Annotated in this window: 51 protein-coding genes and 2 pseudogenes (2 of these 53 only partly in view); 24 read left to right on the top strand and 29 right to left on the bottom strand. The window is 72.6% G+C overall.

Translation table 11 applies throughout. The annotated features are described in order from the left end of the window. From IE265_RS16525 to IE265_RS16510, 4 genes are all read left to right on the top strand, one after another. Positions 1-77: the final stretch of a serine/threonine-protein kinase gene (locus IE265_RS16525; protein WP_190036328.1), read on the top strand. It extends 1,639 nt beyond the left edge of the window; only the last 77 of its 1,716 coding nucleotides appear in the window; its start codon lies beyond the left edge, outside the window; the stop codon is at positions 75-77. A 229-nt stretch (positions 78-306) separates the two neighbouring features. Beyond that, on the top strand, positions 307-1,047 hold the full coding sequence (locus IE265_RS16520; protein WP_190036327.1) for a VWA domain-containing protein: 741 nt from the start codon (positions 307-309) through the stop codon (positions 1,045-1,047). 172 nt (positions 1,048-1,219) lie between these two features. Then, entirely contained in the window at positions 1,220-2,035 is an 816-nt protein-coding gene (locus tag IE265_RS16515) for an SAM-dependent methyltransferase (RefSeq protein WP_190036326.1), read from the top strand. A 144-nt stretch (positions 2,036-2,179) separates the two neighbouring features. Continuing rightward, positions 2,180-2,920, top strand: a complete 741-nt coding sequence (locus IE265_RS16510; protein ID WP_190036325.1) for an SDR family NAD(P)-dependent oxidoreductase — start codon at positions 2,180-2,182, stop codon at positions 2,918-2,920. 168 nt (positions 2,921-3,088) lie between these two features. On the opposite strand, the gene IE265_RS16505 is transcribed toward IE265_RS16510, so the two are convergent. The 4 genes from IE265_RS16505 to IE265_RS16490 all read right to left on the bottom strand — a co-directional run bounded on the left by IE265_RS16505 (position 3,089) and on the right by IE265_RS16490 (position 9,308). Then, positions 3,089-4,366 (bottom strand): ThuA domain-containing protein, encoded by a 1,278-nt coding sequence (locus tag IE265_RS16505; protein ID WP_190036324.1) that lies wholly within the window; start codon positions 4,364-4,366, stop codon positions 3,089-3,091. Further along, on the bottom strand, positions 4,363-6,570 hold the full coding sequence (locus IE265_RS16500) for an RICIN domain-containing protein (protein ID WP_190036323.1): 2,208 nt from the start codon (positions 6,568-6,570) through the stop codon (positions 4,363-4,365). The genes IE265_RS16505 and IE265_RS16500 overlap by 4 nt, the downstream gene beginning before the upstream one ends. Positions 6,571-6,655: 85 nt before the next feature. Next, the gene (locus IE265_RS16495) at positions 6,656-8,041 is read right to left on the bottom strand and encodes a chitinase (protein WP_190036322.1); all 1,386 of its coding nucleotides are present in this window, start codon (positions 8,039-8,041) and stop codon (positions 6,656-6,658) included. Between the two features lie 523 nt (positions 8,042-8,564). Continuing rightward, entirely contained in the window at positions 8,565-9,308 is a 744-nt protein-coding gene (locus IE265_RS16490) for a class I SAM-dependent methyltransferase (protein ID WP_190036321.1), read from the bottom strand. Between the two features lie 354 nt (positions 9,309-9,662). On the opposite strand from IE265_RS16490, the gene IE265_RS16485 reads away from it, so the two are divergent. Then, entirely contained in the window at positions 9,663-11,369 is a 1,707-nt protein-coding gene (locus IE265_RS16485) for a SpoIIE family protein phosphatase (protein ID WP_190036320.1), read from the top strand. A gap of 177 nt (positions 11,370-11,546) precedes the next feature. After that, on the top strand, positions 11,547-12,068 hold the full coding sequence (locus IE265_RS16480; protein ID WP_190036319.1) for a hypothetical protein: 522 nt from the start codon (positions 11,547-11,549) through the stop codon (positions 12,066-12,068). Between the two features lie 31 nt (positions 12,069-12,099). On the opposite strand, the gene IE265_RS16475 is transcribed toward IE265_RS16480, so the two are convergent. Beyond that, positions 12,100-12,741 carry a hypothetical protein gene (locus IE265_RS16475; protein WP_229916224.1) on the bottom strand — a complete coding sequence of 214 codons (642 nt, stop codon included), beginning with the start codon at positions 12,739-12,741 and terminating at the stop codon, positions 12,100-12,102. Positions 12,742-12,979: 238 nt separating this feature from the next. Between IE265_RS16475 and IE265_RS16470 the strand changes: the two genes are divergently transcribed. Then, on the top strand, positions 12,980-14,119 hold the full coding sequence (locus tag IE265_RS16470; RefSeq protein WP_190036318.1) for a sensor histidine kinase: 1,140 nt from the start codon (positions 12,980-12,982) through the stop codon (positions 14,117-14,119). Next, positions 14,116-14,775, top strand: coding sequence for a response regulator (locus IE265_RS16465; RefSeq protein WP_190036317.1), 660 nt, complete (start codon positions 14,116-14,118; stop codon positions 14,773-14,775). Before IE265_RS16470 ends, IE265_RS16465 begins: the two co-directional genes overlap by 4 nt. Positions 14,776-14,789: 14 nt before the next feature. Here IE265_RS16465 and IE265_RS16460 read toward each other — a convergent pair whose 3' ends face one another. Beyond that, the gene (locus tag IE265_RS16460) at positions 14,790-15,653 is read right to left on the bottom strand and encodes a DUF4394 domain-containing protein (protein ID WP_190036316.1); all 864 of its coding nucleotides are present in this window, start codon (positions 15,651-15,653) and stop codon (positions 14,790-14,792) included. 573 nt (positions 15,654-16,226) lie between these two features. Between IE265_RS16460 and IE265_RS16455 the strand changes: the two genes are divergently transcribed. Further along, positions 16,227-16,895 (top strand): lipoprotein, encoded by a 669-nt coding sequence (locus IE265_RS16455; protein WP_229916223.1) that lies wholly within the window; start codon positions 16,227-16,229, stop codon positions 16,893-16,895. Positions 16,896-17,038: 143 nt separating this feature from the next. On the opposite strand, the gene IE265_RS16450 is transcribed toward IE265_RS16455, so the two are convergent. Both IE265_RS16450 and IE265_RS16445 read right to left on the bottom strand, forming a co-directional pair. Beyond that, positions 17,039-18,376, bottom strand: a complete 1,338-nt coding sequence (locus tag IE265_RS16450; RefSeq protein WP_229916222.1) for an MFS transporter — start codon at positions 18,374-18,376, stop codon at positions 17,039-17,041. Next, positions 18,373-19,038: an ArsR/SmtB family transcription factor gene (locus tag IE265_RS16445; protein WP_190036315.1), complete on the bottom strand. Its 666-nt coding sequence runs from the start codon at positions 19,036-19,038 to the stop codon at positions 18,373-18,375. Before IE265_RS16445 ends, IE265_RS16450 begins: the two co-directional genes overlap by 4 nt. A 238-nt stretch (positions 19,039-19,276) precedes the next feature. Between IE265_RS16445 and IE265_RS16440 the strand changes: the two genes are divergently transcribed. Next, a complete protein-coding gene (locus IE265_RS16440; RefSeq protein WP_190036314.1) occupies positions 19,277-20,395 on the top strand; it encodes an AI-2E family transporter in 1,119 nt (372 codons plus the stop codon). Positions 20,396-20,494: 99 nt separating this feature from the next. On the opposite strand, the gene IE265_RS16435 is transcribed toward IE265_RS16440, so the two are convergent. Both IE265_RS16435 and IE265_RS16430 read right to left on the bottom strand, forming a co-directional pair. After that, positions 20,495-21,742: a serine hydrolase domain-containing protein gene (locus tag IE265_RS16435; protein WP_229916221.1), complete on the bottom strand. Its 1,248-nt coding sequence runs from the start codon at positions 21,740-21,742 to the stop codon at positions 20,495-20,497. Positions 21,743-21,842: 100 nt separating this feature from the next. Beyond that, positions 21,843-23,519, bottom strand: a complete 1,677-nt coding sequence (locus tag IE265_RS16430) for an FAD-dependent monooxygenase (protein ID WP_190036313.1) — start codon at positions 23,517-23,519, stop codon at positions 21,843-21,845. A gap of 351 nt (positions 23,520-23,870) precedes the next feature. On the opposite strand from IE265_RS16430, the gene IE265_RS16425 reads away from it, so the two are divergent. The 8 genes from IE265_RS16425 (at position 23,871) to nhaA (ending at position 34,360) form a co-directional block, all read left to right on the top strand. After that, positions 23,871-24,044, top strand: coding sequence for a CsbD family protein (locus tag IE265_RS16425; RefSeq protein WP_190036312.1), 174 nt, complete (start codon positions 23,871-23,873; stop codon positions 24,042-24,044). Between the two features lie 237 nt (positions 24,045-24,281). Continuing rightward, positions 24,282-25,199, top strand: a complete 918-nt coding sequence (locus IE265_RS16420) for a DUF6891 domain-containing protein (RefSeq protein ID WP_190036311.1) — start codon at positions 24,282-24,284, stop codon at positions 25,197-25,199. Between the two features lie 177 nt (positions 25,200-25,376). Continuing rightward, positions 25,377-26,858, top strand: a complete 1,482-nt coding sequence (locus tag IE265_RS16415; protein WP_190036310.1) for an FG-GAP repeat domain-containing protein — start codon at positions 25,377-25,379, stop codon at positions 26,856-26,858. A gap of 106 nt (positions 26,859-26,964) precedes the next feature. Continuing rightward, positions 26,965-28,191: a cytochrome P450 gene (locus IE265_RS16410; RefSeq protein ID WP_190036309.1), complete on the top strand. Its 1,227-nt coding sequence runs from the start codon at positions 26,965-26,967 to the stop codon at positions 28,189-28,191. Between the two features lie 337 nt (positions 28,192-28,528). Continuing rightward, entirely contained in the window at positions 28,529-29,566 is a 1,038-nt protein-coding gene (locus IE265_RS16405; RefSeq protein ID WP_190036308.1) for a threo-3-hydroxy-L-aspartate ammonia-lyase, read from the top strand. A 314-nt stretch (positions 29,567-29,880) separates the two neighbouring features. Next, positions 29,881-31,533: a serine/threonine-protein kinase gene (locus IE265_RS16400; protein ID WP_190036307.1), complete on the top strand. Its 1,653-nt coding sequence runs from the start codon at positions 29,881-29,883 to the stop codon at positions 31,531-31,533. After that, positions 31,530-32,306: a hypothetical protein gene (locus IE265_RS16395; protein ID WP_190036306.1), complete on the top strand. Its 777-nt coding sequence runs from the start codon at positions 31,530-31,532 to the stop codon at positions 32,304-32,306. Before IE265_RS16400 ends, IE265_RS16395 begins: the two co-directional genes overlap by 4 nt. 206 nt (positions 32,307-32,512) lie before the next feature. Then, complete coding sequence (gene nhaA / locus IE265_RS16390; RefSeq protein WP_190036424.1) at positions 32,513-34,360, top strand: Na+/H+ antiporter NhaA; 1,848 nt, start codon at positions 32,513-32,515, stop codon at positions 34,358-34,360. 27 nt (positions 34,361-34,387) lie between these two features. Here the strand turns inward: nhaA and IE265_RS16385 are convergent, their stop codons facing one another. Continuing rightward, a complete protein-coding gene (locus tag IE265_RS16385; protein ID WP_190036305.1) occupies positions 34,388-35,002 on the bottom strand; it encodes a hypothetical protein in 615 nt (204 codons plus the stop codon). 262 nt (positions 35,003-35,264) lie between these two features. On the opposite strand from IE265_RS16385, the gene IE265_RS16380 reads away from it, so the two are divergent. Further along, positions 35,265-36,269, top strand: a complete 1,005-nt coding sequence (locus IE265_RS16380; protein WP_190036304.1) for a DUF817 domain-containing protein — start codon at positions 35,265-35,267, stop codon at positions 36,267-36,269. Here the strand turns inward: IE265_RS16380 and IE265_RS16375 are convergent. Beyond that, a complete protein-coding gene (locus tag IE265_RS16375) occupies positions 36,184-36,657 on the bottom strand; it encodes a DUF5990 family protein (protein WP_229916220.1) in 474 nt (157 codons plus the stop codon). The genes IE265_RS16380 and IE265_RS16375 overlap by 86 nt on opposite strands. A 372-nt stretch (positions 36,658-37,029) precedes the next feature. Here IE265_RS16375 and IE265_RS16370 point away from each other — a divergent pair, with 372 nt between their 5' ends. After that, positions 37,030-37,797 (top strand): hypothetical protein, encoded by a 768-nt coding sequence (locus IE265_RS16370; protein ID WP_229916219.1) that lies wholly within the window; start codon positions 37,030-37,032, stop codon positions 37,795-37,797. A gap of 39 nt (positions 37,798-37,836) precedes the next feature. Here the strand turns inward: IE265_RS16370 and IE265_RS16365 are convergent, their stop codons facing one another. Next, positions 37,837-38,322, bottom strand: coding sequence for an SRPBCC family protein (locus tag IE265_RS16365; RefSeq protein WP_190036303.1), 486 nt, complete (start codon positions 38,320-38,322; stop codon positions 37,837-37,839). Positions 38,323-38,674: 352 nt separating this feature from the next. Here IE265_RS16365 and IE265_RS16360 point away from each other — a divergent pair, with 352 nt between their 5' ends. Continuing rightward, on the top strand, positions 38,675-39,799 hold the full coding sequence (locus IE265_RS16360) for a PP2C family protein-serine/threonine phosphatase (protein ID WP_190036302.1): 1,125 nt from the start codon (positions 38,675-38,677) through the stop codon (positions 39,797-39,799). Positions 39,800-39,961: 162 nt separating this feature from the next. Here IE265_RS16360 and IE265_RS16355 read toward each other — a convergent pair whose 3' ends face one another. Further along, positions 39,962-41,287: a lanthionine synthetase LanC family protein gene (locus IE265_RS16355; RefSeq protein WP_229916218.1), complete on the bottom strand. Its 1,326-nt coding sequence runs from the start codon at positions 41,285-41,287 to the stop codon at positions 39,962-39,964. A 116-nt stretch (positions 41,288-41,403) separates the two neighbouring features. On the opposite strand from IE265_RS16355, the gene IE265_RS16350 reads away from it, so the two are divergent. Beyond that, entirely contained in the window at positions 41,404-41,913 is a 510-nt protein-coding gene (locus IE265_RS16350) for a hypothetical protein (protein WP_190036301.1), read from the top strand. 37 nt (positions 41,914-41,950) lie between these two features. On the opposite strand, the pseudogene IE265_RS16345 reads toward IE265_RS16350, so the two are convergent. The 3 genes and pseudogenes from IE265_RS16345 to IE265_RS38375 form a co-directional block, all read right to left on the bottom strand. Then, positions 41,951-42,515 (bottom strand): annotated as a pseudogene (locus tag IE265_RS16345) (transposase). A gap of 178 nt (positions 42,516-42,693) precedes the next feature. Further along, positions 42,694-43,143 carry an SUKH-4 family immunity protein gene (locus tag IE265_RS16340; protein ID WP_190036300.1) on the bottom strand — a complete coding sequence of 150 codons (450 nt, stop codon included), beginning with the start codon at positions 43,141-43,143 and terminating at the stop codon, positions 42,694-42,696. Positions 43,144-43,169: 26 nt separating this feature from the next. Beyond that, positions 43,170-43,498, bottom strand: a pseudogene (locus IE265_RS38375) (hypothetical protein); the annotation flags it as partial. On the opposite strand from IE265_RS38375, the gene IE265_RS16335 reads away from it, so the two are divergent. Next, complete coding sequence (locus tag IE265_RS16335; RefSeq protein ID WP_190036299.1) at positions 43,497-43,901, top strand: YunG family protein; 405 nt, start codon at positions 43,497-43,499, stop codon at positions 43,899-43,901. The pseudogene IE265_RS38375 and the gene IE265_RS16335 overlap by 2 nt on opposite strands. Positions 43,902-43,997: 96 nt before the next feature. Here the strand turns inward: IE265_RS16335 and IE265_RS16330 are convergent, their stop codons facing one another. After that, on the bottom strand, positions 43,998-44,591 hold the full coding sequence (locus IE265_RS16330; protein WP_190036298.1) for a TetR/AcrR family transcriptional regulator: 594 nt from the start codon (positions 44,589-44,591) through the stop codon (positions 43,998-44,000). Beyond that, positions 44,584-45,417 carry an alpha/beta fold hydrolase gene (locus IE265_RS16325; RefSeq protein WP_190036297.1) on the bottom strand — a complete coding sequence of 278 codons (834 nt, stop codon included), beginning with the start codon at positions 45,415-45,417 and terminating at the stop codon, positions 44,584-44,586. The genes IE265_RS16330 and IE265_RS16325 overlap by 8 nt, the downstream gene beginning before the upstream one ends. Positions 45,418-45,708: 291 nt before the next feature. Here IE265_RS16325 and IE265_RS16320 point away from each other — a divergent pair, with 291 nt between their 5' ends. Next, the gene (locus tag IE265_RS16320; RefSeq protein WP_190036296.1) at positions 45,709-47,643 is read left to right on the top strand and encodes an amino acid adenylation domain-containing protein; all 1,935 of its coding nucleotides are present in this window, start codon (positions 45,709-45,711) and stop codon (positions 47,641-47,643) included. Between the two features lie 263 nt (positions 47,644-47,906). Here IE265_RS16320 and IE265_RS16315 read toward each other — a convergent pair whose 3' ends face one another. The 10 genes from IE265_RS16315 to IE265_RS16270 form a co-directional block, all read right to left on the bottom strand. Beyond that, positions 47,907-48,344 carry a DoxX family protein gene (locus tag IE265_RS16315; protein WP_190036295.1) on the bottom strand — a complete coding sequence of 146 codons (438 nt, stop codon included), beginning with the start codon at positions 48,342-48,344 and terminating at the stop codon, positions 47,907-47,909. 279 nt (positions 48,345-48,623) lie between these two features. Continuing rightward, a complete protein-coding gene (locus tag IE265_RS16310; protein ID WP_190036294.1) occupies positions 48,624-49,076 on the bottom strand; it encodes a hypothetical protein in 453 nt (150 codons plus the stop codon). A gap of 94 nt (positions 49,077-49,170) precedes the next feature. Further along, positions 49,171-50,115, bottom strand: coding sequence for a GlxA family transcriptional regulator (locus tag IE265_RS16305; protein ID WP_190036293.1), 945 nt, complete (start codon positions 50,113-50,115; stop codon positions 49,171-49,173). Continuing rightward, complete coding sequence (locus IE265_RS16300) at positions 50,112-50,663, bottom strand: cysteine hydrolase family protein (protein WP_190036292.1); 552 nt, start codon at positions 50,661-50,663, stop codon at positions 50,112-50,114. The genes IE265_RS16305 and IE265_RS16300 overlap by 4 nt, the downstream gene beginning before the upstream one ends. A 148-nt stretch (positions 50,664-50,811) precedes the next feature. Next, on the bottom strand, positions 50,812-51,684 hold the full coding sequence (locus IE265_RS16295) for an endonuclease/exonuclease/phosphatase family protein (RefSeq protein ID WP_190036291.1): 873 nt from the start codon (positions 51,682-51,684) through the stop codon (positions 50,812-50,814). 179 nt (positions 51,685-51,863) lie between these two features. Then, entirely contained in the window at positions 51,864-53,375 is a 1,512-nt protein-coding gene (locus IE265_RS16290; protein WP_373302962.1) for an MFS transporter, read from the bottom strand. Between the two features lie 271 nt (positions 53,376-53,646). Beyond that, positions 53,647-54,228 (bottom strand): NADPH-dependent FMN reductase, encoded by a 582-nt coding sequence (gene ssuE / locus IE265_RS16285; RefSeq protein WP_190036289.1) that lies wholly within the window; start codon positions 54,226-54,228, stop codon positions 53,647-53,649. Between the two features lie 219 nt (positions 54,229-54,447). Then, entirely contained in the window at positions 54,448-55,251 is an 804-nt protein-coding gene (locus IE265_RS16280) for a serine aminopeptidase domain-containing protein (RefSeq protein ID WP_190036288.1), read from the bottom strand. A gap of 1 nt (position 55,252) precedes the next feature. Next, positions 55,253-56,287, bottom strand: coding sequence for an LLM class flavin-dependent oxidoreductase (locus IE265_RS16275; RefSeq protein WP_190036287.1), 1,035 nt, complete (start codon positions 56,285-56,287; stop codon positions 55,253-55,255). A gap of 22 nt (positions 56,288-56,309) precedes the next feature. Continuing rightward, positions 56,310-56,614: the 3' portion of an FAD-dependent monooxygenase gene (locus IE265_RS16270; RefSeq protein ID WP_190036286.1), read on the bottom strand. It continues 1,441 nt past the right edge of the window; only the last 305 of its 1,746 coding nucleotides appear in the window; its start codon lies off the right edge, out of view — the gene reads right to left on this strand; the stop codon is at positions 56,310-56,312.

The following is a 56,614-nucleotide window of genomic DNA, read 5'->3' as shown; positions in this document are numbered from 1 at the left end:
GCGAGGCGGGCGGGTTCGTCCTGCCCGACCCGCGCACGTCACCGAGGCTGCGGCGCCTGCTGGACGGCACGGGGTGACGGCGGGTACGCGTACCGCGCCGAAGGTGGCGCAGGCAGCGGAGTTCGGCGCCCTGTTCGACATGGACGCGCCGCCGGGGCACGGCCCCGGCGCAGGATCCTGACCGACGCGGAAGTGCCTCCGCCCTCGGCGACGAAGGCACGACCGCCGGTTCGGTTGCCGAAAGGGCCGTGCGGCACCGTCATCCGCGAGAGGATGAAGTCCCCTGACGAGGACAGAACGGTACACATGATCGACGCGCAGGCACCCGCCCCGGCGACCAGCCTTTCCACGGTGCGGACCGCCGCTCCCGAATTGGTCAGCCTCTACAAGTCGGCGGGCGACAGCCTGCGGGCCAAGGGTCTGGAGGGCCTCCGGGCCGCGGTGTACCTCGTACTGGACCGCTCGGGGTCCATGCGGCCGTACTACAAGGACGGCACCGTGCAGCTCCTGGGCGAGCAGGTCCTGTCGCTGTCCGCGCACCTGGACGACGACGGCACCGTACCGGTCGTCCTCTTCTCCACCGACGTCGACGGATCCACGGACCTGCGGCTCGACGGCCACAGGGGACGCATCGACAAGCTGCACCAGAACCTGGGCCACATGGGGCGGACGAACTACCACTGGGCCATGGACGAGGTCATCGACCACTACCTGGAGTCCGGCAGCGACCACCCCGCCCTGGTGGTCTTCCAGACCGACGGCGGGCCGACCAGCAGGCTCGCCGACGAGCGCTACCTCTGCAAGGCGGCCCGCCTGCCGCTGTTCTGGCAGTTCATCGGCTTCGGCGACCCCGACGACAACGAGTTCGCGTTCCTGCGCCGGCTGGACGACCTCGCCGTCCCCTCGCACCGCGTCGTCGACAACGCCGGGTTCTTCCACGCCGGCCGCGATCCGGGCTCGGTCCCGGACGACGTCCTCTACGACCGGCTGCTGCGGGAGTTCCCCACCTGGCTGTCGGACGCCCGCGCCGCCCGGATCATCCCGTGAACCCCGGCCGGCCCCTGCCTGGGCCTCGCGCCGGCCCGCGGACCCGGGCGTCCGGGCCCCTTTTCACTGCTCAACGGCACCGGATGCGTGAACTGGTGTACACGACATGACTGTTGGGACGTACCTTGTGGCCTGAACAATTCACACCACGGCTGACAGACGGACGGTACCCATGCCCGACCATGCGACGACTCCCGGACCAGCGGCACAGCAGAAGATCGACACGTCCGTGCCGCACTCGGCCCGGATCTGGAACTACTGGCTGGGCGGCAAGGACAACTACCCCGTGGACGAGGAGGCCGGTGACGCGTACACCGCCGTCTTCCCCGGCATCGTCACGATCGCCCGCAGCAGCCGCGCGTTCCTGCGCCGCAACATCACGCACCTGGTGTCCGAGGCGGGCATCCGGCAGTTCCTCGACGTCGGCACCGGTCTGCCCACCGCCGACAACACCCACGAGGTCGCGCAGCGGCTCGCGCCCGAGACCCGGATCGTCTACGTCGACAACGACCCGATGGTCCTCGCGCACGCCAGGGCGCTGCTGTACTCCACCTCGGAGGGCGCGACCGCGTACGTCGACGCCAACGTGATGGAGCCGGAGCGCATCCTGGCCGCGGCGGCGGACACCTTGGACCTCAGCCGCCCGACGGCGCTGATCCTGAGCAACATCCTCGGCCACGTCGCGGACTACGACAAGGCGCGGTCGATCGTCACCCTGCTGATGGACGCGCTGCCGTCCGGCAGCTACCTGTCGATCAACGACGGGTCCCGGGGCGTCGACCCCGTGTTCGAGCGCGCCCAGGACGCCTACAACGAGAGCGGCGCGGTGCCGTACAACCTGCGCAGCGTCGACGAGATCACGGCCTACTTCGACGGCCTCGAACTCGTGGAGCCCGGCGTCGTCTCGGTGCCCCTGTGGCGCCCGGAGACGGACTCCCCGGCCCCGGTGCCCATCGGCGAGCACGGCGGCCTCGCCCGCAAGCCCTGACGCACGGCGGCGGACCGCACGGCCGTGTGCACGGCCGCCCGGTCCGCCGCCGTCCGCCGCGGGTCGCGGACCGACCGGCGACCGGCACCGCGCGAAAGGTGCCGGCCCTCGGCCGCCCGGCGGGCCGTGGCAGGATCGGCCGGCATGAGGATCGACGAACAGGATCGGCCCGTCGCCCTGGTCAGCGGCTCCACCTCGGGGATCGGGGAGGCCGTCGCGCGGCGGCTGGCGGCGGACGGCATGCGGGTCGTGGTGCACTCGCGGCACAGCGCGGAGGCCGGCGAGAAGCTCGCGGCGGAACTCGGCGGCGCGTACGTACGGGCGGACCTGGCCGTGGAGGACGAGGCGCGCTGCCTGGTCGGGGCCGCGCTCGACCGGTACGGACGGCTGGACGCGCTGGTGAACAACGCGGGCATCAGTTGGCCGATCCCGCACGACGACCTGGCCGCGGCGACACCGGCCGACTGGCGGCGACTGCTGGAGGTCAACCTCATCGCGCCCTGGGTCCTGTGCACCACGGCCCTTCCGGCGCTGCGCCGGTCCCCCTCGGGCGGCAGCATCGTGAACATCACCAGTCACGCCGGAGTACGCCCCAAGGGCTCGTCCGTGCCGTACGCGGCGAGCAAGGCCGCGCTCAACCACGTCACCCGCCTGCTCGCGGCCGCGCTGGGGCCCGAGGTCCGGGTCAACGCGGTGGCACCGGGCCTCGTGGACACCCCGATGACGAAGGACTGGGCGCACGCTCATGAGTTGTGGCGGGAGCGGGCGCCCATGCACCGTCCCGCCCTGCCCTCGGACGTGGCCGATCTGGTGGCCTCGGTGCTCGCGAGTACGTATCTCACCGGCGAGGTCATCGTGCTGGACGGCGGGCTCAACCTCACCTGACAGGCCGGGCACGGGCGTTGCCGTCACTTTGACCGGCCCGTGTGGAGCAGTACGTGCCTCCCCCACGACGGGCCGCCCGGTACGGCTGTGGTGCTCTGCCGTACCGGGCGGGTGCTCAGGGCCTCCTGCCTGATCGTCGTGTCCTTGGTTCCGGTCGGGGCCGTCCCGTCACGGTCCTGCCGTCAACTGGAAGCTCTGGGCTGCCGAGTTGTCGCAGGGCCGTTGCACCAGTTGCACACCGTCGCCCGTGGCGCCGGTGGTGCTCAGGCACTTGCCGCTGTGCCGTGCCGTGAAGTGGTAGCGGCCTGACGACTCGCGTACCGGCAGCCACTGCTGGTTGGTGCCGCCGCCGTAGGACCACAGTTGAAGTGGCGCGTTGTCGGCGGTGGACACGCCGGTGACATCGACGACCTGCTGCGGGTTGCCGCGGACGGCGATCCGCGAGTGGCCGCTGTCGGTGGGGCGGAACTGGAACTGCTGCGCTGTCGTGCCGTTGCAGGTGTACTGCTGGACGGCCGTGCCGTTGGCCGTGGCCGCCGCCCTCGCGTCGACGCAGGTTCCGTTCGCGCTGTTCGTCAGGGAGTACCACTGCGTCTCGGAGATGGGGTCGCTCGGAGCGGGGCCGCTCCCGGCCCCTCCGAGCCATTTGAGTCCGTCGATCAGGAAGCGGTTCTGCGTCGCGCTCCCGAACGTCGAGGAGAGCCGGGTGTTGGACGCGTAGTCCATCGCGTTGTGCCCGAAGTTGGCGTACAGCATCCGGTACTTGGTGTTGGTCCACAGGATCGGGTAGTAGCCGCTGTACCAGGACTGGTTCGGGTCGGTTCCCAGTGGGAAGCTCGACGGGTCGACGGAGGCGAGGACCTTGATGTCCGGGTTGGTCCGCAGGTCGTTGGACCACCCGTACCACTCGCTGACGGCCGAGGTGAAGGTCGCGGGCAGGCCGGTGGTGGAGGGGTGCGTGCGGTCCTCGGTCCTGAGCACCGCCGTGGTGGGCCCCCAGGTGTTGGTGCGGAAGTTGCCGCTGCCGAGGAAGCCGTTGTAGTACCAGGGCCAGGACCCGGCGTCGGTGGTGAACGCCGAGACGTGGAAGCCCAGCCAGCCGCCGCCGGCCCGCATGTACCGTTCGAAGCCGGCCCGTTGGGCCGCGGTCTGCGGTGCGTCGTCCAGGAACAGGACGACCTGGTAGTCGTTGACGCCGCCGTTCGCGAGCAGGTTCCAGTCGGTGGTCGCCGTGTACGTGAAGTTGTTCTGCGCGGCGGTCCGCGGGAACCAGTCGTTGGCCTCCTTCACGAAGTCGATGTGCGCGGCGTCCCAGGTGCCGTTGTAGAAGGCGATGACCTTGAAGTCGGGTGCCGCGGGTGCGGCCGCGGGCAGGGCGTGGGCGGGTGCGGTGGAGGCGAGCAGTACCGCCAGCAGGAGCAGCAGTCGTGCTGCGAGCCGCCTCACGGGTGGCTCACCAGGTTGGCGACGTTGGTGGCCGAGTTGGAGGGTCCGCCGCGGTCGTTGATGACGTGCCGGATGGTGCCGGTTCCGCCGAGGGAGACGGTCACCATGTTCTGGAAGCGGACGCCGGAGTTGTTGGGGACCTCGAAGGCGTGCTCGGCGGCGACTGCGGGGTTGACGTTGAAGTAGCAGTAGCTGCCGAGCCCGTACGCCTGGTGGCTGGTGACGGAGTTCGCGACCTTGTAGGCGGCGTAGCCCTGCGTGGAGCCGTTCATCCAGGCGGCCTGGTTCGGCGGGTCGTAGGGCATCTCGTTCTGGTAGAAGTACGTGCGTCCGCCGTTGCCGTTCCAGATGGTCTGGTGCTTCTGGTAGTGCTCGACGAACAGGCCGTACATGGTGACGTCGTCCCCGTTGACGACGAGTCCGGTGTCGGCGGTGTTGGTGTTCCAGCCGATGCCGCTGCCGTGGTCGCCGCGCCAGATCCACATGTGGTCGCCGATGACGTTGTCGCTGTTGACGACGAGGCTCGTGGTCGCCTTGCCGACGGCGGCGCCGCCGACCCGGAAGTACACGTCGTGCAGCGAGGTGGGGTTCGCCGCGTGTCCCGCTGCGGCGCCCGCCGGGCCGATCTCGACGAGTGTCTGCGAGTTGGTGGTCCCGGCGTCGAAGAGGACTCCCGCGACCTTCACTCCGTCGACGTCGGCGACCGTCATGGCCGTGATGCCGTTGTCGGGGATGAACGTGGCGAGGCCGAGCCCGAGGACGACGGTGTCGGGCCGGGTCACCCTGAGGGTCTGGTCGAGGTGGTAGACGCCCGGGGTGACGAGCAGGTTCTTTCCCTCGGCGAGTGCCGCGTTGATCTGCGCGGCGCTCGCGCCCGGCTTGACGACGTGGAACTGGTCGATGCCGAGCGATGATCCCGCGGCGTTCCCGCCCGCCCAGGTGGTGGCCGAGGAGTTGGTCCGCAGGGCGGGGACGAACACGCGGTACGCGCCGGCGGCGTCCACGTACAGGAAGGGCTTCTCCCGCACGGTGGGCGTCTGGTTCACCGTGGTGTGGGGCGGGTTGGGGAAGGTGTTGCCGGGGACGCCCTGGCTGCCGACGAAGACCATGTTCCAGTTGGAGCCGTTCCAGCTCCCGAGCTGGGAGTTGCGGGTCAGCCACTGCTGCTGGGTGCCGGACCGCACCTGGCCGTCGATCTTGCTGTCGGCCATGAACCCGCCACTGGACCAGCCGCCGTCGCTGAGTTCGAGGTTGCCGCGCACATGCATGCGGCGGTACGCCGACGCCTGGGAGACGGCCCAGCGGTCGGTGCCGCCGGTGGGGTTCACGGACAGGTTCTCGGCGCCGCGCCAGAAGTTCTGGGTGGCGTTCTGCGGCGGGAACCAGTCCGCTTCGACGTGCACGGCACCGTTGATGGTGACCGAGTCCGGTGACTGGCCGAGACCGAGGACCTGCGTGTAGAAGCCGACGTTGACGTCGTTGTTGTACGTGCCGGGCTTGAACAGGACGGCTTGGCGCTGGGAGCCGAACTGGTTCGTCTCCTGCTGCTGGAAGATCGAGTTCAGCCGGCTCTGGATGGTGGAGGACGGCATGGACGGGTCGAAGACCGCGACGTTCGGGCCGAGGTCGACGTCGCCGGGAGCGGTGTTCACGGGGGCCACCTGGAAGCGCTGCGCGGCGGAGCCGTTGCAGGTGTACTGGACCAGTTGGACGCTGTCGGCGGTCGACGCCGAGGGGACGTCGAGGCACTTGCCGCTGTGCCGGTTGACGAAGCGGTAGGCGCCGCCGCCCTCGTCGACGGCCTGCCACTGCTGGTTGTTGCCGCCGCCGTACGTCCACAGGTGCACGGCCGCGTTGTCCGCGGTGGAGACGTCGCTGACGTCGACCACCTGCTGGGCGTCGTTGCGGTTGTTGATCCGTACGTAGCCGTCGCCCGCCGCCGTGAAGCTCCACTGCTGGGCGGTGCTGTTGTTGCAGGCGTACTGCTGCACGGCGGTGCCGTTCACGGACGCGGCCGCGCGGGCGTCCAGGCACTTGCCGCTGCCGGTGTTCACCACCGTGGACCAGCTCGTGGGCAGGGCGGCGGCCGCCCGGGCGGCTGCCCCGGCGGGTTGGAGTCCGGTGAGGATGGAGGCCGCGGTGGCCGCCGCCACGAGGGCGGCGGTCCACGGGCGGGCGATGGGTGGTCGCGCGTATCGGAGCACGTCTTCTCCTGTGCCGACGGGACGGCTTGGTGGGGGGCGCGGGTGGGGCTGCGTCGTGGGTGCGGTGGTTCGAGGAGCGCGCGGGTCAGCCGTTGTACTGGGCGAAGACCCGGGTGAAGTCCCAGGGCTGCTGGGAGACTCCCGAGCAGGTGTCGGCCCCTCCGCCGGTGCAGGGCCTGTCGCGGTTGACGGACCAGAAGGTCAGCCGTGCGAGATGGCGCTGCTGGGCGTAGGCGAGGATCGTCCGGAAGTCCGCGACGGTCACCGTCTCGTTGTTGTCGGTGATGCCGTTCATCGACGAGATGCCGGTGCGCCGGTAGGCCTGGTCGTCCGAGTAGCCGTACGCGTTCTTGACGGCGGTCTTGAGCCCCTCGGCCGCCCTGACGGTGAGCTGGCCCATGTTCTGGCCCGCACCGCCGAAGTTGAACGGCATGATGGTCCAGCTGTCCACGGTGAGGCCGGAGTTGGCGGCCCTGCCGATCAGACTGCTGTCGGGCCCGTTCTGGCCGGTGCCGAAGGTGACGTACACCTTGATCCCGGGGTTGTTGGCCTTGACGGTCTTCAACGCGTCGACCGTGCGCTGCTGGACGGTGGGGCTGTCGTACGCCGCCGCCTCGATGTCGATGTCGATCGCCTTGAGGCCGTAGGCGTTGATCACCTTCTGGTACGCGGCGGCCAGTTCGCCCGCGCTGCCGCAGGAGCTCTCCAGTTTGTTGCCGCTCCAGCCGCCGAAGGACGGGATGACGTCTCCGCCGGCTCCGCGGACCGTGTTGACGGTCTGCTGGTCGACTCCCCCGGTCAGTGGCCGGCTGCCGTCCCACTGCGGGTTGCAGTAGCCGTTGCTGAGGACGAAGGCGAGCGTGAACCATTTGACGCCGGTCGCGTTCATGACCGTGGTCGGGTTCGGCGGGCTGCCCCAGCCGTTGTAGAGGTACGGCGCGACGGCCATGGGCCCGGTGGGGGCCGGATCTCCGCCGCCGCTCGGTGCCGTCCACTTCTGGTTGGCGGCACCGGTGCACGACCAGAGTTGGAGGCGGGTGCTGTTGGCGGAGCTACCGCCGGTGGCGTCCAGGCACTTGTTCGCCTGCGGGTTGACGATGTCGCGTGCGGCGGTGACGGTCCACCGCTGCGCGGTGCTGCCGTTGCAGTCCCACAGCTGGACGAGCGTGCCGTCGGCCGTGCCGCCCGATGCCGCGTCCAGGCACTTGCCGAGTGCGCGGACCGTTCCGTCGGTGCCCACGGTCCACTGCTGCGCGGTCGTCCCGTTGCAGTCGTAGAGCTGGACGGCCGTGCCGTTGGCGGTGGCGGCACCGGCGACGTCGACGCACTTGCCGCCGATGCCGGTGATCTGCCCGGTCGCCGCGACGGCGCCGCTCGCCGGTGTGCCGCTCATGCCGCCGAGGAGGACGGCGACGGCGGCCGTGCCCACGGCTCCGCGCACCGCGGGCCGGCGAAGAAGTCTCGTGGTCATCGTGACACCGTCCTGTTCCGGTGGGGGAACCCGTCGGGTCGTACGGGAGCGGCGGCCTCGCGGGATTCCGGCGGGGACGGGGGCCCGCCGGGAGCAGGGGCGGAAGGGGCCGACGCGAGGAGGGGTACCGGATCGAGGGGCGGCAGCCGGCGTGGGAGGAAGCGTGGGGAGTCCATGACTCTCCCTTCTCGGACTCGACGCGACCAGGCCGATTTAGGCATGCGCATGACATGAATGAAGGCATGCGGAACCAGCCCTGAGCGCGCCGACAGGGGGGTGGGGGGAAGTGCTGACTGACCCTGAGGGGAACTTAGTTCACTACGTGATTTAAGAAGTGAACGATTTCCGTGTCAAGGCTTTGGTATGGACCAGTCCTTGAACGTCGGTCTCAGGTGTGGACGCGCGGGACACCGGGTCGCACGCGTACCCGGGAGGCGGGGGAACTCCGGTCGCACGGGGGCCCGGGGCGAAGCGGGCCGTGCGGAGTGCGGACTCGGCCCGCCGGCTCACGTCACCGCGCGTACTACGGACCCGGCGGAAGGCGGTAGACGGACACGTGCGAGCGCGACTCGGCGGTGAACTCGGCTCCCTGCCAGTCCGCGTGCCTCGACTCCGGTTCGAGTCCGGCGAGGCGGGCCATGAGGTCGAGCTCGGCCGGCCAGATGTAGCGGTGCGGGCTCCGGCCCAACCGTGCCTCGCGGCCCTCGCCGAACCGGAAGTGGTGCGAGACGACGTGCTGCCGCAGGACGTCGTAGGTGTCCAGGCCGATGTAGTCGGCGTCGGACTGCCAGACCACGGCCTGCTGGCCCGGCGGCAGCTTCCGCAGTTCCGGGACCCACAGCTCGACGACGAACCGCCCGCCAGGTACGAGGTGACGGGCGGCATTGCGGAAGCACGCGACCTGCTCGTCCTGCGTGAGCAGGTTGGAGATCGTGTTGAAGACGAGGTAGACGAGCTGGAACGTACCCGGCGCACGCGTGGTGGCCATGTCCCCGACGACGACCGGGATCTCCTCCTCGTCCGCCTTGTCGCGCAGCCGGTCGATCATCGGTCGCGACACCTCGACGCCGGTCACCGGCACTCCACGCCGTGCGAGTGGGACGGCGACCCGGCCGGTCCCGATGGCGAACTCCAGCGCCCGTCCGTCCTCGGCGAGTTGGGCGAGCCGGTCCACCGCGGGGTCCAGCACCTCCGGCGCGAACATCCCGACGCCCGGTGTGTCATAGCGCCGAGCCGTCTCGGCATCCCAGATCTCGTCCTGTCGCATGCCGCCCACCCTTCACGCCGCGCCGGGCCATGTCGACGGAATTTGTGCCGCGTCGGCGCCCCGGTCCCCGGTCCGAGAGCCGCTCGGCGCCCGGCAGCCCCTGCCGCGCGACGAGCAGTTCGAGGTGCCCTGCCCGCACCGGGCCCCTCGCGCAGGAGTCGGGGCCACCGGCCCCGGTGACGGGCGACCTCGCAGGGCGGCTCTCCCGGCGCGGCCCGTACGCTGCCGACGGCGGGGCGGTACGGCGGCGGTCGGCATGGGACGGCTTCTTCTGGGCACGACATGGCCAGAGCCGTGCCCGGGCCCGACCCCGGCACGGCGCGCTGGCGTCGTTACTTGAGGCGAGGAGCCGTGATGGCGGACCGCTCGGCCGCACGAGCCCCGGCAGACCCGGGCACGGCGAACGCCGCGCTCGAACACAGCAGCGCGGGCATCTACGCCGTCGGTCGCACGGGCCGCATCGTCTGGGCCAACCAGCGCGCTCTCGACCTCCTGCTCCTCAAAGCCCACGAGGTGATCGGGAAGGACGCCCACGATCTGCTGCATCGCGACGCCGACGGGCACACGGTCACCAGGGAGGCCTGCGAACGGGGCGGTACGCAACTGGCCCACCGGGCGTTCCGTACCGGCAGGAACTGGTTCCCCCGCGGGGACGGCACGCTGCTGCCCGGGCAGTGGCTGTCCCTGCCCTGCGAGCCGAACGACCGGGGCACGGTCGCCCTGATCGCCTTCCACCCGGCGGAGGAGACCCATCCGGGCGCGCCGCAGGCCGGCGCCTCACCCCGCGCCCTGTCGGAGGGCGAACGGCTCGCCCTGCTGGCCGACACCACCGCGCAGCTCATCTCCAACGTCGACGTGCACGGGGCCTTGCGCCGCGTGGTCGAGCTGATGCTGCCGCGCCTCGCGGACTGGGCCGTCATCGACCTGATCACCGAGGGGGACGAGGTCACGCGCTCCCTGGTCGTCCAGGCCCAGGAGTCCGCGCTGCACGTCCGTGAGGACCTTCAGGGCCCCATGCCGCCCGTTCCCGCCTCCTCCCCCATGCCGTTGTCCAAGGCCCTGCGCGGTGTGTCCTCCGCCCTCGCCGGCCCGGAGACCTACGACGGGCCGCCCGACACCGGCATCGCGGTGGAGCAGCGCAAGCTGTTCGAGGCGACGGGCATCCAGACCGCGGCCATCGCCCCCATCCGGGGCCCCCACGAGGTCGTGGGCGCCCTCACCCTGGGTCGTGTCCGGCGCGACGAGGCGTTCACCACGGGCGAGTTGACCCTCGTGGAGGACATCGCCCGCCGCATCGGCATCGCGCTGGAGAACGCACGCCACTACCAGCGCCAGCGCCAGGTCGCCGCGACGATGCAGCGCTATCTGCTCCCCCAACTGCCCCGGCTCTCCGGGGTGGAGATGACCACGCGCTATCTGCCGGCCCCGGACGCCTCCCACGTCGGAGGCGACTGGTACGACGCCTTCACGCTCCCGGGCGGGGACACCGCGCTCGTCATCGGCGACGTGGCCGGCCACGACCTCGACGCGGCCGCGGGCATGGCGCAGCTGCGCAACATGCTCCGCGCCTACACCTGGTCGCGGGACGACCCGCCGCACCACACCGTGCAGCACCTGGACCAGGCGATGCGGCACATCACCGACGTCCGCATGGCCACCCTGATCCTGGCCCGGCTGGCCCGCGAGCCCGACGGGGAGTGGATCCTGCGCTGGACCAGCGCCGGCCACCCGCCGCCCCTGCTCGTCGAGTACGACGGCGTGACCCGGTACCTCGACGAGAGCAAGGGGATACTCCTCGGCACCGGCACGCTCCACCCGCGCACCGAGGCGCGCGTCACGCTGCCCCCGGGGTCGACGCTGGTGTTCTACACCGACGGCCTCATCGAGAGCCGCCGGCAGCTCCTGGACGTCGGCCTGGCACGTATGCGCAGGCACGCGGCCGTCCTCGCGCACCGGCCCCTGAACTCCTTCGCCGACCAACTGCTCCAGCACACCCGGCCGGCCGACAACGACGACGACGTGGCACTGCTGACGATCCGCATCCCGCACGCCTCGCGGTAGGGCACCACCCCGGGCGCGCGCCGGCCGGCCGCGGCCGTTCCGTCACCCCTGTTCGTCGCTCGCGCGTGGGCCGTCGGCGTCGCGGGGCGGTCGTGGTGAGGGGCCTTGTCGGCGGGTGCTTCTAGGCTGCGTCCGTCACGATCGCGGATGCGGTCGGCGGATGAACGGAGCGAGTGCATGAGCGTGTCCTTCTTCTGGCGGAGGACGACGGCCGAGAGTGCCGCCTCGTCGGCCCCGCAGGACCTGCTGGCCCTGGTCCCGGACTGGGACGATCAGCCGGAACTGTGGGACAAGCGCCTGGTCACCGCGGTGGAGTTCCACTGCTCGGTGATGCACCGGGTACTGGTCGAGTGCTCTTCGGGCCCGGACTCGGTGGCGGGGCTCCCCGTCTACGGCGGTGAGCCCCGCCGGGACACGTGGACCAGTCCTGATGGCGAGGTCGAGGAGTACACCGTCGTCACCGTGCTGGCACCCGACGCCGTCGCCGCGGCGGCGGAGGTTCTGGGCGGCGCGCGGTACGAGGCGTGGATGGCCGCCGATCCGTCGCGTATGGCCGCGCTCGTGCGGGAGCTCGGATTCTCCCGGCAGTGGGACGACGACTGGGCCCGCGAGGTCGCCGGTGACCTCGCGGACCTTGCTGATTTCTACCGCGCCGCGGCGCGCGCCGGTGACGCGGTGGTCAAGTACCTGAGCTGCTGACCGGCTGCCCCTCCACCTCCGGGCGGCCTGCTCAACCCGCCTGCCCCCGCGAGGCGTTCTGCCACAGCGACGTCGCGAGCCAGATCACCGTGGCGCCCACGACGATGTGCAGCGCGCTCGTGAACACGGAGTCCGGCAGGGTGATCAGGAACGCGAACAGGGGCAGCGCGACGGCGTACCCCCAGGACGGGACCTTCGGGAACCTGCCTGCCCGGATCATCGCCGCCCCGAACAGGGCGCAGCCCACCGCGAAGACGACGGCCGAGCCGAGGAGCACGGGGATGGTGGGGCCCGTCAGTTCCGCTTCGATGACGTCTTCGTCCAGGTGGAACAGCACCAGGTTCGCGGTGAACGCCGCCCCGCCGAACAGGCTGAGGCCGATGAGGTTCACGAGGTACGCGGACTCCCCGAAGCGGCCGCTCAGATGGCTCTGCCGCTGGTGGAGCGCGATGAGCAGAGGCAGGGAGAAGGCCGGGGAGAGGGCGAGCAGAAGACTGGTCGCGGCGGTCTCCCCGGTGAACGCCTCGACCAGTGAGGGCAGTGCGATGAGGAGTCCGGACAGGGTCCCGCAGAGAGCGCCCAGGCGGGCGAAGCGGGCGGACACCGGTGCGGCGGCGGCCGGTGCGGAGCCGATCGGGGAGGACGGTGAGGAGGGTGAGGAGGGTGAGAACACAGCGGCGCTCCGATTCGTCGTGGGGCGGGCAGGTGCCGAAACCGTAGGGAGTGCGGGCCTCGCGGCGGGAGGTGCCCAGCGGTCGAGGCGACCGCCGGAAGTCACCCGCACCCCGGCGGTGCCGGTGCCGTTCGGCATGTGCCGAACGGCCGTGCTCGGCGGGACTTTCCCCGTCGGCGTGGTCCCGCGTGCGGGCCCGGCCTAGCCTGGTGGCAGGGCCTGGCGGGCGGAGGTGTGCATGGCGGCGTACGTGCCCGTGCCATGGGTGTCACCGCTGTTGTACGGAGCGGTGCTCGCCGGCGGGGTCTACTATCTGGCGGCCGGTCTGGGCGAAGGGCCCGCGCTGTGGTCGTGGCGCACCGCCGGGTTCGTCGCCGCGCTGGTGGCCCTCTTCGTCCTCGACCGGGCGGAGCGCCGGTGGTCCGGGGCCCGGGTGGCGGCGCTGTTCTCGCGGTGCGTGCTGACGGGCGTGGTGGTCGCGCTGGACGCCTCCGACCTGTCCCAAGTGCTGTTCGTGCTGCTGCCGTTCACCGCGTACTTCGCGTTCGGCCGGAAGGCCGCGCTCGCCCTCGGAGCGCTGTGCCTGGCCGGGCAGCTCACGGGCTCTGTGCTGACGGCTCCCGGCTGGTACCGCGATCCGGAACGCGTGGCCGACCTGCTGATGCTCGGCGTCGGCCTGGTGCTGGCGCTCTCGATGGCCGCCGTCGCCGTCGGTGAGCAGCGGGTCCGCCGCGAACTGCAGGAGTACGCCGCACGGGTCGGGGAGCTGTCCGCGGCGGCCGAGCGCAACCGCGTGGCCAGGGACCTCCACGACAGCCTCGGCCACCATCTCATGGCGGTCTCGGTGCAGTTGGAGATCGCCTCGGAGTTCCGCGCCCTGGACCCGGACGCCGCCGCGCGGGCGATGGAGGAGGCCAGGCAGTCGGTGCGTCTCGCCCTGGGCGACGTACGGCAGTCCGTGCGGGCGTTGCGCGAGGGGACGCCTCCCCTGTCGCTGTCGACGGCGCTCGCCGGGTGGGCGCGCGACGGCGGCGCGGCCCCGCGTGTCACCGTCGAGGTGAGCGGCGCACAGGAGGGGTACGGCGAGGCCGAACTGACCGCGCTCTACCGGGCCGCGCAGGAGGGGCTGACCAACGCGCTGCGCCACGCCCGGGCCTCCCGGGTGTCGGTCGCGGTCCGGCTGGCGGAGCACGGCGCACGGCTGGCCGTGGCGGACGACGGCTGCGGCTTCGCCCCCGCCGACGCGACGGGCGGCCTCGGTCTGACGGGCATGCGGGAGCGGGTGCACCTCGTGGCGGGAAGCGTGGACATCGACAGCACGCCGGGCGGGGGCACGCGGCTCACGGTGGTCGTCCCGCGGGGCGGGGGCGAACGGTGAGCGGGGAACCGGCGGCGGTACGCGTCCTGGTGGTGGACGACCAGCAGCTCATCCGGGACGGCATCGCGTCACTGCTCTCGATCCGGCCGGGCATCAGCGTGGTGGGCACGGCGGCGGACGGGCGGGAAGCGGTCGTGAAGGCGGTGGAACTGCGGCCGGACGTCGCGCTGATGGATGTTCGGATGCCCGTGCTGGACGGCGTCGAGGCCGCCGCCGTGCTGCGCGACCGCGTGCCGGGGTGCCGGGTCGTGATGCTGACGACGTTCGACGACGAGGAGTACGTGGTCCAGGCCCTGCGGGCGGGCGCGAGCGGCTATCTGCTCAAGGACCTGCCCGCCGACGAACTGGCCCACGCCATCCGGCTGGCGCACTCGGGGGTCACCCAGCTCGACTCCTCGGTGGCCGGCCGCCTCGCCGCGGCCCTGCCCCCGCCCCTCCCGGCCCCGACCCCGGGATCGGGGTCCCCGGCCCTGAGCCCGCGCGAGATCGACATCCTGCGGCTCGTCGCGCGCGGCCGGACCAACCGGGAGATCGCCGGCGAGTTGTATCTCAGCGAGGGCACGGTGAAGAACCACGTCTCCCGCATCCTCGGCCGGCTCCGCCTGCGCGACCGCACCCAGGCCGCGCTGCGCGCCCGGGACCTGGGCCTGCTGTGAAAGTCGGGACCCGGTCAGTCCTGCCTGAACGGGAGTGCGATGTCGAAGACCTGCCGCGCCGCCGGGAACGCGCCGACGAAGTGTGCCGTCCCTCCGCCGAGCAGGTCGATCCGGTAGAAGCGGTACGCCCCACCCGTTTTGAGTGCCGCGAACCCGCTGTTCGTGCCGTCCTTGGGCTTGTGGAAGATGTCGAATCCCGCTGCCGGCCCGGCGTTCACCCCCAGCGTTCCGATGGGCGCGAGGGTGCCCGCGTTGGCCGGGTACTGGAGGGAGACACGGTCGTTCAGTGTGTCGATGTCGAACAGCGTCGTCCCGGTGGCCGGGTCGAGGTCGTTGTTGGTGTACGCGGCCCCGCTCACTCCGGTCGCCCTCGACGGCGGCCTCGTCGAGTTGGTGAGGGCGATGTCGGCGACGGTGGCGCCCCGGACGCCGGGGGCGTCGAGCCTGTGGCGCAGGTTCTGCCCGTTGTCGCTGATCACGCGCAGCCGGTCGGCCGCGGGATTGAAGTCGACGCCGAAGTTCCGGCCCGACAGCCCGACCGTGAGCTGGGACGCCTTCACGGCCTTCGCCGCACTGCTGACGGTGTAGACGCCGCCCCGGTTGCCGACACCGTAGAGGCGCTTGTCCTGGACGCGGAAGTCGATACCGACGAGCCGGTCGTCGCCCCGGAGGCCCGTGATCCTGCCCAGGTTCCAGGTCTCGCCCGGGGTCTGGGTGCGGAAGGCCACCAGTCGCTGATCGGTGGTCAGGCCGACGGTGACGAGGCCCTTGCCCGTACCGACCCACCTGTCGTCCGCCCGATCCGGTGCCGCGCCCGCGGCCGGCACTGCGGCGGCCGCGACGGCGGCCAGGGCGAGGACGACTGCAACCTTGCGCATGGTGCGCCTCCGTACTGATCTCCGAGCCGCGTTCGACGGCATCAACGAATTGCCACAAAACCACACCAGTTCGACGAAATCTCCTCTGCGCCTCGATGTCGAACGCGAATAGCCGGGTTGGCGGCACGGACCGCCGTGCGGCGCGTACGGCTCCTGACGCCGGCGCGCGGGTGCGGGGTTGGCGTCGCGCCGCCCGACGGCAGCCCCGCCGTCCCCGGACGGACACGAACCCGTCCATGACGCCGCCCCTCCCCGGCACCACCCGCGAAGTCCGCCTCACCCGGGTGCCTCACGGGCTGCCCGGTCCGGAGCACTTCTCGGTGGTCGGGGCCCCGTTGCCCGAACGGGAGCCGGGGAATGCCCTCGCGAGGAACCGGCAACTCCCTCGTCTTGCCGGGGTTCGCGATCGACGGCACCGAGCGTGCCCCGCGGGCCACGCACGCTGTACGGGGATGCGGCCGCGAGGCTGCCGGAGGCGATGCGTAGGGTGTGGGCCGGCGGGCCGCCGGAAGGCGCGGGTGCCCCTGCGGGCCGCCGTCAGCACACCGACATTCAGCAGGTGGAGAGCCGATCGTGCGCAGTGTCATACGAGGTCTGGTGCGGGGCGCGGGCCTCGGAGTGGTTCCGGCGGCACTGCTGCTGACAGCCGTGACGGGCTGCTCCGGCGAGCCTGCCCAGGACAGGCCGGCGGACTCCGCCGCGCCCTCGCGGAAGCAGGACCCCGCGGGCTCCGCCTCCGAGAAGGCCGTGGCCAAGGGCGGTTCGCTGGGCGGCCCGGGCTCTCCCTGCCCCCTGCCGGTCGCGTTCGACCTCGCCGCCGGGTGGAAGGCGGAGCCGGTCGCCTCGGGTGAGGACGAACTCGGACTGCTGGAACAGGGCACCGTGACACTGGTCTGCGAGGTCGACGCCAAGCCGGCCGGCCACATCGGCTTCCTGCGGGTGTGGAAGGGCGGCGAGAAGGGCGAGGACGCCCGCACGGCGCTCAAGGCGTTCGTCGAGGACGAGGCCGACAAGCGCGGTGACGAGAAGTACAGCGACCTCACGCTGGACGGACTCGCCGCCGCCGAGGTCAGCTACGTCAACACCAGTGAACTGGTGGACGAACCGAAGAGGGAGCGGGCCCTCGCGGTCGCGACGCCGAAGGGGGTCGTGGTGCTCCACCTGGGCGGCCTGGACACGGAGGAGCACGAGGACATGCTCCCCGCGTATCTGCTGGCGAGGAAGAGCCTGAAGAGCGGGTGACCGTCGCGCCGGGTCCGCTGGTCGGCCCCGGCGGGCGACGCTCCTGTGCCTCCGGATGCGCCCGCTTCCGGCCAGGGGAACGTACTGACGCGTGACGGTGAGCGGGGGCGGAGGCCGGACGGTCCGTCCCGCTCCCGTACACGTCAGGTCGTCGCGTTCGCACCGCCCCGTGCGGCGCCCTCCTCGGGGCGCGGCTTCAGGGCGCCCTGTCCGCGCGTGCGGTCCATCTCGCGCCATTCCGGCCGCAGTCCCGCCAGATTGGTGGTGAGGAAGTACGCGGCGCCGCAGGTGATCAGGACCGGTACGAGTCCGACAGCGGTCACCGCGGCACCGGCGAGCAGACCGCCGAACGGGATCCCGGCCCAGGCCATCGAGTCGCCGAGGGCGTTGACCCGGCCGAGCATCCCGCGGGGCACCCGCTCCACGAGTACGGCTCCCAGCACGGGGTTGACGAAGCCGGCACCGAACCCGCTGACCGCGAAGACGGCCAGCGTCACCCCCAACGGGGCGTCGGCGGCGAGGATCAGGAACCTCGGTGCCCCGAGCAGCAGGAACCCGGCGAGAACCACCGGCCGCCGCCGCAGCCGGTGCGCGACCGCTGCCGCGATCAGGCTGCCGGCGACCGCCGCGGCCCCCATCACACTGCCCAACAGGCCGATCGCGGTCGCCCCGTTGCCGGACTCCCTCGCCCAGACGGGCAGGAGGACCGCGTTGAGCGCCGCGTCCAGCAGGTTGGTGACGGCGACCATGGAGATGACGGTGAGCAGCAGCGGCTCGCCGCGCAGGAAGGTGAAGCCCTCGCCGAACCGCCGCCAGTAGCCCGGTTCGGTCTCCCCGGTGGGCGGGGCGCCTTCCTCGACCGCGCGTCCCATGCCGCGGGGAAGCGCGAGTCCGACGATCGCCGAACCCAGGCCGAAACAGCCCGCGTTGACGGCGAGTCCGGTCAGGGGGCCGAGCAGCGCCACGAGGGATCCGCCGATCGCCAGGCCCACGGTGGAGGCGAGCCGCTCGATGACGCCGGACAGTCCCGTGGCCCGCTCCAGCGGTACCCGGCCGCGAACCGCCGCCTCCGGGACCATCACTTCCTTGGCGAGGTCGCCCGGTCCCCGGGCCGCGCCGATCAGCGCGACCAGAACCAGCAGAAGCGGAAAGGAGAGCAGGTCCAGGGTGTGGAGCAGCGGAACCGCGGCGGCCGCGGTCGCGCTCGCCACATCGGCGGTCCACGAGACGGTCCGCGGGCCGCTGCGGTCCACCAGCGGTCCCGCCAGGGCCTTGACCAGTACGTAGGGGGTCAGCTCGCAGAAGGCGACCAGGCCGGTCCGGGTCGCGCTGCCCGTGGTGACGAGGACGAACCAGGGCAGCGCCACCATGGAGATCCGTGTGCCGGTCAGCGACACGGCCATGGCCGCCAGCACCCCGCCCAGCGGCCGTAAGGACCTCTTCCCGGGTATGTCGCCCGCCGCTGAGGTGCCGTCGGTCACGGTGTCGGCCCTTCTTCCTCGTCCCGGGCGTCGGACGGGAGTGACCACGCGGCAGGCGCGTCCGGTTCCGGCAGGATCTGCGTGATCACGACGACCCGTTCGGCCTCGTCCGCGGCACCTGGACCCTGCTCCGGAGCGTCTCGCCGATAGCGGGCGACCACTTCCGCCAACTCCCTTTGCAGGGACGCGGCTTCCTCGGGCGTGATCCGCAGGGCCCAGTCGCTCATGTCGAAGGTCTCCCGCCATGCGCGGGGCATCGTCCGAAGACCGTCCAGGGTCTGCCGCGTGCGCAAGGTGTGGATCGCGGCGACGGACCGGAGGTAGGCGAGTGTCGCCTCGGGCTCCCGCTCGGCCAGCTCCGGGTCGTTGAACCAGGTGCTCCGATGCACCGAACGCCACCAGCGCTCACGGGCGTTGCCGCGCCCGGTGTCCTCCTCGACGAAACCGGCGGCGCCGAGCTGCCTGAGGTGATAGCTGGCCGTACCGGAGTTCACTCCCAGCCGCTCCGCGAGGCGGGTGGCCGTCGACGGGCCGTACTTCCGCAGGAGTCCGACCAACTGCACACGCACCGGATGCGCCAGGGCACGCAGGCCCTTCGCGTCCAGGACGACCGAGTCCTCCACGACGTTCGAGCCGCCCTGCTCCTCCAGGTCACCAGTCATGCGCCACACGGTAGTCCGCGAAGGCTTCTTCGCAAAGAGTTCTTCGCGAAGAACTCTTTGCGGTTCAACCCGCTTGCCAGGTGCGCCACGAACCGGCGGGGCTTCGGCCGTCCCCGGGCCGCGACCGGTGGGACTTCACGCGTCCGGGGGGCCCGGCGTCACGGCCGGAGGCGCCGCGGGCGGGTCCGTCAACAGAGGTGATGGCGAAGGGCCGTCGCGGTGGCCATAGGGTGATCGCATGTCTGCCTCGTTGAGTTCCGCCAGAACCCGCGCCGCACTCCGCGCATCGGCGCGCGTGTCCGCCGAGTTGCTGCTGATCCTGGTGATGACCGCGGTGGTCCTCTGGCTGCTGGGCCGGATGTGGTCGGTCGTCTGGCCGCTCATAGTGGCGCTGTTCATCACGACCCTCACCTGGCCCCTGGCCCGGTTCCTGCGTCGGCACGGATGGCGTCCGGCGCTCGCGGCCTCGGTCGTGACCGTGCTGTTCCTCGTGCTGGCGGCGGCCGTCGTGGCGCTGATCGCGGTCCCGGTGGCCTCCCAGTCGGGCGAGTTGACGGACGGCGTGGTGGACGGCATACGGGAGTTGCGGGACTGGGCGGCCGGTCCACCGCTGAACATCGGCGAGGACCAGGTCTCGGGCGCCTTCGAGGACGCGGTCGACCGCGTCCAGAAGAGTGCCGGCAGTGTCGTCACCGCCGTCGTGTCCGGGGTGAGCACCGTGGTGAACGGCGTCATCACCGCGGTACTGGCGCTCTTCCTGATGTTCTTCTTCCTCAAGGACGGTCCGCGCTTCCTGCCCTGGCTGGCCCGGCAGCTCCCCGGCCGTCTCGCCACCGACGTCCCGACCGTGGCCGCGCGCAGCTGGGACACCCTGGGCTCGTTCGTACGGTCGCAGGCGGTCGTGGGTCTGCTCGACGCCGTACTGATCGGCCTCGGCCTGTGGTTTCTGGACGTGCCGCTCGTGCTGCCGCTCGCGGTACTGACCTTCGTCTCCGCCTTCGTGCCGATCGTGGGCGCCCTGTTCGCAGGTTTCGTCGCCGTGCTCATCGCGCTGGTGTCCAACGGCCTGACGGACGCGCTGATCGTCCTGGCGATCATCGTCGTGGTGCAGCAACTGGAGGGCAACGTCTTCCAGCCCATCATCCAGAGCCGTGGACTCGGGCTCCACGCGGGGGTGATCCTGCTGGCCGTGACACTGGGCGGCAGCCTCGCCGGCATCGTGGGGAGCCTGCTGGCCGTGCCGGTCGCCGCGTTCGTGGCCGTGGTCTGGAACTACCTGCGCGAGCAGCTCGCGGACCCGGCCCCGCCGGAGGCGGACACCGACGGCCCGCAGGCCGGTGCCGCGGCCTCGTCCTGAACGAGGCCGCAGTCACCGGAGCGCAGAACTCGACGCCCCGCGCCCTGTGAGGGGCGTCCAGTGCTCCGGGAGGAACCGCAGCGGGCCTCGGGCAGACTCTCAGGAGGACGGGGACGGCGGAGGGTTCTGCACGGGCAGGTCGAACACGTGGTCCGGGCTGACGATCCGCGTGATGGCCCGGCCGAAGATCGTGCTCGGTTCCATCCCGTCGTGGAGGTTGTCGGTGTTGAGGAGGACGACCATCGTCGCCCGCGCCTCGGGAAGGTAGACCGTCAGCGACTCGTAGCCGGGCAGGGAGCCGTTGTGGCCGATCCAGCCCTGCACGTTGAAGATTCCCAGGCCGTAGCCCGTGCCGGGAATGTCGCTCGGACCGGTCTTCAGCCGCTCCGCCTGCGTCTCCGGGGACAGCAGCGCTCCGGTCGCGACCACCCGCGCCCAGGTGCGCATGTCGCGCAGGTCGGAGATCATCGCTCCGGCCGCCCAGGCCCAGGAGGGGTTCCAGTCGGTGGAGTTCTCCGTCCTCCCGGACGCGGTCTGGTTCGTGTAGCCCTGGGCGTGCGGGCTGGGGAACTCGCTCCCGGTCGGGAACAGCGTGTGCGGCAGCCCGGCCGGCTCGACGACGTTGTCCTGGATGTACTGGTCGAGCGGCTCGCCGCTGATCTGCTCGACCACCATGCCCAGCAGGATCAGGTTGGTGTTGCTGTAGTCGAACTCCGCACCGGGCTTGAAGACCACCGGGTGCTTGAAGGAGAAGTCGAGCAGCTCCCGCGGGGTGAATGGCCGGTCGGGGTCGGACGTGAAGGCCCTGAAGAATGCCGAGTCCTGCGTGTAGTTGAACAACCCGCTGCGCATTCCCGCCAGTTGGCGCAAGGTGATGCTGTCCCCGTTGGGTACGCCGTCGACGTACTCCCCGATCGGATCGTCGAGTGCCGCCTTCCCCTCGTCGACGAGTTCGAGCAGGGCGGTGACGGTGAACGTCTTGGTCTCGCTCCCGATCCTCATGTAGAGGCCCGGATCCATCGGGGTGTCGTTCGACGTGTCGGCGAATCCGAAGGAGCGGACGTAGTTCCCCTTGCCCGGGGCGGACACGCTCACGATGACGCCGGGTACGTCGGCCTCGCGCAGGACACGCTGGATCGCGGCGTCCAGTTCGGCGCGGACGGCGGGGGTCAGCTCGGCGAACTCCGGGTCCGCGGGGCTCGGACTGTCCGTTGCCGCGGTCTTCGGCTCCGGCACGGTCACCGCCGAGGCCGTGCCCGCGGTCGTCGAGACGGTCAGCGCCGCCGCGGCCGCCAGACCGGCGCACACCCTGGTCCAACGGTGCCGACGCTGCTGCGAGTACCTCACGGCAGTCCTCCTGCCAGACGAGGACAACGGTCACTTCAGGCTATGCCCGCGCCCTGGGCGACGCATGGCGAGCGCCGCGGGGCCCGGCCCGGACACCGCGTCAGGTCCTGGCGGCCCCCGGCCCCCGGTGGCGGAGGACCCCCGCCAGGCATTCGCCGAGCGCCTCCGCGGTCGGTGGTCTCAGCACGGCGCCCAGGTAGCCGTCGGGCCGGACGAGGAACGCCGTCGGCGCCTCGGCCCGGTAGCCGCGCGCGAACTCGCCCCGGGTGTCGTAGTAGACGGCGGCCAACCCGCCGGCCTCGCCCACCTCGCCCGGCTTGGCGAGGACTGCGCACGTCTCCACCCGCCCCTCGGACAACCCGTGGGCCGCGAGCGCGAGTTCTTCGAAGCCTTCGTCCTCGACGCCCGTTCCGTACATCAGCAGAACATGTCCGCGGTCGCGCAGCAGGTCGTACAGCCGCAGGGGCCAGGCCGCGACCGGACCGGTGAGGCCGCCGCAGTCGGGCGCCCGGTCGCCGGGCTGCGGTCCGTCCCCGCCCGCGGTGGACCCGCCGACGATCGGGCTGCCGCGGTAGCCGACGAGGAGTTGGGCCTCACGCATCATCAGCGTCTCCGGGTCGGCGGGGTCGGCCTGGACGCCCTCGGCCGCGTGGCGCACGGTGCGCCCGACGACCTCCTCCCCCACCGGGCGTCGCTCGGCGTCGTAACTGGCGAGCAGCCCCGGGCCGGCGGCGCCCTCGACCGCGAGAGCGAGCTTCCAGGCCAGGTTGTAGGCGTCCTGGATGCCGGTGTTCATGCCCTGTGCACCCGTCGGCGGGTGGATGTGCGCGGCGTCGCCGGCCACGAACACGCGGCCCTCGCCGTACCTGTCCACGATCCGGTGGCTGATGCGGAACACCGAGGACCAGCGCAGCGCTGACGCCGTGACGGGCTGCGGTGAGAGGCGGTCCAGCACGGTCTGGATGTCGGCGAGCGAAGGGCCCCGGCCGCCCTCGAGCCCATGGGCCACACCGTCCCCCGCCTGGCCGGCACCCTGTCCGGCCGTGGACATCCGGGGCGGAACCATCATCGACATCCGGTAGCGGCCCCGGCCCGGCAGCGGGATGCACACGAGGACGTCGTCGACGGCACCCTCCGCGTCGCGGTGCATGGAGCGCACGCCGTAGCCGTGCGGCAGGTCCCAGTCGACCTCCACGTCGCCCAGCATGTACTCCTCGGGGAAGGCGCCGCCCTCGAAGGCCAGGCCGAGCCCTTTGCGCACCACGCTGTGCGCGCCGTCGCAGCCCACGAGGTACCGGCACCGCACCTCCTCCTCGCGGGGCCCGGGCCCGGACGACGCGACGACGCGCGCCGTCACCCCGTCCTCGTCCTGGCCGAACCCGACGAGTTCCGTCTCCCGCTCGATCCGGGTCCCGAAGCGCGCGAGGTACTCCTCCAGGATGCGTTCCGTCTCGTACTGGGGCAGTGCCGCGAACCTGTACGGCACCTCGTCGGGCAGTTCGAGGTCCACCCGCGGCTGTTCCGCCCCGTCGACGTAGAGCAGCTGGCCGCGCATCGGCACCGCCGCGTCCAGGACGGTGCGGATCAGGCCCATCCGGTCCCAGATCTCCAGGGTGCGCGGCTGGATGCCCACCGCCTTCGCGTACGGGAGCCTGGCGGGCAGGCGATCGATCACCCGCACGGTGAGTCCGTGCCGCCGCAGCTGTCCGGCCGCGGTGAGCCCGACCGGTCCGGCTCCCACGACCAGCACGTCCGTGGTGTTCGCGCTGAGCGGCACTGGCTTCCTCCTGCCGTGAAGCCCCCGGAATCGCCCCCGCCGCGCCCCGCCGTCCCTCCATGGTCTGCCGGGGTCGGCACGGCCGCACCTCGTCGCCCAGGACTGCGGCGTCCTTCGGCCCCACGGGGCCGGGGCACGGCGGTGCGGGCTCGGCGGGCCGATCCAAGGGCAGGCTCGGCTCGGATCAGGTCCGCTCGGATCAGGTCCAGTCGGATCAGGTCCAGTCGAATCAGGTCCGCTCGAATCAGGTCCACTCGGCCCGGCTCGGATCGGCCGGGAGGTTTGGATCTCCCGCGCAGGATCACTCGAAACTGCGGAACAGATGTCACTCGTAGCTTGGAGTGAGTAGTTGTGGCTGGAGACAAGAAGGCCAAGGCCAAGATGGAACAGGCCAAGGGCAAGGCCAAGGAGACGGTCGGCCGTGCCGTCGGCAACGAGCGGATGACCGCCGAGGGCCGGGCCGAGCAGTCGAAGGGCGACGCGCGCCAGGCCAAGGAGAAGGCGAAGGACGCGTTCCGCCACTGACGGTGAGGCGACGAGGGTGGGCCGCCCCGGGTGGGCGGCCCACCCTCGTCGCCGCGCGCTCCTGGCCGCTGCCGGCGTCTCGCGAGTGCCGCGGCGGACCCGGCTGCCGCGTGTGACGGCCGGTCGCCACCGGTGTCGGCGCGGCCCGCGCGGTCCCGGGCGCTCGGGCGGCAGCGCCCCGCCGGGCCCCGGACGCCCGAGGACGTCGTTGTCAGTGGCGTGTGCCAGAGTCTGCGCATGCTCGAGATCGTGGTGAAGACGGAGAACTGGGAGCGGCACGTCCGTGTGTCCGACGAGGAACTGGCGGCCCTGGTGCACCGCATCGGTGACGACGGCGACCGCTTCCTGGTGGTCCAGCGGATACCCGACCTGCCCGACGTCTTCGCGCAGGTCTGGCACGAGGCCGGCGGCGACTACACGCTGGAGCACCGGGACGGCGCCCAGGACCGGCACTTCGAGACACGGTGCGACAGCCCGGCGGAGGCCGCCGGGGCCCTGACCGGCTGGGCGCGCGGGGAGGCCGGCTGGGACGCGGCCCTGACCTGGTCCCCGCTGGACATGGGGCCCCCGCGGGACGTGCCGCCGCTCGAACTCGACGAGGGCGAGCGCGAGGAGTTGGAGAGGCACGTCCGGGAGGTGCTGGCCGGCGGCTACGTCTCCCGCTCCCAACTGGCCGAGACCGCCGAGGAGTACCTGGTCACGCAGGACCGCAGGCCTGTCTCGCGCGCGCAGGCGGAGGCTCTCGCCGACCGGTTGTGGCTGGAGCGGGTGGCGGAACAGGCCCGCTGGGAGGGCGAGACCGACCCGGAGCGGCTCACGCGGGCGTTCACCGCCCTGGGGGAGGCGGGGATCACCGCCCGCGAGAACTTCGCGTGCTGCCGCGCCTGCGGTGGGTCCGAGATCCAGGACGAAGCCGCACCCGGGGACCGGGGCTTCGTCTACTTCCACTCCCAGTGCACGGATTCCGCCGCGGCCGGTCAGGGCCTGATGCTTCTCTTCGGCGGCTTCGACGGCTCGTCGACGACGACCGCCGCGATCGGCCGCGAAGTCGTCGCCGCGCTCGACGCGGTCGGTCTTCCCTCGGTCTGGGACCACGACCCGACCCGGGCCGTCACCGTCACCCCGCTGGACTGGCGCCGGCGCCTGGTCGGCTGACGGCTCCCCCGGGACCGCCGGGCCGCCGGGCCGCCCGGACACGACGGCTGTCCGTTCACGGATCGTCGCGTCGTGCACGTACGGGCTCCGACGGGGTCGACGCGGTGCACGGACCCGTACGGGCTTCGGGACCGCCCGGGCCTGTGCGGCCGGGCCCCGTCGCCGCATACTGCTGCGATGCACCCGCGTCCGCGTCTCCTCGTCCTCGGCTGTGCCCTCGTCCTCACGATCGGCCCCGCCGGCTGCACGGGCGGGGGCGACGGGGGCGGCGACAGCGCGGCACGGAAGATACCCGTGAAGTGCGTCGTGCCGCCGGAGGCCACCGAGGCCGAGACCGCGACTCCGGACCACGCCCCGGACGCGAGGGGGCGGGTACGCGGCGACACCGACGGCGACGGCGTCGAGGATCTCGTCGTGGACGGCTGGTACCGGCCCGTCGACGGGGGCGGCTGGCGGCGGAACCTGGCCGTGCTCCCGGGTTCGCGGAAAGGGAGGGTCGAACCCTCGGACGGCGTGTCCCTGACCCGCGAGGGCGTCGACATCGTGCAGGAGAGTCCCGGGAGTCCCCGGCTGGGAGCCGGCGGGGTACTGGCCACCGGGGACGTCGACGGCGACACGTACCCGGACGCCGTGATCCACGGGTTGGAGGACGGGAAGCGGGGCGACCGGATCGTCCAGTACCTCGCCCGTGGCGGCGAGGACGGCGTCCAAGGAGTCACCGCGCTGTCCCGGTCGCTACCGGTCTTCGACCTGGGAGGAATCACCGATCTGCGCGGCGACGGGAGCCCGGACGTGCTCGCCCTGCGTACGCCGAAGGACCAGTGGGACCAGTCGGGGGCCGCGCGCTGCGACACGCTGTTCGTGCTGCGCGGGCCGTTCGGCCGGGACGGGAACCCGGTCGGTGTGACGGCGGTGGACATGTCCCTCGGCGGGACGGTGACCACCAGGCACGTCCTGTGGGGCGACTTCACGGGTGACGGACTCACGGACCTGCTGGCCGAGTCGGTCGTCGGCGATCCCGACCCGTCGGACGAGGCCGACGAGCCGCCGGTGTCCGACCACGTGGAGCTGTACGTCGGCACGGCGCGGGGCTTCGCACACGCCGGCTCGCCGCCCGGGGTCGAGCCGTGGAGCGACTTGCTGGACGGCCACCCCCTCTCACTGGGCGACTTCGACGGGGACGGCGCCGACGACGTGCTCCAGGACAGGGGGCTCCATTTCGGTGGCACGGGCTTCCTGTCGGGTGACGGCCGGGCCGGGCGGGGGCCGGCTCCGGCGGCCGCGGCGGTGGGCGACGTGAACGGGGACGGCCGCGACGACCTCGTCGAGGCGCGGTACGGACGCCGGCACCCCCAAGGTTCCGTGGCCGTCCACCTGGGCGGCGACCAGGGCGTCGAGGAGACGCCGCGGAGCACGTTCGACCGACGTGTCCTCTCGCTGCCCGGCGGACCCTCGCACGAGGCGGACAGCGACTACCTCGGCTGGGACGTGGCCCTCGCCGACCTGGACGCCGACGGCCGGGACGAGCTGATCGTGGGGTACATCGGCTACAACCGGCCGCGCGAGACGAACGGCTACTGGGTCTTCCCCGGGACACCGGAGGGCTCCTCGGCCGAAGGCCGGTACTTCCTCCCCACGCACGCGCTCGGCACGGGGTGAGCCGGCGGGGCAACGCGGCTGATTCGGCCAGGAGTTGCCTGTGTCGGCCGGGCGGTGATCCGTAGCCTCGTCGGTGACCGACGCCGACCAGCAGGAGGAGTTCTCCGTGTCCGCAGCCCGACAGGCCCCCGACATCCTCTCCGCGGAGTTCGCGGCGGACCCGTACCCGGCCTACCGCGTACTGCGGGAGGAGGAGCCCCTGTTCTGGCACGAGGCCATGCGGAGCTACGTCGTGTCCCGGTACGAGGACGTCGAGCGCGTCTTCAAGGACAGGCGGGCCGAGTTCACGACCGACAACTACTCCTGGCAGCTCGAGCCCGTCCACGGCAGGACCATCCTCCAACTGGACGGCCGCGAGCACGCGGTACGGCGTGCCCTCGTGGCACCGGCGTTCCGGGGCGCCGACCTCCAGGAGAAGTTCCTGCCCGTCATCGAGCGCAACTCGCGCGAACTCGTCGACGCCTTCCGCGGCAAGGGCTCGGCGGACATCGTCGGCGACTACGCGACCCGGTTCCCGGTGAACGTCATCGCCGACATGCTGGGCCTCGACAGGGCGGACCGCTCCCGTTTCCACGGCTGGTACACCACGGTCATCGCCTTCCTCGGCAACCTCACGGGCGACCCGGAGGTGACCGCGGCCGGTGAACGCACGCGGGTGGAGTTCGCCGAGTACATGATCCCGGTCATCCGCGAGCGCCGGGCCGACCCGGGTGACGACCTCCTGTCCGTGCTGTGCGCCGCGGAGGTGGACGGCGTGCGGATGAGCGACGAGGACATCAAGGCGTTCTGCAGTCTGCTGCTGGCGGCCGGGGGCGAGACCACCGACAAGGCCATCGCGAGCATCCTGGCCAACCTCCTCGCCCACCCGGACCAGTTGGCGGCGGTCCGGGAGGACCGCGCCCTCATCGCCGCGGCGTTCGCCGAGACACTGCGGTACACCCCGCCGGTGCACATGATCATGCGCCAGTCGGCCACCGAGGTGGAGTTCTCCGGCGGTGTCGTCCCCGCGGGCGCCACGGTGACGTGCCTGATCGGCGCCGCCAACCGGGACACCCGGCGGTACCGCGACCCGGACCGCTTCGACATCTTCCGCGACGACCTGTCGACGACGTCCGCGTTCTCGGCCGCCGCCGACCATCTGGCCTTCGCGCTCGGCCGGCACTTCTGCGTGGGGGCGCTGCTGGCCAAGGCGGAGGTGGAGACGGGCCTGAACCACCTGCTCGACGCCCTGCCGGACCTGCGGCTCGCCGACGGTTTCGATCCGGTCGAGCGGGGCGTGTTCACCCGCGGTCCGCAGTCGCTGCCGGTGCGCTTCACGCCGACGCCCGCCTGACCGGGAGCGCCGTGCGGTGCACCGGTGCTCCCGGACGGCGGCCCAGCGCGCGAACCGGGGACCGCCGTCCGGGACGCCGATCCGGGACCCCGGTCCAGGACTCCGGTCCAGGACTCCGACCCCGCCCCCGACCCCGGCCTCGATCTCGGCCCCGCCACGGAGACCGCCGGCCGCCCGCGTCATCGGAACCCCACCGGTCTGGAAGGAGCGGGCCGCCGGATGACATGGTGATCACCATGACGCCTCGTACCACCAGGACGGCCCCCGCGGCCCGCGCCCACTCACCCCTACTCGCCGGGCGCGGCGGCCTGCGACAGCACACCGACGGAGCACAGCGATGACGGCGCCCGGCCAGGTCCCCTCCCCCGTGGTCACCCTGGACGACGTCCGCTCCGCGGCGGCGGGCCTGACCGGTGTCGCCCACCGCACTCCGGTCCTGCGCTCGCGGACCCTGGACGCACGCGTGGGAGCCGAGGTGTTCCTCAAGTGCGAGAACTTCCAGCGCGTCGGCGCCTTCAAGTTCCGCGGCGCGTACAACGCGGTCGCCCGGCTGACTCCCGCGCAGCGGGCGGCGGGTGTCGTCGCCTACTCGTCGGGCAACCACGCCCAGGCCGTCGCACTGGCGGCGCGGGAACTCGGCACGACCGCCGTCATCGTGATGCCCGAGGACGCCCCGCGCTCGAAACGGGACGCCACCCTCGGCTACGGGGCCGAGATCGTCACGTACGACCGCTACGCGGGCGACCCGGTGCCCCTGACCGAGGCGCTGGCGGTCGAGCGCGGGCTGGCGTTCATCCCGCCCTTCGACCACGCGGACGTCATCGCGGGCCAGGGCACCGTCGCCCTCGAACTCCTGGAGGAAGTCGGCCCGCTGGACGCTCTCGTCGTGCCCGTCGGCGGCGGCGGGCTCATCGCGGGCTGCGCCACGGCCGCGAAGGCCCTCCACCCGGATGTCCGGGTCGTCGGCGTCGAGCCGGAGGCCGGCGACGACACCAAGCGGTCCCTGGAGGCCGGGCGGCTCGTCACCGTGCCGGTGCCGCGCACCGTGGCGGACGGGCAGGCGACGCCCAGCCCCGGCGAGTTGACCTTCTCCGTGATCCGGCGGCTCGTCGACCAGGTGGTCCTCGTCTCGGACGACGAGATCCGTGACGCGATGAGGTTCGCCTTCGAACACCTCAAGATCGTCACGGAGCCCAGCGGTGCCACTGCGCTGGCAGCCCTGCTGAACGGCCGCGTGGGCGACCTGCCGGCCCGCGTCGGGGCGGTCGTGTCCGGCGGCAACGTGGACGCGGCGCGCTTCGCCGAACTCTGCGGCGCCGTCGGGGCGCAGCCCGCCTCGGCCGCGCGGAGGGAACGGCGTACCGAAGGGGTGTGACACGCCCCACGGACGGAGTGTGGTCCCGCGCACGGACCGGGTGTGGTCCCGCGCACGGACCGGGTGTGGTCCCGCGCACGGGCCCGCACCGGTCCTCCGTACGGTACTTCGGACCGTTCCCCCTCGCGGCCAGGGAGAACGGCCGGAAGGCGCGGCGACGGAACGTGTGAATCCGCCCATCCGTGGCCCATCCGCAACCACCGGCCCGGTATCACCGCAACCGACGTGGCCGAAAATGTGTCTCACATCGCGTGGCCCGAGCACTCCGAGTACCGGAAGAGTGCCGGGACCACGACAGCCCCGAGGGGACACGGATGAGCACATGGGCAGTTCCCGGATACACCGAGTCGCTCGAACTCGGATCCGGGGCGAGTGGGCGGGTCGTACTGGCCGTGCACGAGGACACCGGCATCGCGGTCGCGGTGAAGTACCTCAGTGAGTCGCTGCACACCCGCCCCGGCTTCGTGCACGACTTCCGCGCCGAGGCTCGCCTGCTCGGCGGCCTGGACAGCCCGTACGTCACCGGGCTCTACGAGTACGTCGAGAGCCCCGACGGCGCCGCCATCGTGATGGAGCTGGTGGAGGGCGTCTCGCTCCGGTCGCTGCTCAGCGGGAGCGAACCGCTCGACGCCGAGGCCGCGCTCGTCCTGCTCAAGGGCTCGCTGCTCGGGCTGGCGGACGCGCACCGGATCGGCGTGGTCCACCGCGACTACAAGCCGGACAACGTCCTGGTGATGCCCGACGGCGCGTCCAAGCTGGTCGACTTCGGCATCGCCGTGACCAGCGGCGACAGCGCCGGAGTGGCCGGAACCCCCTCCTACATGGCCCCTGAGCAGTGGACCGGCGCACCCGCCTCCCCGGCGGGCGACGTGTACGCCGCCACCGCCACCTTCTTCGAGTGCCTGACGGGTCGCAAGCCGTACGCGGGCGAGAACATCGCCGAACTCGCCCTGCGGCACATCGACGCGCCCGTGCCCTGCGACGAGGTGCCCGAGGCGGTGCGGCCCCTGGTCCGCCGCGGCCTGGCCAAGTCGCCCGCGGAACGGCCGTCGCACGCCGAGGCGTTCGTCGCGGAGCTGGAGGCGGCGGCCGTGGCGGGCTACGGACCCGACTGGGAGGAGCGCGGCCGTGCCCGCCTCGCCGCGCTCGTGGCCCTGCTGGCGCTGCTCCTCCCCTCCGCCCGTACCCGAGCCGAGTCCACCACGGACACCGCACGCACCGTGCTGCGGCAGAGCCCCGCCGGGGGTGCCGGAAGGGGCCGCGGGTGGCGGCCCACCCTCCCCGGCGCGCTCGTGTCCGCCGGGGCGGCGCTCCTCGCGGTCCTCCTCGCCTACGGCACGCCGGGGGGCGGGAGCCCCGACACCGAGCAGGCCGGGAAGGCGCTCGCCACGACGAGCGCGCAGCCCGGGGTCGAGTCGGGCCCCACCGCGTCGCCCTCGGACGGGCCCTCCGCCTCCCCGACCGGCAGCGCGTCGGACGACGCGTCTGCCTCGGCGTCCGCCGGCGCCGACCCCTCCGACAGCGGCGGCCCGTCGGCCGAGGCCCCGGACCCGGACGAGGAGGACCCGCCGCCGGGCGGGGCCACACCGACGACCACGCCGCCCACCGAGTCACCGACCGGGCCCACGGGACCCGTTGCCCCGGCGGTGAAGGACATCGCGGTGTCCGGTTTCCGGCAGACGGGCCCCTCGACGGGCACGGCCACGATCACCGTGACCACGGACGGCACCGGGCCGATCTCGGTCACCTTCGCCTGGTTCACGGGTGACACGGGCGGGCAGCTCGGCGCTCCGGACGGCGGGTCCCAGACCTTCGAACGCAGCGGCGCCACGCAGTACACGCTCACGGCCGACCACACCTTCGCGGGCAAGGGCTGCTACTGGGGCGTCCAAGCCACCAGCGCCCCCGCGTCCGCCGACGGCGGCGCGTCGCAGCAACTCCTCACGAGACAGTGCACGATCGGATGACCGCCACCAACGACCGGGCTCCCGGACCGGGCGGCGAGACACCGCCCCAGGACTCGGCCCGCGACAGCGAGTACAGCGCCACCGTGCTGGGCAGCCACTGGTTCCAGCGGCCCGAGCCGGACACCGTACGGGCCGAGGAGCAGCCCGAACGGGACACGGTACGGGCCGAGGAGCGGACCGTCCCGGAACGGACGCTTCCGGACGGACCCGCCCCGGACCCGACGCTCCTCGCGCCCGGCGCACCCCGCGCACCGGAGACGCCGCCTGATCGTGTCGAGGGCACCGTCCTGCGTTTCGGCCCCGGTGTGACCGCCTCCCTCGCGCACCGCTCGCACACCACGCTGCCCGCCGTCGGCGCACCGGCACCTGCCCGGCGCCGCGGCCTCCGCCGGCACGCCCTGCCGCTGGTGGTGCTGATCGCGGTCATCGCGTTCCTCGCCTGGCACCGCTCCGGGAGCGCCGTCACCGTCGAAGCCGTGACGGTCACGTCCCGCGAGGCGTCGCTCGGCTGCGAGGGCACCGCGGACATCGTCGGTGTGATCACCACGAACGGCCGGGCGGGAACGGTGTCGTACCGCTGGGTGCGCAGCGACGGCACCACCTCGGCGGTCCTGCGCGAGGTGCTGCCTTCGGGCCGGAAGCAGGCACGGGTGCACCTGCTGTGGACCTTCGAGGGCGAGGGGAACTACCGGGCCAGGGCCGAGCTGCGCATCGTCTCCCCCGCCGGTCCCGCCGGTCCCGCCGCCACGCGGTTCACGTACGACTGCTCCTGACGCGCGGCACGGCGGCGCGTTCGGGGAGGCGGCGCGTTCGAGGCAGCACGGCGGGAGGCGGTCGCCGCCGCACGCGGGCGCCGGGGCGAAAGGCGGGCAGCCCCGGAGTCGCCGACGCGTGCGCGGGCGAGCCCGGCGTGCCCGGGCCGGGCGGTCCCACTGGTGATAATCGAGCGGTGATCGCAAGCAGCCCCGAGAGCGGCCCGATGTCCTCGATGAGCCGCGCCAGACGCTGGCAGAGCTTCGTGCGGACCGAGACCGGCAGTGCGGCCCTGCTGCTCGCCGCGGTCGCGGCCGCCCTCATCTGGGCCAACGTCGCGCCCCACGCGTACGAGGCGGTGTGGCGGACGCATCTCTACATCGGCCTCGGCTCGCACGAGCTCTCCCTCGACCTCCACGAATGGATCAACGCGGGCCTGATGAGCCTGTTCTTCTTCCTCGTGGGCCTGGAGGCGCGCCGCGAGTTCGACATGGGCGAGCTCCGCGACCGGCGCTGGGTGGTGCTGAGCGGTATCGCCGGCCTGGCCAGCATGGTCGTCCCGGCCCTGATCTACGTCGCCTTCAACGCCGGGCACCCCTCCGTGCACGGCTGGGGTGTGGCGATGTCCACGGACACCGCCTTCGCGCTGGGCATCCTCGTGCTGTTCGGCTCCAGACTGCCGGCGTCGCTGCGGGCGTTCATGCTGTCCATCTCCGTCGTCGACGACCTGGTCGCGCTGCTCGTCATCGCCCTGTTCTACAGCGACGACATCCATGTGCCGGCGCTCCTGGTGGCCCTCGCCGCGCTGGGCATGATCGTCGGCCTGCGCCTGCTGGGGGTCCGGCGCGCCCTGTACTGCGCCGTACTGTCGGTGGTGGTGTGGGTGGCACTGCACGAGGCGGGAGTGGACCCCGTCGTCACGGGTCTCGCCGTGGGCGCGCTGGTGATCGCCTACCCCGCGAGCCGGGGAGACCTCGAACGGGCCAGCGGCCTGTTCCGTCTGTTCCGCGAGCAGCCGACGGCGGAGCTGCAGCGCGAGGCGGCCCAGGGCCTCGCCGCGGCCATCTCGCCCAACGACCGCCTGGAGCAGTTGTTCCTGCCATGGGTGAGCCTGGTCATCGTGCCGCTGTTCGCGCTGGCCAACGCGGGCATCCCGCTCAGCGCGGAGAAGCTCGGCGACGCGTTCACCTCCCCCATCACCCTGGGCATCCTGTGCGGGTTCGTCGTCGGCAAGGTGATCGGCGTGGTGGGTTCCATGGCCGCCGCCCGATGGCTCACCAAGGGGCGGCTCAGGCCGAACGTGGGCTGGGGCGCCGTGACGGCGGGCGGCGCGATCGCCGGCGCCGCGTTCACGGTGTCGCTGCTGATCGCGTCGCTGGCGTTCGAGGGCGCGGAGCTGGAGCAGGCGCGGATCGGCATCCTGTCGACGCTGGTGGGAGCCTTCGTCCTCAGCTGGGGTGTGTCCGGGCTGATCTCCCTGCTGCCCCCGGAGCGCAGGGCCCGCGCGCTGCTGGGCGACAGCGAGCCGCTGACCGATCTGGCCGTCGCCGTCGATCCGCGCCACGACCGGGTGCGGGGGCCGGAGCACGCGGTCGTCACCCTGGTCGAGTACGGCGACTTCGAGTGCCCCTACTGCGGCCAGGCGGAGACCGCGGTACGCGACCTGCTGGGCCACGAGGCGGACGTGCGGTACGTCTGGCGCCACCTTCCGCTCACCGACGTCCACCCGCGGGCGCAGCTCGCAGCGGAGGCTGCCGAGGCGGCCGCCGAACAGGACATGTTCTGGCCGATGCACGACCTGCTGATGGACCGTCAGCCCGCGCTGACCCCCCGCGACCTGCTGCGGTACGCGGACGAACTCGGCCTCGACATGGCGCGGTTCCGCAAGGACCTGGAGCGGCACCGGGGTGCCCGCCGGATCGCCGAGGACGTCGACTCCGCGGACCTGAGCGGCGTCTCCGGCACGCCGACGTTCTTCGTCAACGGGCGGCGGCACCACGGCGCCTACGACATCAAGTCCCTGTCCGCGGCCGTGGACCAGGCCCGCCAGCGGGCCATGGCCACGCGCGCCTGATCCGCGGCGCGTGGCCGTCGGGCCGCGTCACCAGTCGCTGAGGGCGCCGCCTCTGAGGTCCTTGAGCTCCACTCCGGGGGCGAAGCGGGCCAGCGCCGCGGTGAGCTTGTCCGCGTCGAGCCTCCAGCCGCTCACGGCGCGGCTCGTGTGCGCGTAGTGGCCCGGGACGTGACGGGCCGTGGCCATCACCGCGGCCGAGTTGGCGAAGCCCATCGGTGTGGCCGCGCTGGGCATCGGAGGCAGTTCGGGACGGCGCTTGATCCCCAGGTACGGTTGCTTGACCCGCAGCATGAAGTCGCCGGGCACCTTCATTCCGCCGGGCCGGATCACCTGCTCCCACCGGACCAGGGCCTCGATGTCGCTCCACGGCACGAAGAGCAGGGTCGACCCGTACCGGAACAGCGCGTGGCCGCCCAGCGTGACGCCCTCGCCGTCGACGCGCAGCGCGGTCCTGCGGCTGAACGACACCGCGCACAGGACCACGGCGCACGCACCGAAGAACACCGCGCACGCGACGCGCGTCAGCGAGGACAGGCCGAGGTGGACCATCAGCGCGGTCGCGGCCCCCGAGAAGAGCACCAGGAGCGCGGACTTGAAGGTCCAGCCGTATCGGACCACGTAGGCCTCTTTGTCATCGGTCACGCGCAGATCATGTCCGACGCCGGCGCCTCGAACAAGGGATATGCAGAAAGCGCGTTCGCCCTTCGGGTCCTTGGGCCCGGCCGGGCTGCCGGGGCGGTTCCCGCGCGCTGTTCCGTGGCGCTGTGCCGTCATGGCTGCCGTCACGGTCTGCCGCAGTGCCGTGCTGCCGTGCTGCCGTGCTGCCGTGCTGCCGTGCTGCCGTCCGGGGTGCCGTGGACGCTCGGGGTGCAACCATCGGTGCCGGTCGGCCGTCTGCTCGGGCATGACCATCCAGTCGATCACTCACGGCTGCGCACAGTTCTGGCGTTTCGGGTACGACCAGATGCGGGCCGTCTCCTTCGCCGTGGCCCTCGTCGGCGGCATCGGAGCCTCGCGGCTGCTCCCCGCCGACCTGCCGGTGGCACGCTACGACCTGGTCCTGCTGTTCGGCGTGGCCCTGACCGTGCTGGCGCGCAAGGTCGGCTGGGACGGGCCTCGGGACACCGCCGTGATCCTCGGCTGCCATGTCGTGGGACTGCTCTTCGAGCTGGTCAAGGTGCGGATGGGCTCGTGGAGCTATCCCGAGGAGGCCCTGTCCAAGATCGGGGGTGTCCCGCTGTACGGCGGATTCCTCTACAGCGCCGTCGGCAGCTACTGCTGCCGCGCCTGGAGGATCATGGACCTGTCGCTGTCCCGCTACCGCCCCCGGACAATGGCCGTCCTCGCGGCCGCCGTGTACCTGAACTTCTTCACGCACCACTGGCTGCCGGACGTCCGCCTGCTGCTCGCGGTGCTACTGCTCGCGGCGACGGCCGGCACGTGGGCGCACTTCACGGTGGGCCGCTCCCGCTACCGGCTCCCGCTGGCCCTGGCGTTCACGCTCATCGGCTTCTTCCTCTGGGTCGCGGAGAACGCGGCCACGTACGTCGGCGCCTGGAGCTATCCCCACCAGCTCCACGGCTGGCAGCCGGTCCCGCTGGACAAGTTCGGCGCCTGGGCCCTGCTGATCAGTGTCACCTTCGTACTGGTCGCCCGCACCCGGGACACATCGCACGGCGGCGGAGGGGGCGCGGCCCGGAGCGAGGACGGCCCGGACCGGAGCCGGGGCACGTCGGACCGCGGCGGGCATCGACCGGCCGCCTTGCCCACACGGCGCCGACGCGTGCTGGGACGGGGTCCCGCCGAGGAACGCCGGGGGCGCGTCAGCCTCGTCGGGCCTCTTCGGCGGTCCAGCGGATCCGCGGCGGCACGACCCGCGCGCACAACGGCCCGCCGGACTCGTCCGTGAGACCGAGCCGTCCGACCAGGAGGCCGTCCCTGGCCGCCGCTTCGAGCACCTCCGCCGGCACCTCGTCGAGCATGAGCTTGGCCCGGCGGAACATCGTGAACACGCCCGCCCCGTCGACCGTGCCCCACGACAGGAAGACGAACCGGCGGCCCAGCCGGTCCTGGACGTAGGGGCCCGCGATGTCGACCCCGTCCGCCGAGACGACCGCGGTGCACTCCAGCGTCCACGTGGCGGACTCGGCGTCCCCGGGCTGCGGTTCGAGGAGTTCGCCAGGCCGGCCCCTGCGCTGCACGGCGACGTGGATGTTGTCGTACGAGGTGGCGTTGCCGCCGTCGGGTGCCGGGCGGGTCCGCCCCGGCAGGTCGACGGCGTCGATACGGATCTGCATGCCCGACATCATCCGCCCTCGCACGGCCCCCACCCGCACACGGCCCCCGCGGACACCCGCACCCCGGCCGGCTCGGCCGCCACCGCAGACGCCGCGGACCCGCCGCTGCCCGGTCCCCGGTCCCAGGGTGTGCGGGCAGTCCCGCCCTTCTGCCGGCGAGCACCCCTGGCCGCTCGACTCCGACCGGTGTCGGAGCGACCTGCTCATGACGTCCCTCCACGACCACCACCAGCGCCCGCCCACACTCATCAGGGGAGGGGCAGCCACGCTCCGCTCCCGTGATGGGATGGCCACCCGGCCGGGCGGCGGCGTCGGGCAGGTGCGTCGGAAGAGGACTCGTACACCGGGGCGGACCCGGTTCGGGATGTGGAGATGGTGGACATGACGCACGGGGACGGCGGCCCGCCGGCGGACTCCGGGGCCCGGACACTGCGGACGCGCTCCCTGGACCGGGAGTCCGCCCGGGCCGAGCGGCTGCTGGCGACCGGCGGGTGGCTTCCCGCCCCGGCGGACGCGGAGGCCGCGACGCGCGTACTGGCCCGCCTCACCGCGCCGCTGCCCGTCAGGCGGACCGCCAGCGAGCGGACGCGTACGGCGGACCGGGACCGGCGGCTCCAACGCGTCCTGCGGTCGGCCGTCCACCACCTCGACGCGGGTGCAGTCGGCGCGCCCACGGCCGCACTGCTTGCCGCCGTCGCCCGCGCCCTGCTGCCCTGGCATGCCGCTCCCAACCCGCCGGCCGCCGCGGCTGCGCCGCGCTACGACACCCCGCCGAAGCCGAATGGGGCAGCGCACGCGCCCGGCCGGCCTCCGACGGACGCGGGTGAGGCCCTGCTCCCCCGCCTGAGCTCGCTGTTCGCCTCCCTGGCCGAGGCGGCCCCGGCCGGGGCCGCCTCGGCCGCGCCACCGGTCGAGCCCTGGAGCGTCCGGTACGCCGGCCGGTTCCGGCACTACGGCCGGCCCGCCCCGCAGGTGTGGACGGCCCGCACCTTCCACTGCCCGGGATGTGCCGGAGCCGACGGGCCGTGGACCGTCACGTGCGACTGGCGCCTGGTCACCCTGGTCTGCGTGTGCGGATCGGTGAGCGACGACCACGGCCTCGCGTTCTCCGAGGTCTGGCTGCTGCTGCCGGACGGGTGAGCGGACCGGGTGCCGACCTGTCCGGCACGCCTCGGCGGGTCACGCCCCGCCGTCGGCCGGATCGGCGTCCGCGACGGCCGGCTCGGGGCGGTCGCGTCCGCTCTCGCACCGCTCGGCCAGGCGGCCGAGCATGGCCCGATGCCTGAGCTGGACGAGTGCCTCCACCCCCACGTTGTGGAGGAGTCCTCCCACGCCCCGCAGCGGATGCTCGTCGATGATCACCAGGGTGTCGTCGCCCCAGGGGCGCAGTTCGATGGCGATCCGCGCGGTGCCGAGGGCGCCGGCGTCGGCCTCCAGTTCCAGTTCGCGTTCCTCGGCACAGGCGCGTACGACCGTACGGTTCGTGCGGTCGAAGCAGCCGACGCGTACGCGGTAGCCGATGGCGGAGTCCACCTCCGGCCGGCGCCCGCGCACTGGGTGCGAGGCGGCGGCCCCGACGACCCAGTCGGCGTACCGGGTGCCGTCGGCCAGCGCGGCCCACACCTCGCGGGGGCTTCTCCTGATCAGGCGGCGGCGCACGGCCATGTCTGCCTCCTCGACTCGCACGGGGCTCCGACGGGCCGAACCTCTCCGTCCGGACCTCCGCTGTGCGACCGGCCGTCGTCGTCGGGCCCGGGGCGCTCGCCGCGTGTCCGGAACGACGTCGAAGGATCGCTCCACCGGCTCGACGGGCCAGGTCGCCCTGCCCGCGGCCTCCTCCCGTCCGAGCACGTTCCGGACGCGGGCGACACCGCTGCGGGACGCGTCCGGGAGCCGTCCTTCCAAGGGGGGCCGGCGATCACGAGGGGCTAGCGTGCCAACCCGCAGCGCCGGGTCGGCTCGGGCGCGGGCACAGGGGACACGGGCGCCGGGGCGCGATGCGGTGTATCCAGGACATATGGCTCCGCTGCGACTCCCCGAGGACCAACGTCCGTACGGGGAGCCTCGCAGCCTCATGCTGCTGGCGTCGATCGCGCTGATCGCCGTGGTCACCCTGGTCGACATCATGGCGCCGCCCGAAGTCCACCTCGGGCCGTTCCTGGTCGCCGCGCCGGCCGTCACGGCCTCGTTCGCCGGGCCCAGGACCACCGCCCGCGTCGGCGCGCTCGCCGTCCTGGCCCAAGTCGTGGTGGCCACCGTGCGTACGACGCTCGTCGATCTGAACCACATGATCCAGTTCATCACCCTGATCCTGATGTCCGCGTTCGCGACCCTCTTCGCCCACTGGCGGGAGCGGCACGAACTGAAGCTGACCCGGCTGCGCTCCGTCGCGAAGACCGCCCAGGAAGTGGTGCTCAAACCGCTCCCCCACAGGATCGGCCCGCTGCGCATCGCCTGCGTGTACCTGGCCGCGGAGACCGAGGCGCAGATCGGCGGGGACCTCTACGCGGCGGCGCGCACCTCGCACGGCACCCGGATCGTCATCGGCGACGTCCGCGGCAAGGGCCTCGAAGCGGTCGGCGACGCCGCACTCCTGCTCGGCGCCTTCAGGGGCGCCGCCCACCGGCAGGCCGACCTCCCCTCGCTGGTCGCCTTCCTGGAGGGAGCCGTGTCCTCCGACCTGGACGACCCCGCCGCCCCCGAGCGAGGCGACGAGGACCCCTGCGAGTCCTTCATCACGGCCGCCGTGCTCGACGTCCCGGACACCGAGCCGGCCCTCCACCTGATCAACTGCGGGCATCCCCCGCCGCTGCTCGTGCGCGACGGCCGGGTCGTACCGCTCGACGTGCGGAACCCGGCACCGCCGCTGGGTCTGACCGAGTTCGTGACGACCGGCCCGTCCGCGCAGACGTTCGCGTTCGAACCCGGGGACATCGCCCTGCTGTACACGGACGGTGTCATCGAGGCCCGTGACCGGGACGGCGTGTTCTTCCCGCTCGCGGAACGCGTGGCCCGGTTGCCGGACGAGGGCCCCGACGCCCTGCTGGCCCGGCTGTGCGACGACCTGGTGCGCCACGCGGGCGGCTCGCTCGGCGACGACGCGGCGATGGTGGCGATCGAGAGGATGCCCGGGCCGTCCTGAGCCGCACCCGATCGGCTCGACCCTCCCCGCCCGGGCGTCGACGGGCCCACTCGGCGTCCCTCACCCCCGGGTCATCGACCCGCGCCGCCCAGCAACTCCACCGCCGGGTCCGGGCCCCGGACCCGGTCCGCCGCCTCGCGCGTCACCACCCGCTGCCCGCCGTCACCTCCCCGAGAGACGCAGGCGCGCAGGTACCGCCCACCACTGGTCGGGGCGGTCCACCACGGGAGCGTCCGGGCCCGTCTCCAGGAAGCGGCCCAGGCGCAGGAGGAAGGCCGCGATGCCCGCCGCGCCCTGCATCCAGCCCGTGCCCGGCGGCAGCAGCGGCGGATCCTTGCGGTGCTCCAGGAACCGCCAGCGGGCTCCCGAAGCGTCCTGGACCGCCCGCTCCACGAGCGCGTCACCCATCCTGCGGGCGGCCGACACAAGGGCCGAGGCCTCGGCCGGCTCCTCGCAGTCCTGTGCCGCGTCCAGCAGTACGTCGCCCACGCCCGCCGTTCCGCAGCACCGGCCGTCGTTGTCCCAGAACCCGGGGCGGAGGCGGTCCGGAACCCCCGACGTCACGATCGACGTGAGGCAGCGGCGCCGCAACTCGCCGACGCCGATGCCCGACACCTCCGCCACCCCCGCGTGGGCCAGCGCCGCGAACAGGTGCGAGGTCCCGGCCGGGCCGTGGCACCAGGTGTACGTCACCGGTTCCACCTCCCGCGTCGAAGGCGGGATCGTGTGCGGAACGACGAAGCCGTCGTTCGCCAGTGAGCCCACGGACAGGACGTGCCGCGCTCCCCGCACCGCGGCCTCGACGAAGTCCTCGCGGTGAAAGGCCGCACCCGCCACAGCCAGCGCCGAGGCCACGCCCGCGGTGCCGTGCGAGTAGTTGGGCGCCCTCCACTCCGTACCGGCCGCGATCCCCCAGTCGAGGCCCGCCTCCGTGCGGTCGGCGACGCGCAGCAGGGCCTCGCAGCCCGTCACGGCGATCGGTTCCGCGAAACCGCCGCCCGCCCAGACCGCGGTCAGCACCACGCCCGCGGCGCCCATGACGATGTCGTTCAGCGGGGCGTCGGCGTCCGGCTCGAACCCGATGGTGGACCTCCACCCCTCGGGGGTCGCCAGGTCCGCCACTCGCGCCAACGCCACGGACTCCGTGCCCGGTTCGAGCAGTCGCAGAGCCATCGCGTCGCCCGCGAGGCCGTCGTAGAGGGACGCCTCCGTCCCGGCCGGGGCCCGGCTCGACAGCCGGGACACGATCCCGGCCGCCAACTCGCGCTCCCTCGGGCTCGGTTCCCGGTACCGCGCGATCTCCGCCAGCACCGGGGCGAGGCCGCCGACGCCTGCGTACAGCGTGTCCCGGTCCTTCGCCGGGACCGGGGCCAGGTCGTCCGGCGACACCGTCTCGGGCAGCCAGGGCCCGTCGTCCTCACGCACCTGGTCGAGCACCCACGACCAGGCGTCCTCGCCCAGCCTCCGATACGTCTCACTCGTCGTCACCCGCTCACGCTACAGGTCACAAGTCGGGGTGCTTTCCCGCCCGCCCGGCACCTCCAGTCTTGTCCCGGCTCGCGGAAGGAGCGAGGATTCGACCCACTCCGAGGGGGGAGCGGACCATGCGTATCCGTCATGCCGTGCTGGTCGGCGCCAGTGTCCTGACCGCGGCCGTACTGTCCGGTTGCACGGTCCCGGTGGGGGGAAGCACCGGGATCTCGGTCACCGAGGACGGGCGGCCGGTCGGCGTAGTGGCCGTCTGCGACGACCGGATCGACGGCGCGACGCTGTACGTCGACAGCAAGAAGAAGCGTGACGACACCCGCGGCACGTGGAGCCGCAAGCGGCCGGTCACCGGACTCGCCATGTGGACGCTCGACTCCCCGGGCAAGGGGTGGAGCACGGACGAGGCGATGGCACCTCTCGAACCGCACCGGACCTACCACTTGTACGGGTGGACCCGCGACAACTCCTCGTCGACGGCCCATGTGTCCTTCACCCGGAGCCAATTGGACAACCTCCGCCCCGGGCAGGTGCGTTACTTCGCCGGCGAGGTGGCAGGGGCGGACCGGGAGGGTTTCAGGACCGTTCCCCTGGAGGACTTCCGGTCCGAGGCGTGCGAGGAGGACTAGCCTTCTGAGTCTGAAATTCGGTTCATTAGACCGTGTCCTACATGGTCAGTTTGAGGAGCCGTTTGCAGCAGCAGAGAGCGGCTGCCAGCACGAGAAGGGCCAGGTAGTTGCCTGGCTTTCGTTCGTAGCGGTGGTTGAGTCTGCGGTAGCCGGTCAGCCAGGACATGGTGCGTTCGATGACCCACCGGCGGCGGCCGAGTCGTTCGCTGGACTCGATGCCCTTGCGGGCGATCCGGACGCCGATGTGCTTGCCCCATAACCATCGCCGCAGGTGGGGCACGTCGTACGCTTTGTCGGCGTGGAGACATTGGGGCTTGGACTCGGTCGCGTGGGATTCGTGTCCCATGTGGAAATGGGACAGCATCACGGGACCAGATGGCGAAGCGACGATGCACGGTCGACTTCGACGCTCCGAAACACGGCGGCAGAGCCCGCCAGGCACAGCTGCTGACCAGTACATAGATGATCGCGGCGAAGACCGCCTCATCATCGATGTTCGCGACCCCACCCCCCTGCGGACGCACCCGCGCCGCCGGCAGCAACGGCCTCGCGATCTCCCACAAGCCGTCCGGAACGATCCATCCCCACCGTCCACTCCCCATGCCCAGCACAACTGCCAACTGCCAACTGACCATGTAGGAAACGGTCTTAGTGCCGGTGGGTGTCGGTTAACTCCATGCCATCAGGTCAACGCGGGGCCTGAGTGGAATTGGATTTCACTCAGGCTCCGCTTTTTCGTGTCAAAACTAGCCGGACTCGCTAGCCACTACTGAAAGACGCCTATTCATAGAAATCCCCCATCGAGACGTCCCATCGAAATTCATACCAGTACGCACCTTCGCGATAGGCGCTCAGGTCAACCTCGCGAATGACGTTTTCCAACCTCTGTGCCCCATATTCCCACTCGTCGACGCCACCTTCTTCGTCGTAGAACGGGAACATTTCGCCTACTCGCATGACACATTGAGTGAAGCGAGACAGTGAAGTATTCACCAATGCGACGTCTTTCGGGCTCATGCCGTACAAAACCTCGTGTGACGTCTCATTGAAGTAAACCGAGGACCTCAGGCCGAATGCACCAAAACGGATCAGGTTTCCATCAGATCCTGGACCTACCCGCTCCGCCTCGTCCAGTGCCTTGTAGGAGAAGAATAGTTTCGGAACGACCAGTTTTGCACCACTCCGCGCGACCTCGAGGGTGACGAGTCGGGCCTCCATGAAACGCTCCATAAAGTGATTAAAGTATCAATGGTGAGGGCAAACAGCGGCACCAGACAGGGCCCCGTGACCCGACGGGACACCTCGACTTCCCGCTTGAACCGGGCCCGGAACTCCTCGTCGCCGGCCTGTGCCGGGTGGACGACCTTGACCGCCACCCGCCGCCCGCCGCCCGCCGCCCGCCCGAATCCAGGGCCGCATGGACCGTTCCCATGCCGCCCGAGCCCAGTCGGCCGATGACCCGGTACGCGCCGATCCGGCCCGGATCACCAGGCCGGGCAGGATGAACACGCGCAGACAACGACGCCCCCCACAGGCAAGAACGGTGATCCGCCGATGTCAGTGGCGACTGTGATGCTGTCGGCATGATTCCTTGGAACCTGCTGGTCGTGGAAGAGGCTCTGCGGGCCAGTTGGGCCGCTGACACCTGTTCCCCGGACGACCTCGCTCGCGCCGGCTGGCAGATCGGCAACCCGGCATGGGGCCACTGCGACATCACCGCTTTGATAGTGCACGACATCTTCGGCGGCGACCTCATGGTCGGGGAGGTCCACTGTGGCGGGGAACAGCACGGATTTCACTGGTGGAATCGGTTGCCCAGCGGTGTGGACCTCGACCTGACGCGCGAGCAGTTCCGGGATGGCCAGACCGTCACCGCAGCCCGGGTCGTCAAACGTCCACCTGGACCTCTTCCTCGGCGCTGGCAGGAGTATCTCCTTCTGCGCGAGCGCGTCATCGAGCGCCTCGGTCACCTCCCCGAGCCTGCCTGACCCGCCGAGATGGTGCTTCAACTCCCCTCGTGGCAGCCCTCCCCATCGGTGCCCGTTCCTCGTTCTCGGTCGCCCCGATCCCTTGGACCGACGTGTCTACCGGTGAGGATCGGCGGGGGCTGTGCCGGCGATGGCGCGAAGGCCGCGGTCGATGAGGTCGATGAGGTAGTCGAAGCTCTCGCCGATGTCGGTGGACAACTGGAATCCGCCGGATGCCTGCAGGCTGGCGAAGCCGTGGAAGACGCTGCGCACCGCCCTCAGCGCGTGCGTCATGTCCTGTGGGGGGATGTCGTAGCCCCGCAATACCGCTTCGAAGGGTCCGATCCCCCGCATGGAGGCGAGCAGGATCGGGTCGTCGGGGCCGGTCGGTGTGAGGCCGAGGGTGGCCGCGTAGCAGCCGGGGCGGGTGAGAACGAGGGTGCGGAGCGCGTCGGCGGCGGCGGCCAAGGCGTCGCGCCCGGAGCGGCCCTGGATGGCTGCACCGATCGCGACGGCGGCCTCGTCGAAGGCGAGCGCCGCGATGCGCCGGTGGAGGTCGTCCTGGCCGGCGATGTGCTTGTAGAGCGACGGGGCGCGCACCCCGAGCCGCTCGGCCAGCCGTGCCATGGTCAGCTCGCTGAAGCCGATCTCGTCGGCGAGCTCGGCGGCGGCAGTGACGATCGCGGCTGTGTCCAGGCCGGCCCTAGGCATTGACGCCTGCCAGGAAGGTCAGGACCGCGTCGAGGGTCTGCTGGGGGAACTGGACGTGCGGGTAGTGGCCGGCGCCCTCGATCATCTCCAGCCGGCCCAGACCAGTGGGCAGGTCGGCGACGATCGCCTTGCCCTCGGCCTGGGGCGAGGCCCAGTCGGGGTCGAGGGTGCCCTGCACGATGAGCACGGGGCAGGTGACATTGGCCAGCTGCTCACCGGCGTCGGCGGGAGAGATCTTGCCCATCGCCTGCACGACCTTCATCCGGCCGGGCTCCTCCAGCATCGTGGTGATCTGCGCCATGCGCGCGTCCCAGTCGGCGGGCTTGGGGCCGGGGTAGGCGACGTCGAGGTACTTGGCCCACTGCCGGGTACTGCCGAGGATGGTGGTGCCCATGAGATGGGTCACGCCGCGACGGTAGCCGGCCACCCGCAGGTCCCCGAGCCGGACTTGCTGCTTGCGGGTGAAGGGAGCGAGCTCGACCAGCGCGGTGACGAGTTCCGGGGCCTTGGCCGCGGCGATCGTGACCGCACCACCTGCGATGGAGTGGCCGATGAGTACCGCCGGCTCGCCGAGGTGCTTCACCAGAGCGATCAGGTCACCCGCGAGGTCGGTGCGGGTGTAGGACGCCCAGCCGACGCTGGACCCGCCGTGGCCGCGGAGGTCCACAGCAACGACTCGGTACCCGGCTTCCACCAGCGCGGGAGTGAAGAATCGGTAGGCCTCCCGGCTGTCGCCCATGCCGTGGGCCACCACCACCAGCGGCCCGGATGTGCCGCTCACCTCGTACGCGATGGTCCCATCGTCGACGTTCAGGAACTCAGTCACGACTACCTCCATAAGGACGCCAACCCGGTGGCTAATTGCGTTAGCCAAAAGCTATCAGCATTAGCCTGGAAGTCAATCCCGCCGCCGGCGCTGCGGGCAGGCTTGCACCACAGAGGAAGCTGAACGCGATGGCGGTCCAACTCCGGAACACGACCCTCCGCACGCTCCCCAGGCACGAGCACGCCACACCTGCTCGGCCGGCACACGGCTCCCCCGAATCCCCTCGACGGAGGGCGGAGCGGGATGGCAGGCTGCGCCCATGACCTACGGAATCGAGAACCACCCCGTCCGGTGAACGCGCGGGTCGAGCGCGAGGCGCTCCCTCGGCCGTTCACCGTCCTCGGGCACGCGCTGCGTCTGCTGCGCGAGGCCCCCGAGGCGCTCCCGCCCCACCGCGGTTTCGTACTCCCCGGGAGTGCCGACCGCGAGAAGCCCGCCCGGTTGCCGCCGCACGAACTGGTGGCCGCCGTCCGGGCCGTACTCGATCCGCCACCGGCCGACTCGGCGGCACTGCAGGCCCGTTTCGCCCGGCTCGGCGTACGGGACCACCACTGCGCTCCTGTCGCGTACGTCGTCGCGGGCCTCGATGTGCCGCCCCGGCAGCGGACCGAGGCCCTCGGGCTCGGCCGGGAGCTGGCCCGGGCCGGTACCACGCTGCCCGTCGTCGCCGCCGGGGTCGCGCTGCTCGGCCGCTTCGGAGAGGCCGAGGACGTCGAGACGCTGAGCGTCCTCGGCCTGCTCAGGGAACTCACGACCCCGGTCGTGGACGCCCTGGACCGCCTGGACCGCGTCGCGGCGGCCACGGTCCGGCTCACCACCCAGGTCCGCCACGACGCGCTGCGTCCCCTCGTCCGCGCGTTGCGGGCCCACGACGAGGAGGCCGTCCGCGACGCGCTGACCGTGATGCCCGCCGAACCGCGGTTCGTGCCTCCGTGGGCGGCCCGGCGGATCGCGGAGGCCGTCCGGCTGCCCGGCCTTCTCGACCGGCATCGCACGGACACCGCGCTGCTCGCTTCGGCGGGCCGGCTGCTCGTGCGGGCGGGCAGTTCTCGGTCTCGTCCCGGCGCGCTCCTCGGCCACCGCGACGCGCTCGCCCTGTACGACACCGTCGTGGACCGGGCAGGTCTGCTGCCGCCCACGCTCGACAACCACGCGATGCTGCTGTCCCTCGCACTGGACCTGAGCAGTGGTCCGGCTGTCCTGCTGGGGTGGGCCCCCGGGCGGCGCGAGGCGCTGCTGGCCTCCCTGGACGAACGGCTGGCCCGTCCCCGTCGGTCCTCGGCCACGGGCACGGCGTCCGGCTCGGGCGCCGAGTCCGGCTCGGGCGCCGAGTCCGGCTCGGGCGCCGAGTCCGGCTCGGGCGCCGAGTCCGGCTCGGGCGCCGAGTCCGGCTCGGGAGAGGGCGAGCGGATGCGTCGGCTGCGCGAGGGATGGATCCGGCGGACCCGGCGGAGGCCCTTCGGCCCCATCCCGGCGGGCGTCCCGTTCCGCCTGGTGACGGTGGAGGGCGATCCCGCCGAGCACGTGCGCGTCGAGACGCGCGTCCTCGTCGACGGGCGACCCCTGGTCCCCGCCCACCTCCCGCACGGCCGCGCCGCCGGCCCCGAGTCGCTCCTCGACGACGGCGGACTGGCGGCCGGTACCGAGCCGCACGAGGTGCTGCTCGCGGAGGCGGACTGCACCGAGGCGTGCTGCGGGGCGCTTCGCGTCACGATCCGCCGCGAAGGGGACGAGGTCGTGTGGGAGAACTGGCGGCGGCCCGATGTCCCGCCCGGCCTCCGGCGCGCCGGCTCCGAGCCTCCGGACCGCAGGTTCGACGCCGTCGCGTACGAGGCGGAGGTCGCCCGGGCCGTGGCGGACCGTCGCCTGGCGTGGCCCGCCCGCACCACGGCCCGGCTCATCGGGGCGGGGCTGTCGGAACAGCCGGACCTGCTGACCCGTTGGGACGCGCGCCGCGGGTGGATCAACGGCGATGTCGAGGACCCGGCCGTCGCCGTGGTCACGTTCTCCTATCTGCCGGGACTCGCCGCCGGGCGGCCCGAGACGGCTGGGGGGTCCCTCCAGTTCCGCTGGGCGATCCCGGACGACGGCACTCCGCCCGAGGTCCAGGCCCGGGCGGCGCTGGAACGGCTCGGGCGGGAGGACCCGAAGACGTACAGCCGGGTGTGCGGCGGCAGCCGTGAGCAGGCCGAGCGACTCGGCTTCCCCTGGCCCGATCAGGAGTGAGCGGCGGGGGTTCCGCGAGGCCGAAGCCCCCGGTACGGGACTCCCTCATCGGGGTCCGCCCGGGGGCGCGCGTCGGGGTCGTGGGCGCCGCGTGGGCGGGGGCGGGGAGTTCACCCGCAGCGGGACGGGTCCGGTGTCCGGGCCCTGCCGGGCTCGACACCCTCACGGCGCGGTGGGCCGGGACCCGTGGCGCCGAACGGTGCCGGCCCCGGCTCCTTCGCGTGGCCGGCAGCGGGACTCGGGGCCCCGGACGCCGGGTCCGTTCAGCTCCCCGCGTGGACGGCGGGCCGTGTGCCGCGCTCCCCGCCGAGCGCACCGGACAGGGACAGGGCACCCGGTCCCGAGAACACCAGCAGGAGGAAGCCCCAGCAGAAGAGAACCGGCGCGAGGCCGCCGTTCTGGAGGGGGAAGAGCCCGTCCGGCTGGTGCTCGGTGAAGTACGCGAAGGCCATGGCTCCGGAGCTGAGGAACGCGGCGGGGCGGGTGGCGACCCCGAGGAGCACGAGAACGCCGCACACCAGCTCGATCAGTCCGGCGTACCAGAAGGGCCAGTCGCCCACCGGGCTCGCCTTGCGGTCCAGGACTCCGAAGATCGTCGCGGCGCCCTCGGAGGCGAACAGCAGGCCCAGGACTATTCGGAAGAGGCCGAGGACCAGTGGTTGGCGCGTGGTCAGCCAGTCGTTGAGGCGCGGGTTGCTCATCGGTGCTCCCAGGGTGATTCGGCCGGTCGACAGTGGATGGTCGGGTGAAGTCTGCCTCGCGGTCAGCACGGAAACCCTCCCCCGCCCTCCCCTACGCGTGCGCGGCCCCCTCGGTTCAAAGGGATTCGCCAGATTCGCGGCACCTTCACCCCGTGAGGGCCGGCGGCGGTGGAACACCCCCCACGCGCTGGTCATCCCGGGTGCGCGCGCACGCCGGTGCGTCCGACCCCGGCTCCCGTCCTCAGCGCAGGCCGGCGGGGCGGCGCCGCGGGCAGCCGGTCACAGCGTCTTGCGCATCAACTGCGTGAGCCGGTCGCGTTGTTCGTTGAACGCGACTCGGGCTTCCTGGAACTCGTCGGCTTCGTAGGTGACTCCCTTGGCGACGACGTCCCGGTAGACGCGCAGCAGCACCACCATCCGCGTGACCTCGGCGAGCACGGTGTCGTCGGCGGCGAGGGCCAGCTCCAGCCGTTTGGACAGCACGTTGCTGTCCCGCAGTACGGTCCCCGCGCGCGCGAACGCCGTCTCGTCGGAGTCGTGGCCGCGGGCGATGTTGATGAGGGTCTCGCTCGCCGCCGCCGTGGCGTTGAGGAACGAGATGTACGCGGCGCGGCGGTCGTCCCGTGTGCGCTGGTCCCGCTCGCGCCGCCAGCGGCGCCACTCCACGAAGGCGGACGCGCCGAGGGCGATGACCGCTCCCAGCGCGGTGTTGATGAAGCCAGTCAGTTCCACGTCCATACCATGCTCGGACGGGCCCGGCCCCAATCCGGACGGGCCGGAGAAGGTTCCCTTCCGGACAGTCGAACGGCACCAACTCCCCTTTGCCTCAAGGGCTTTGGCCGTCCTCCCGCTCGCGGACCGCCGGCGTCCTGCCCGCCCGGAGCCGGCGGAGCATCCGGGCGTCCCCGAAGCCGACCTCCCTGGCCGCGGCCTCCGCGGTCGTGCCGTGGCCGATCAGCCGCTCGGCGTGCTCCACGCGCAGGGTCTGCTGGTAGCGGAGCGGGGTGAGCCCGGTGGCGCGGTGGAACAGCCGGGTGAGGGTGCGTTCGCTGACCCCGGCGCGGACGGCCAGTTCGGGCAGGGGCAGGGTTTCGGAGAAGCGGGCGTCGATGAGGTCCTGGACGTGGTGGACCGTGTCGTCGAGGTGGGCGCGGTGCCTGAGCATGGCGCTCGCCTGCGGCTCGTGGCCGTTGCGACGGGAGTACACGACCATGTTCCGCGCCACGCGGGCGGCGAACGCAGGGCCGTGCCGGTCGGCCAGCAGGTGCAGCGCGAGATCGATGCCGCTGGCGATGCCCGCCGAGGTCACCACCCCGCTGTCGGCGGTGAAGAGCACGTCGCGGGTCACCTTCGCGCGCGGGTGGCGCGCGGCGAGTTCGTCCTGGAGGTCGTGGTGCGTGGTGCACCTGCGCCCGTCGAGGAGCCCCGCCTGGCCCAGCGCCTCCGCCCCGGAGCACACGCTGGCGACCGTGCCCCCGGCCGCGTGGTGGGCGCGCAGCCCTTCCAGCATGTCCGGGTCGAGGTGCGGCCCGCCGTGGAAGCCGGGTGTGCGCCAGCCCGGCACCAGGACCAGGTCCTCGCGGCAGAGTTCCGGCCAGCGGGTCTGCGCGGTCAGCGGCAGTCCCTGGGCGCTGGTGACCTGCTCCCGCTCGGCGACGTAGCAGATGCGGTAGGGCCTGCCGTAGTCCGCCGCCGTACTGAAGACCTGCGCGGGGCCCGCCAGATCCAGCAGGTGGACCCCGGGGAAGAGGGCGAAGACGACCAGGCTCACACCTGGGATGGTCGCACCTCCGCCGCCAGTTCCGCGACTGTGGCGATCCGGGCGAACCGGTCCCTCAGTACGGCCTCGGTGCGCTCGATGATCTCCTGCGCGCCGAGGTCGCCGATGGGGTTGGTCGTCGTGGCGTCCGTGACGAAGACCATGCGGTAGCCGAGGTCGCTGCCGACGCGGGTGGTGGTCTCCACGCACTGCTCGGTGCGGATGCCGCACACCAGCAGTTCGCGTACGCCCGCTGCGGTGAGCAGTTGCTGGAGGTTGGTGGTGGTGAAGGCGTTGTGGGAGGTCTTGTGCAGGACCGGTTCGCCGGGCTTCGGCGGTTCGACTTCCTCCAGCAGCCTGACGTGCCCCTGTTCGGGGTCGAAGGCGCCTCCGCTGCCGGGCTCGGTGTGCAGGACCCACACCACGAGGTCCCCGTTGTCGCGGGCGAGGTGGACCAGGCGGTTCACGGGCTCGGCGATGCGGGGGTTGGCGATCTGGTCCCACAGGGGGCGGGCCCGGAAGGATTCCTGGACGTCGATGACGATCAGTGCTCGGCTCATGCGCCCATTCTCATCTGCGTGGACGTACGGTTCGAAGGCCCGATCCGGGCTCGCACCGGAACGATCCGGTCAGCGGGTGCGCAGGGAGCGACGGCCGTCGGCCGAGGGCTGCCGGGACTGCCGCGGGGGGGCCCGGCCGGTCCGGGAGTCAGAGCGCGACGTCCACGACGAGCGGCCGGTGGTCGGAGATCTCCGAGCGGGGGGCCGCCGTGCCGCGTACCGCCTCCCGGGGGACCCCGTTCGCCAGGACGTGGTCGAACCGGACCAGCGGGCGACGGGCCGGATAGGTCGGCAGCCGGGACAGGTCCCGCCAGGGCGCCTGCTGCCGCCCGCGTGGCCTGTCGGAGCCGCCCAGTCGTGCCGCGGCGGCGAGCACCCACCGGGGTACGGGCCCCGTCAGGTTGAAGTCGCCCAGCAGGATCCGGGGCGCGGGCAGATCGGCCACCCAGCCGTGCACGGCGGCGAGTTGGGCCGCGTTGCGGCCCGGTACGAAGGACAGGTGCGTGGCCACGACGGTGAAGGGGCCGTGCTTCCCCTCCAGGACAGCCGCCAGCGCGACGCGCGGCTGATCCCTGACCAGCACGAGGCCGGAGCGCCCCGGCACCTTCAGCGGGAACGGCACGGACGAGGCCCTGAGGCGTCTGGCCCGCCACAGCCGTACGGGCAGTCGGGTCACCAACGCGACACCGTGGGAAGGGAGTTCGGACGCGCGGGCGTCGTCGGGGCCGGACACCCGCAGTCCCGGGTCGGCGGCCCGCCCGGTCACCCGTGGCCAGTCGCCGTGCACCGCCGACGCGTACCTCCAGTGCCGGGCGCCGGACGCCCGGGCCGCGATCGCCGCCTGGTCGGTCCTGCCCGAACGGGACTGGAACCGGTCGAGTTCCTGGAGGGCGAGGACGTCCGCGTCGAGGGCCGAGACGGCTTCGGCGAGCCGCCGGGCGACCACCGCGGCGGGCACGTCGTGCCGCTCCTCGGCGTCCTCGGGGAGCCCGTGCAGCACGTTGAACGTCGCGAGCCTCATCCGCGGGAGTGTACGGGTGGGGCATGGCGGGTCGCGGGGGACGGCGGCGACTCGGAGCGGCCATCCGCGCCCGGGTGAGGGTCCCGCAGGTCTGCCCGGCGCCTCGGAGGACTCCCGGGCGCGGGACGCCGGGCAGCCCGGGGGCGGCGGGCGCGCAGTCGGGCCGGGGCACGTTCCGGTCAGGGCTGGCTGGCGTGGGTGTGGCTGTGCGTGTGCTCGGGCGGGCAGGCCGGGGTACGGCTTCTGCGGTCGCGCAGCCAGTCCTGGACCGCCAGGAGGAACGCGCACAGGACGGGCAGCACTCCGCAGCCCACGGCGACCGCCAGGGCGGAGCGGTAGGCGTCGTGGCTGTTGTCCAGCACCAGGTAGAAGAGGCCGGGCAGCGCCGCAGTCCCGACGGCGGCGCCCAGTCTCTGGGCCGTCTGCAGGGCACCGCCCGCCGCACCCGCCATCCGGACCGGCACGTCCCGCAGGGTCATGGTGATGTTGGGCGAGATGACGCAGCCGCTGCCGAGGCCTCCGAAGAACAGCACGGGGGCGGCGAGCCACACGGCGTGGTCGCCCGGGACCCGCCACAGGATGAGCACGGCTCCGCCCAGGCCGACGATCACGCCCGCGAGTCCGCAGACGGTGAGCAGGCGCCCGTAACGCTCGACGAGCCGGCCGGCCACGAACGCGGCGGTGGCCGAACCGATCGCGAAGGGTGTCACCGCGAGACCCGAGCGCAGGGGTGAGAGGCCCTGGCCGTTCTGGAAGAAGAGGGCGAACACGAGCCACACGCCGCTGAACCCGACGAAGTACAGGGCGCCGATGGTCGCGCCGATGGCGTATCCGCGGGTGGACGTGACCAGCTCCGGGTCGAGGAGCGGCTGCGCCCCGCCCTTCGCGACGCGCCGCTCCCAGCGGGTGAACGCGAGCAGGAGGGCGGCACCGATCACGAACAGCCACCACAGCGTGCGCAGCCCGCCCGCCTCCGCGAGGACCAGCGGGAGCATCAGGGCCAGCACTCCTGAGCCGAGGAGCACGACCCCCCACAGGTCGAGCGGTTCCCGGCGGCGCGGGGCCACCCTGGGCAGCAGGCGCAGGCCCAGCAGGAGGGCCACCGCGCCCACGGGCACGTTCACGTAGAAGATCCAGCGCCAGCCCTGCGCGCCTCCGGCGAACATGAGGACCAGGCCGCCGACGATCGGGCCCAGCGCGCTGGAGATGCCGACGATCGCGCCGAACAGGCCGAACGCCCGGCCGCGTTCCGCTCCCCTGAACATCTGCTGGATGAGGGCGGAGTTCTGCGGCGCGAGGCAGCCCGCGGCCACGCCCTGGGCCAGCCTCGCCACGACGAGCAGCGTGATCGTGGGGGCGGCTCCCGCGGCGGCGCTGCACAGGACGAACGCCGCGAGGGCCAGCAGGAAGATCCGCCGCCGTCCGATGGCGTCGCCCAGGCGGCCGGCGGGGACCAGGACAAGGGCGAACGCCAGGGCGTAGCCGGAGACGACCCACTGGATGGCTGGCGCCGAGGCGTGCAGGTCGCGTTGCATGGACGGCAGCGCCACGGCCACGATCGTCACGTCGAGCAGGCTCATGAATCCGGCCACGAGGGTGACCCACAGGGCCCGCCAGCGCCGCGGATCGGTGCCTTCCGCGTCGGGCTCGGCGTGTTCCCCGCCTGCCTTCGCCTGTTCGGCCGCTCCCACGTGGCTCCTCTCCGCCGCTGCGGCCCGGCACCCGGCCTCGGTGCCGCGCGGGTGCGCGCCCACCGGGACGCGCGGCCACCTGCACCATCCTTCGAGCAGCACGCGCATACGGCAACACGGCGTCCGGGGCCCCGTCGCGGCGGACCGGTCCCCGGCGGGGCCTCGGGGGTCCGCGGCGGACCGGCCGGGTCAGCACCGCCGGCCGGCCCGTCAGGCGCCGTTCCGACGGCGCCGCTCGCGTGTCCCGTGGGTACGCCGGGCAGGCGGGGCGCTAGGCCGGGGTGGCCGCCAGCGTGGCCGTGCGGCCGGCGAGGGGGGCCGTGCGGCTGCCGAGCGCGGCGGAGAACTGGTCCGTGACCTGTGCCAGGGCCTCGGCGGCCGACGGTGCGATGACCGGGGTGCCGTCCTCGCCGATGGTGATCTCCTTGTCGAGGGTGAACCAGCCCGGGACGATGTGCGCGGCCCCCATCGAACTCAGCACGGGGCGCAGGGCGTAGTCGATGGCCAGGACGTGGGCCGTGCTGCCGCCGGTGGCCAGCGGCAGCACGGTCTTGCCGGCCAGCGCGTACTGCGGGAGCAGGTCGAGCAGGGACTTCAGCAGGCCCGAGTAGGCGGCCTTGTAGACGGGGGTGCCGACCACGATTCCGTCGGCGCGCTCGAACTGGGCGGTGGCTTCGACGATCGCGGGATGCCGGAAGTCGGCGCCGAGCAGCGCATCGGCGGGCAGGGTCCGTACGTCCAGCGGGATCACGTCGTGGCCCTGCCGTCGCAGGCGGTCGTCGAGGTGCCGCAGGAGACGGGCCGTGCGGGAGGTGGCGGAGGGGCTTCCGGAGACGGACAGGATGGCGGCCATGAGGGGACCTTCCGGGTCGGTTGCGCGGGCTGACGGGTGGGCGGTCGAGCGGAGGCCGACCGCGGACCGGGCGGTCGGGGCGGCGGCCGCACGGGGCGTACGGAGGTCCGGCGGACACCGGGGACCCCGGGGGCCGGGCGCTCCGGGAGTCACCGGGCGCCGGCCGCGGTCTCCGCCCGTTCGTGCCCCCGGGCGGGCGCACCGGCCCGGGGGCGCGGTTCACCAGGTGCTCGACTCCACGGCGACCACGGGCACCAGGTCGTTGCGCAGGGTCTCCAGGAACGTGACGACCTCGGCCGCCACGCTGCGGTGCTGCACGTCGTTCAGGACGTCGTGGTGGGCCCCGCGCACCACGGAGAGACGGGCCCTTGGCAGCGACTTCACGGTCCGCGCGAGCGTGTCGCGGTCCGCGAGGGGGTCGGCGTCGCCGACGAGGAACAGCGCGGGGACGGTGATCCCGCCGTCGTGCGCCGCGGTGAGCAGGCTGTCGGGGACTGCGGCGTCGAGGGCGCCGCGCCGGACCCGGGGGTCGTCGGTCAGGGCGCCCCGGTGCGCCGGGCAGGAGGTGCGGATGTCCAGTTCGTCGTCCCAGGTGCCCGCCGCGGCGGCACGGTGTCCCGGCAGGCCGGCGAGGACGACGGCGTCGGGCCGCACGGTCGCGGGCCGTTCGCCGGACCCGAGCAGGGCGGCCACGGCCGCCGCGCCCAGGTCCGCCGCCACCAGGACCAGGGGGCGTACGAGTCCGTCGGCGGGGGCCGTGTCCTCGGCGGCCTCCAGCAGGCGGGCGCCGAGGCGCGCCAGGGAGCCGTCGGTACCGTCCGGGGCGTCCGGGGCGTCCAGGGCGTCCAGGGCGTCCAGGGCGATGTGCGGCGCGTCGACGACACGGACACGGTAGGCGTCGGCGGCCAGTCGTCTGCCGAGCCGTGCGTACGTGGCGCGGGTCTCGCCCCGGCCCGGCACCACGACGATCGTGCCGCGGACGCGGAGGCCTTCGGGGGCGTGGTGGTCGGTGTACTCGGTCATCTCAGACTCCTGCGGAGGGGCGTTCGGTCGTTGCGGCGGGCTGCCAGCCCAGGGCGGGGGCCACATCCGCGGCGATGAGTTCGAGGGCTCGGATCGTGGCGTCCTGGTCCGGGACGGCGGGGTTGAACTGGGCGATGAGGTCGGTCGCGACGGGCAGGACGCGCTCCTTGTGGAACTGCTCGACGATCTCCTCGGGAGCACCGTGGAAGGCGTGGAAGCGGCGCAGCGCCTCGTTTGCCGACACGTCCTTCGGGAAGGCCCCGCTCGCCGACATGCGGAGTGCCGCGCGGTGGACGTCGTCGCCGATCTGCCGGAGTGCGGTGCGCCTGTCCTTGGCCGGGAACACGAGTCGCGACAGCCCGATCCTGGGTCGGCGCGGGGTGTCCCAGGCGTCCAGGAACGCGTCCGCCCAGGGGCGTTGCACCTCGTCGGTCGGGGTGTCGTAGCCGTACGCGGCACGGTTGAGCAGCAGGTTGGAGCCCGCCGCGGCGGCGTACCGGGCGCCCTGCGCGCTGAACGCCCCCTGCCAGAGCCGGCCGTTGAAGTCGCCGGGGGGCGGCTGGATGCGGAAGCCGGAGGTGCCCACCTCCTCGCCGGCCAGCGCCCGGCGGAGAACGGCCAGGTTCTCGCTGGTCAGTTCGCGCCTGCGGGCGGCGTCCTTGCCGAACGCCGCGAACTCCACGTCGCTGGAGCCGCTCCCCACGCCGATCTCGACCCGGCCGCCACTGAGGGTGTCGACGGTGGCGACGTCCTCGGCGAGGCGGATCGGGTCCTCCAGGGGGAGGACCGTGATGGCGGTGCCGAGGCGTATCCGGGTGGTCCTGGCCGCCGCGTGGGCGAGGAACGTCCACGGCGAGGACAGGCCGCCGCCGCCGAGGGAGACGTGGTGCTGGGCGACCCAGCCGACGTCGAAGCCGAGTTCGTCGGCGACGACGAAGAGTTCCTGGGCGTTCCGGTAGGTGCGGGCCAGGTCCGCGTCGCGGCCCTGGACGTGGGTGAGGAAGCCGAGCCGGAAGCGCGGCGTGCGGTCGGTCATGGGAGTCTCGGCCCTTCCGGCATCAGGCGGCCGACCCGGACGTGCCCGCGGCGAGCAGCGGGCCCTGCGGCTGCTGCTCGGCGCGGTGGCCGAGCACCCGGTCGAGGAGGGCGGCGGCGCCCCCGTCGGGCAGCCGGGTGCCGCGCCAGGCGACGTGCTGGTCGGGGCGGACGAGGACGTTGGTGGTGCCGTACACCGATCGGACCCCGGGGTCGGGGAGGTGGACGACGGTGAACGGCAGGGACCGGGCCGCGGCCTCGGCGGCCAGTTCCCGTTCGACGCCTCGGTCCTCGGTGAGGACGAGCAGTGCGAAGCGGTCGCCGACGC

Source organism: Streptomyces fructofermentans (assembly GCF_014651055.1).
Taxonomy (GTDB): domain Bacteria; phylum Actinomycetota; class Actinomycetes; order Streptomycetales; family Streptomycetaceae; genus Streptomyces; species Streptomyces fructofermentans.
The sequence above is the reverse complement of the archived record's forward strand: the minus strand, read 5'-3'. Positions and strand labels throughout refer to the sequence as shown.

Excerpts from the sequence above, each read along its gene's own strand:
- IE265_RS16520 (WP_190036327.1), top strand. The coding sequence starts at position 307 with ATGATCGACGCGCAGGCACCCGCCCCGGCGACCAGCCTTTCCACGGTG.
- IE265_RS16515 (WP_190036326.1), top strand. The coding sequence starts at position 1,220 with ATGCCCGACCATGCGACGACTCCCGGACCAGCGGCACAGCAGAAGATC.
- IE265_RS16510 (WP_190036325.1), top strand. The coding sequence starts at position 2,180 with ATGAGGATCGACGAACAGGATCGGCCCGTCGCCCTGGTCAGCGGCTCC.
- IE265_RS16495 (WP_190036322.1), bottom strand. The coding sequence starts at position 8,041 with ATGACCACGAGACTTCTTCGCCGGCCCGCGGTGCGCGGAGCCGTGGGC.
- IE265_RS16490 (WP_190036321.1), bottom strand. The coding sequence starts at position 9,308 with ATGCGACAGGACGAGATCTGGGATGCCGAGACGGCTCGGCGCTATGAC.
- IE265_RS16485 (WP_190036320.1), top strand. The coding sequence starts at position 9,663 with ATGGCGGACCGCTCGGCCGCACGAGCCCCGGCAGACCCGGGCACGGCG.
- IE265_RS16480 (WP_190036319.1), top strand. The coding sequence starts at position 11,547 with ATGAGCGTGTCCTTCTTCTGGCGGAGGACGACGGCCGAGAGTGCCGCC.
- IE265_RS16470 (WP_190036318.1), top strand. The coding sequence starts at position 12,980 with ATGGCGGCGTACGTGCCCGTGCCATGGGTGTCACCGCTGTTGTACGGA.
- IE265_RS16460 (WP_190036316.1), bottom strand. The coding sequence starts at position 15,653 with ATGCGCAAGGTTGCAGTCGTCCTCGCCCTGGCCGCCGTCGCGGCCGCC.
- IE265_RS16445 (WP_190036315.1), bottom strand. The coding sequence starts at position 19,038 with ATGACTGGTGACCTGGAGGAGCAGGGCGGCTCGAACGTCGTGGAGGAC.
- IE265_RS16440 (WP_190036314.1), top strand. The coding sequence starts at position 19,277 with ATGTCTGCCTCGTTGAGTTCCGCCAGAACCCGCGCCGCACTCCGCGCA.
- IE265_RS16420 (WP_190036311.1), top strand. The coding sequence starts at position 24,282 with ATGCTCGAGATCGTGGTGAAGACGGAGAACTGGGAGCGGCACGTCCGT.
- IE265_RS16415 (WP_190036310.1), top strand. The coding sequence starts at position 25,377 with ATGCACCCGCGTCCGCGTCTCCTCGTCCTCGGCTGTGCCCTCGTCCTC.
- IE265_RS16405 (WP_190036308.1), top strand. The coding sequence starts at position 28,529 with ATGACGGCGCCCGGCCAGGTCCCCTCCCCCGTGGTCACCCTGGACGAC.
- IE265_RS16400 (WP_190036307.1), top strand. The coding sequence starts at position 29,881 with ATGAGCACATGGGCAGTTCCCGGATACACCGAGTCGCTCGAACTCGGA.
- IE265_RS16395 (WP_190036306.1), top strand. The coding sequence starts at position 31,530 with ATGACCGCCACCAACGACCGGGCTCCCGGACCGGGCGGCGAGACACCG.
- nhaA (WP_190036424.1), top strand. The coding sequence starts at position 32,513 with ATGTCCTCGATGAGCCGCGCCAGACGCTGGCAGAGCTTCGTGCGGACC.
- IE265_RS16380 (WP_190036304.1), top strand. The coding sequence starts at position 35,265 with ATGACCATCCAGTCGATCACTCACGGCTGCGCACAGTTCTGGCGTTTC.
- IE265_RS16375 (WP_229916220.1), bottom strand. The coding sequence starts at position 36,657 with ATGCAGATCCGTATCGACGCCGTCGACCTGCCGGGGCGGACCCGCCCG.
- IE265_RS16370 (WP_229916219.1), top strand. The coding sequence starts at position 37,030 with ATGGTGGACATGACGCACGGGGACGGCGGCCCGCCGGCGGACTCCGGG.
- IE265_RS16365 (WP_190036303.1), bottom strand. The coding sequence starts at position 38,322 with ATGGCCGTGCGCCGCCGCCTGATCAGGAGAAGCCCCCGCGAGGTGTGG.
- IE265_RS16360 (WP_190036302.1), top strand. The coding sequence starts at position 38,675 with ATGGCTCCGCTGCGACTCCCCGAGGACCAACGTCCGTACGGGGAGCCT.
- IE265_RS16350 (WP_190036301.1), top strand. The coding sequence starts at position 41,404 with ATGCGTATCCGTCATGCCGTGCTGGTCGGCGCCAGTGTCCTGACCGCG.
- IE265_RS16340 (WP_190036300.1), bottom strand. The coding sequence starts at position 43,143 with ATGGAGCGTTTCATGGAGGCCCGACTCGTCACCCTCGAGGTCGCGCGG.
- IE265_RS16335 (WP_190036299.1), top strand. The coding sequence starts at position 43,497 with ATGATTCCTTGGAACCTGCTGGTCGTGGAAGAGGCTCTGCGGGCCAGT.
- IE265_RS16330 (WP_190036298.1), bottom strand. The coding sequence starts at position 44,591 with ATGCCTAGGGCCGGCCTGGACACAGCCGCGATCGTCACTGCCGCCGCC.
- IE265_RS16315 (WP_190036295.1), bottom strand. The coding sequence starts at position 48,344 with ATGAGCAACCCGCGCCTCAACGACTGGCTGACCACGCGCCAACCACTG.
- IE265_RS16300 (WP_190036292.1), bottom strand. The coding sequence starts at position 50,663 with ATGAGCCGAGCACTGATCGTCATCGACGTCCAGGAATCCTTCCGGGCC.
- IE265_RS16295 (WP_190036291.1), bottom strand. The coding sequence starts at position 51,684 with ATGAGGCTCGCGACGTTCAACGTGCTGCACGGGCTCCCCGAGGACGCC.
- ssuE (WP_190036289.1), bottom strand. The coding sequence starts at position 54,228 with ATGGCCGCCATCCTGTCCGTCTCCGGAAGCCCCTCCGCCACCTCCCGC.
- IE265_RS16280 (WP_190036288.1), bottom strand. The coding sequence starts at position 55,251 with ATGACCGAGTACACCGACCACCACGCCCCCGAAGGCCTCCGCGTCCGC.
- IE265_RS16275 (WP_190036287.1), bottom strand. The coding sequence starts at position 56,287 with ATGACCGACCGCACGCCGCGCTTCCGGCTCGGCTTCCTCACCCACGTC.